The sequence below is a fragment of the Mucilaginibacter panaciglaebae genome (genome assembly GCF_039539265.1).
Taxonomy (GTDB): Bacteria; Bacteroidota; Bacteroidia; order Sphingobacteriales; family Sphingobacteriaceae; genus Mucilaginibacter; species Mucilaginibacter panaciglaebae.
In genome coordinates, this window is sequence record NZ_BAABCV010000004.1 from 346,029 (window position 1) to 389,497 (window position 43,469).

A 43,469-nucleotide genomic window follows, 5' to 3' on the forward strand; every position below is an offset into this window, starting at 1 on the left:
GAAAGGCCGCCAGGTGGATTATGTATTGAGTGGGTTTGATAACGATGAAGTGCTTGAGCTGCCTGCATTGATAGACCGCTCTATTGAAATGATAAAAAGCTTTGTTGCTATAGGGACAGAGTTGACGATGACTAAATTTAATAAGTAACAGAGATTAAAAAAGTGTGTCATTTTGAGCATAACGAGAAATCTACGCACTCTTTCGTATGCGTGTATAGTTTTTCGCGCTGGTCGAAATGATAATTAACTTTAATAAAATGTATTCAATAATTTAACTTATGAAAGTTTACGGCATTACCAATTGCAATACGGTTAAAAAAGCGCTCGACTGGTTCAGGGACAACCAACTGATGTACGAGTTTCACGATTTTAAAAAATTGGGTATAAGCCCTGAAAAGTTGCGGGAATGGGACAGCAAAGCCGGATATGAAAAATTCATGAACAAGCAGGGCCTTACCTGGAAACAGCTTGACGAACCGACAAAAGACAGTATTAAAACAAACGAAGACGCGCTGCTACTTTTGCAACACAAAACCAGCATGATTAAACGCCCGGTTATTGAGGATGGCGATTTCTTGTTTTTTGGGTTTGAAGAAAGTGTTTATAGAGCGCATTTTAAGAAAAAATAAATAACAATATACAGAGACGCGCATCGTATCTATCGTTGCTGTTTGTCAACAGATGCAATTCATCGCGGCTCTGCCATGGATGGGTGTATTAATTTTCTTACATGATTTGCTAACCTATTTTTATATTTTTACTGTTCAAACCAAATTTAGCTGATGAAATTAAATACTATTGCCGGTTTAGCACTGGCTTTCTGCGCCGTTTTGGGTACTGCGAATGCCCAAACCACACCCGCTACCGGGCAGCGCCAACAACGAAGTGTAGGGCGTGCAGTTGAAGTAGCAGACCCCAATGCACCGGCAACCAAATACGATTATCATGACACCTTCAAGCCTTACTTCTTCACCAAAAATGGTAATGAATGGCGCGCTGCCGATGGCCAGCCCGGCGCCAAATATTGGCAAAACCGTGCCGACTACCAGTTGAGCGCAACGTTGAATGAGGATGCCAACGAGGTTGTTGGTACAGAGGTTTTGACATATACCAATAACAGCCCGCAAAGGCTGGGTTTTATCTGGATGCAGTTAGACCAAAACCTGTTCAAACAAGACTCGCGCGGTATTGCACAGGTTCCACTTGACGCTAATGGCAATCAACGCAGCCGTAACTGGGGACAAGGCCAGGTATTTGACGCTGGTTTTAAAATCAAATCGGTTAAAGTATTGAGTAATGTTAAGGGGGCTAAAGGCACCAATGCACTTGATGTTAAATACCTGATCAACGATACCCGTATGCAGATCTTCCTGCCTACGCAGATTGCCGCGCAAGGAGGAAAGTTGAAACTGAAAATTGAATACTCATTCATTTCGCCCGATTACGGGTCAGACCGCATGGGTATTATCAATACGGACCAATCTAAAAATGGAAAAATATTCCAGGTGGCACAATGGTATCCACGTATGTGCGTGTATGATGATCTGGAAGGCTGGAACACTTTACCATATACAGCCGAGAGCGAGTTTTATTTAGAATATGGCGACTTCGATATCAATATCACCGCTCCTGCTAAAGACATTGTAGTTTGCTCAGGCGAATTAATGAACCCTAAAGAGGTATACACCCCTGAACAGCAGAAAAGATGGGCACAAGCTGCGCAGAGCGATAAAACGGTAATGATTCGCACTGCGGACGAGGTTACCAGCCCTGCGTCACGTCCCGCAGGAAAAAAACAATTGACCTGGCACTTTAAGATCACCAATGCCCGCGATGCATCATGGGGTGCTTCGTCAGCATTTATTGTTGATGCAGCTAAGATCAACCTGCCAAGCGGAAAAAAATGTATGGCTATTTCGGCTTATCCGTTTGAGAGCAGCGCGGCCGGGGGCAAAGGTCAATGGAGCCGCAGCACTGAGTTTATTAAAGCATCGCTCGAATACAATTCAAAAAAATGGTATGAGTTTCCTTATCCAAATGCTACCAGCGTTGCAGGTAAAGCAGGGGGTATGGAGTATCCGGGCATAGTATTTTGTAGCTTAAACGGTGGTTGGGGTGTAACCGATCATGAGTTTGGTCACACCTGGTTCCCGATGATCGTCGGCTCGAACGAGCGCTTATATGGCTGGATGGATGAAGGCTTTAACACGTTCATTAATACCCTGTCAACCCAGCATTCATTGAACGGTGAATTCTACAAACCGGCAACTCCTGAAAGGTTAGTAGCCAATTGGAAATCATGGACCCGTCCTGGTTTGGAGCCCATCCTGAGCAATCCTGACAATTTGAAAGAGATCAACAATGGTACATTGCTTTATAGCAAACCAAGTGCAGGTTTGGTTATGCTGCGCGAGATTATATTAGGCCCTGAGCGCTTTGACTTTGCATTTAAAACCTATATTAACCGCTGGGCATTTAAACACCCGTCGCCTGATGATTTCTTCCGGACGATTGAAAATGCCTCTGGCGAAAGTCTGCAATGGTTCTGGAGGGGTTGGTATGAAAATAACTGGCGCCTTGATGTCGCTGTTCGTGATGTGAAATATATCAACAACGATCCTAAACAAGGTTCCATCATCACCATTGATAATCTGGAGAAAATGGCTATGCCGGTTATTCTCGAGATCAAAACCGTTAGCGGTAAAACTGAGCGCGTTAACTTTACCGGCGAGATCTGGGAGCGTAACGTAAGCTGGTCCTTCAGATACCCGTCGACAGAAGAAATAGAATCAGTAACTTATAATCCTGATTCGACACTGCCAGACTATAATCCATCCAACAACGTTTGGAAAAAATAATATAACAGAACCCGGCCTTGAGCCGGGTTTTTTGCTTATCAGTTATTTATTAAATAAAATGGTAATGCCAACTATTGGTATTATAATTGATTTAATTTAACCTGATAATGATTGCACTTATGAAACGCTATTTCGGATTTATCGGATTACTGCTTTTTACTGCCGGAGCCGTTAAAGCGCAAACAGTAAGAGGTACCGTTTACGAAGAGGGTTCCAATCAAAAATTAAGTAATGTTTTTATCAAAGACATTAATAACAGGCAGATTACTTTGGTTGATAAAGACGGAAAGTTTGAAATCAGGTCTGCCCAGGGACACACGCTGGTATTTGATTCGCCCGGATATCTTTCTGATACCTTATTTGTGGTCGACAACAATAAGCCGCTAAAGATACAGCTGAAGCAAATGGGTATAGTTTTGCGTAGCGTTAACATCAACGCCACAAGGGTAGTCTTTAACCCACGCGAGGAGTACCCGGACGTGTACCGGAAAGCCAAGGTCAACATACTTTCGCCAAGTACTATATTTTCGAGAGAAAGCCACAATGCCCGCAGGCTGAGGAGGTTTTTTACCAACGAGGAGCGCGAAAAATATGTAGACAGGGTATTTACCCCTTCGTATGTATCTAGCCTGGTGCCGTTAAAAGGTTTAGAGCTACAGAATTTTATGGCGCTGTATCGCCCAAGCTATGCTTATGTAAGGAGTAATACCGGACCATCGCTGGCAGTTTATATTAATGATTCCTATCAAAAGTATAAAGCCCTGCCGCTTGATCAACGGAAGTTGCCCAGTTTGAATGGGCCGTAGGATTGAAGAACTTGTCATTGCGTGGTGGAACGACGAAGCAATCGCGAACTTTACTTTTCTTCTTGCGATTGCCACGCTACGCTCGCAATGACAAAAAGTGGTTATACCAAATACTCAAACAAAGTTTGCTCTTTATTTAACTCAATAACCTCAAAGCGATGTTCTTCAAATCGTCTTAATAAGCCATCGTAATCATCTTTATTAGCTAGCTCGATGCCCACTAATGCCGGGCCTTGCTCTTTTTCGGTTTTTTTGATGAATTCAAAACGGGTAATATCGTCATGCGGTCCGAGGACATTATTGACAAACAGTTTCAAAGCGCCCGGGCGTTGCGGGAACCGGACAATGAAATAGTGTTTTAGTCCTTCATATAATAAAGATTTCTCTTTGATCTCCTGCATGCGGGCAATGTCATTGTTACCCCCGCTAACTACGCAAACTACTTTTTTGCCTTTGATCTGATCCTTGCATTCATCCAGGGCTGCAACAGATAAGGCACCGGCCGGCTCAACTACAATAGCTTCTTCATTGTAAAGCTTGAGAATGGTTGTACATACTTTTCCTTCGGCTACAAGTTTTACATCGTCGAGGGTATTCACGCAAAGCTGATAGGTTAAATTGCCGACACGTTTTACCGACGCGCCGTCTACAAAGCGATTGATCTCTGGTAAAGTAACCGGCCCGCCATGTTTAAAGGCTTCAAGCATAGACGGTGCACCCAACGGTTCAACACCAAGTATCTTAATGTTTTGATTCTTTTGTTTGAGATAAGTACCTGCACCGGCAGCTAAACCGCCACCACCTATAGGCATGATTATCACATCGGCACCGGGCAGATCCTGGTAGATTTCGACACCTACCGTACCCTGGCCTTCAATGATACTATAGTTATCAAAAGGAGGGATAAAGGTCATCTGGTGCTTTTCGGTATAGGTCAGGGCCTCTTTTAAGCAATCGTCAAAAGTATCGCCTACCAAAACTAATTCGACATTGCCATTGCCGAACATTTCGGTTTGTTGCACTTTTTGTTTTGGAGTGATCTCGGGCATAAAAATTACGCCCCTGGTCCCCAATTTATCGCACGAAAAAGCAACGCCTTGCGCATGGTTACCCGCGCTTGCGCAAACCACGCCGCGGCTCAACTCATCGGCCGAAAGCTGGCTGATCATATTGTAAGCGCCACGCAATTTGTAAGATCGGACAACCTGCAGGTCTTCACGCTTTAAGTAAATCTCGGCACCGTATTTCTCTGAAAGCCGCGGATTGTAAATCAACGGGGTATGTTTTACAACGTTTGCTAATCGGCGGGCGGCGGTTTCGAAATCTAATTCAGCATTCATAGGCGTCAGTATTAAAAAGCAAAACCGTTATTTGTTGTAAATAACGGTTTTACGTTGTATGCAAAGTTATGAAATTATGTCATTGCGAGCGTAGTGTGGCAATAGCGAACTTTGTGGCGTGCGATTGCTTCGTCGTTCCTCCTCAATGACATGGCAATTGAATTCATTACAAATTCGCCGCCAGCCAGTCACCAACTTCGCTGGTTTTGCAGGCTTTATTTTTGCCGGCCAAATCTTCAGTTACAATGCCTTCGGCTAATGATTTATTAACTACCGTTCGGATAGCTTCTGCTTCTTCCTTCAAACCAAAAGCATCCTCAAACATCATAGCTGCCGAAAGAACGGTTGCTAACGGATTTGCAATATCTTTACCGGCTGCCTGCGGATAAGAGCCGTGTATGGGCTCAAATAATGAGGTATGAACGCCGATTGACGATGAAGGCATTAATCCCATCGAGCCGGAAATAACAGAGGCCTCATCGGTCAAAATATCGCCAAATAAATTTTCGGTGATGATTACGTCATAGCTGCTTGGCCATTGTACAAGGCGCATTGCAACCGCGTCAACAAACTCATAGCTCACGGTTACTTCAGGATAATCTTTTTCCATATCCTGAACGGTTTGGCGCCAAAGGCGTGAAGTTTCCAATACATTGGCTTTATCTACACAGCACAACTTTTTGCCACGCTGCAAGGCCATTTCAAAGCCCAGTTTAGCCAGACGCTGAACTTCTTCTTTAGTATAAGTGCAGGTATCAAAAGCGGTGTTACCATCGTCTTTACGGCCGCGTTCGCCAAAATAGATACCACCGGTCAGCTCGCGCAGGATGATCAGGTCGGTACCTTCAATACGTTCTCTTTTTAACGGCGAATTGTCAATCAGCGATGGGAAAGTGAACGTAGGGCGGACGTTGGCAAACAGGCCTAGTTTTTTTCGCATTTTCAATAAACCTTGCTCCGGGCGTACTTTAGCGGTCGGGTCGTTATCAAAACGCGGGTGACCTATAGCACCGAACAACACAGCGTCGGCAGCCATACAAACCTCATGGGTTTCATCAGGATAAGGCTCGCCAACCGCGTCAATAGCGGCAGCGCCGGTTAGTGCCGATGTCCAGACAATTTCATGGTTAAATTTCTTTGCGATAGCATTTGATACTTTAACGGCCTGGTCAATTACCTCCGGACCGATTCCATCTCCTGCCAAAAGGGCGATATTTAATTTCATTTTATAGTTGTGTTATGTATGATTATTTATTTGTCAATTTAAAAGCATGGTGCCACCCTGAGCATTCGAAGGGTAAGCGTTGGGCCTTTGCCCTCATGCTTCGAGTACCTCGGCATAACAGCCATTTTTGCCTAGTCATTAAATTATATTCAACATCTTCTGCGTAGCCTTAATAGCGCAAACCGTTTGGTCTGAATCAAGGCCCCGGGTTAAAAATTTCTTTTCAGAGGTTTCCCAGGTGATAATGGTTTCGCACAGCGCGTCAGAGCTGCTGCCCGGTGCAATACGTACCGCGTAATCGATCAGCTTGGGTAAAGTCCTTTTCTTTTTGTTGTAAACTTTTGTCAGCGCATTCATAAAGGCATCAAACTGCCCGTCCCCCTGCGCGTTCTCTTCAAACTTTTCACCATCAATGCTCATAGATATGGTAGCCGATGGACGCAGCCCCATGGCATGCATTAACACATACGATTCAATGACTACCTTTTGGTCGTACAGGTTGCTGTCCAGAACGTCAGAAATGATGTAAGGCAAGTCCTCTTTGGTAACTGTTTCCTTGCGGTCGCCCAGTTCAATAACACGCTGGGTAACTTTCTTCAGGTCGGCATCATTGAGTTTCAAGCCAAGCTCCTGCAAGTTCTTTTCAATATTGGCTTTACCCGATGTTTTACCCAGCGCATACTCGCGCTTACGGCCGAAACGTTCGGGGAGCAGGTCATTGAAATACAGGTTATTTTTGTTATCGCCATCGGCATGGATGCCTGCTGTTTGGGTAAATACATTATCGCCGACAATAGGTTTATTGCTTGGGATACGAACACCAGAGAACGTTTCAACGAGCTTACTGACGCTGTAGATCGATGATTCTTTCAGGTCTATCTTAACCTCGGGCACAAAGTCATTAATAACAGCTACCGCACTGGCTAGTGCGGCATTACCCGCGCGTTCGCCCATGCCGTTAATGGTAAGGTGCAAGCCGCTCACGCCTGCTTTTACTGCTTCCAGCACGTTGGCAGTACCCAGATCATAATCGTTATGCGCATGAAAATCAAAATGAACACCCGGGTATCGGGTTATTAACCCGGTCAGAAATTTGCTGGTTTCATCAGGCGTTAGTACGCCCAGTGTGTCAGGCAATAATATCCTTTTTACCGGTTGCCTGGTGATGAAATCAAGATACTGATACACATAAGCAGGCGAGTTGCGCATGCCGTTGCTCCAATCCTCTAAATAAACATTGGTAGCAATGCCATTTTTGGCAGCCAGTTCAATCACATGCTTGATCTCGGAAAAATGCTGTTCTGGTGTTTTTTTAAGCTGATGGGTAAGATGGTTCAGTGAACCCTTGGTGAGCAGGTTTTGTACTTTCACGCCGGTACTTACCATCCAGTCAATAGAAACGCCATTATCCACAAACGACAGTACTTCAATACGGTCGGTATAGCCATTTTCTGCAGCCCATTTCAAAATGGCTTTTACTGCCTGAAATTCGCCCTCAGATACGCGGGCTGAAGCAATTTCCACGCGGTCGACCTTCAGCTCCTCTAACAATAACTGCGTAATGGTTAATTTTTCTGATATGGAAAACGATACCCCCGAGGTTTGCTCGCCATCGCGAAGGGTGGTATCCATGATCTCTATTTTCCTGCGTTCCATGTGATTTTTGAAAGGAGCGGTGCGATAAACACTGACTATCGCTCCTTTATAAAAAATTTGTCATCTCGAACGATAGTAAGAGATCTATACATGAGTTTGATTACCGTGTGTATAGATTTCTCCCTACGGTCGAAATGACATCGATGTTAAGTATGTCAAATTAAAACGGAAGATGCTCCGCAAATTCCTGTATATCGCCTTTTATGCTTTGCAGATAGTCGATATCGTCAAAGCCATTAAGCAAGTTATTCTTTTTGTAGCCGTTGATGTCGAATTTCTCTTTTTCGCCGGTTGATACCAGGGTGATAGTTTGCTCTGACAGGTTTACTTCTAATTGTGTAGAAGGGTCGGCAAAAATTGCTGAGAATATCTTTTCGGCAAATTCCGGACTAACCTGTACCGGCAATACACCTACGTTTAAGCAGTTATTTTTAAAAATATCAGCAAAAAAGCTGGATACCACACAACGGAAACCGTAGTCATAAACAGCCCAGGCAGCGTGCTCTCTTGATGAGCCCGAGCCAAAGTTTTTACCGCCAACTAAAATCTTACCACTGTAGGTAGGATCGTTCAATACAAAGTCGCTTTTAGGTGTGTTGTCTGCGTTATATCTCCAGTCGCGGAATAAGTTATCACCAAAGCCCACACGCTCTGTAGCTTTTAAAAAGCGGGCAGGAATGATCTGGTCGGTATCCACGTTCTCGATAGGCAGTGGCACTGCGGTGCTTGTTAGTATATTAAATTTATCGTAAGCCATTTTTTATTTTTTTAGCCTTAGCCTTGAGTCAGAAGTCTTGAGTCTTTAACAGGATTCACGGCTTCTGACTCAGGACTCAAGACTGATTAAACAAGTTCTTCAATTAACGTTCTTGGATCTGTTACTACGCCGGTTACTGCGGCCGCGGCGGCAACAAGCGGGCTTGCCAGCATGGTGCGGGCACCAGGTCCCTGCCGGCCTTCAAAGTTACGGTTAGAGGTACTTACCGCGTATTTACCGGCAGGTACTTTGTCGTCGTTCATTGCTAAGCAGGCAGAGCAACCCGGTTGACGTAGTTCGAAACCAGCTTCGGTCAAAATATCCAGTATGCCTTCTTCTTTGATCTGCGCTTCAACAATATGTGATCCCGGTACTAACCAGGCAGTAACGTTAGCCGCTTTATGTTTGCCTTTTACTAATGAAGCAAAAGCTCTGAAATCTTCGATACGGCCATTGGTACAGCTGCCCACGAATACGTAGTCAACCGGTTTGCCTATCATTGAATCGCCTTCGTGGAAGCCCATGTAGCCCAATGATTTCTCATAAGTAGCTACTCCGCCTTCGATCTGGTCTGCATCCGGAATATCATGCGAGATACCCATACCCATACCCGGATTGGTACCGTAAGTGATCATTGGCTCGATAGCAGAACCATCATAAGTAAATTCTTTGTCGAATACCGCGCCTTCGTCAGTTTTTAGTGTTTTGTAGTAAGCTAAGGCTTTATCCCAGGCTTCGCCTTTTGGCGTAAACTCACGGCCTTTAACATAGTTGAAGGTGGTTTCGTCCGGAGCGATCATGCCACCGCGTGCACCCATTTCAATGCTTAGGTTACAAACGGTCATACGGCCTTCCATGGTCATGTTCTCGAAAACCTCGCCGGCATACTCTATAAAGTAACCTGTAGCGCCCGACGTTGTTAATTGAGAGATGATGAATAAAGCCACGTCCTTAGGTGTAACACCTTTACCCAATTTACCGGTAACGTTGATGCGCATTTTTTTAGGCTTTGGCTGCATGATGCACTGTGTAGCCAATACCATTTCAACCTCTGAAGTACCGATACCGAAGGCAATTGCACCAAAGGCGCCGTGTGTTGAAGTGTGCGAGTCGCCGCAAACAATGGTTGCGCCGGGCTGGGTAATGCCATACTCAGGACCTACCACGTGTACAATGCCATTTTTCTGGTGACCTAAACCCCAGTGGCTAATGCCATACTCGGCCGAGTTCTCTTCAAGCATGTGCAGTTGGTTAGCCGAAAGCGGATCGGCAACCGGCAGGTGCTGATTAATGGTTGGGGTGTTGTGGTCGGCAGTAGCGAATGTACGGTTAGGATACAACACTTTGATGCCTCTTGTTTTTAAGCCTAAAAAGGCAACAGGGCTGGTAACTTCGTGAATAAGGTGACGATCAATAAAAAGCACATCCGGCCCGTCTTCAATCTTGCGTACTACGTGTGCGTCCCACACCTTATCAAATAATGTCTTGCTCATTTTTATTTTAGTTAAGTGGTGAGTGGTTGATTAAGCTGATTGAGTTAATCTTCAGGCTCACTTTTTAATTCTAATTTGATTTTTTAATAGGTTGATTTTAAAAAGCAACTACTCACTTAATAAACTCAATCAATTTTTAACTTTCTCTGCTACTAACGTTAACAGATCATCGTCATTTATATCTAATTTGCTATCAGCCAAAGTCAGGAAGCGATGGTAGGCATCTGCCAGTTCGTCCTTGCTCAGGTTATAACCTAAACGCTCCAGGTGGAACTTCAGTGCATGGCGTCCGCTGCGAGCAGTAAGTACTATGCTTGCGCTTGGGAAACCAACATCCTCTGGTCTGATAATTTCGTAGTTTTCGCGGTTTTTCAGGAAACCATCCTGGTGGATGCCTGAGCTGTGTGCAAATGCGTTGCTGCCCACGATAGCCTTGTTAGGCTGTACAGGCATGCGCATTTGCGAGCTTACCATACGGCTCAGCTCATAAAAGTTCTTAGCATTGATATTGGTGTATAAGCCAAGCGTTTGGTGAGTTTTCAAAATCATCACCACTTCTTCAATAGAAGTATTTCCGGCGCGTTCGCCAATGCCGTTAATGGTGCCTTCAATCTGGCGGGCACCGTTTTGCAATCCGGCGATAGAGTTAGCGGTAGCCAAACCCAGATCATTATGGCAATGCACAGATATAATGGCTTTATCTATGTTCTTAACGTTTTCTTTCAGGAATTTTATTTTTTGTCCGTAAACATCAGGCAGGCAGTAGCCATTAGTGTCGGGGATGTTTACCACAGTAGCGCCGGCTGCAATTACAGCTTCAACCATCTGGGCCAGGTACACCACATCGGCGCGGCCGGCATCTTCGGCATAAAATTCAATATCCTCAACAGATTTTTTCGCATATTTCACAGCCTCAACAGCGCGCTCCAGAATCTCTTCGCGGGTGCTGTTAAATTTGTGTTTAATGTGCATATCAGACGAGCCGATACCGGTATGTATACGCGGGTGTTTGGCATATTTGAGCGATTCGACAGCCGCATCTATATCGCCTTTGTTGGCACGGGTTAGTGCACAAACGGTAGGTTTTTTTACAGCTTTTGATATTTCTACCACACTCTGGAAATCGCCGGGGCTTGAAATAGGGAAACCCGCTTCAATGATGTCAACACCTAATGCCTCCAGTTCGCGGGCAATCTCAATTTTTTCGGGGGTGGTTAACTGGCAGCCCGGTACCTGTTCGCCATCGCGAAGCGTGGTATCGAAAACGTAGACTCGGTTGGGATCGTGTAACATGTGTTTAATTGTTTATTATTCAATTATTAAATATGTCATTGCGAGCGGTATCGTGGCAATCGCAAGAAAAAGGTTCGCGATTGCTTCGTCGTACCTCCTCGCAATGACAATTAGCTTTTGGCTTTCGCCTTTCAGCTATTATCTCTATTTACGCTTCTACAGCCTGGTTTTCCGGACGCAAGCTACGTACGGTTTTACCTGCCTGCCATAATTCGCTTTCGCGTAGCTCTGCTAATTCAGCATCCAGTTTCTCGCGGTAATCTGGCTGGCTGTTTAAGTCGATTGAACGTTGTGACTCTTTCCCGGTAGCAACGCTGTTGTAAAGGTCTGTAAATACAGGTTTTGTAGCGTCACGGAATTTTTTCCACCAGTCTAACGCACCACGTTGTGCTGTGGTTGAGCAGTTGGCATACATCCAGTCCATACCGTTTTCTGCAACCAAAGGCATTAATGATTGGGTTAGCTCCTCAACAGTTTCGTTAAATGATTCAGAGGGAGAGTGTCCATTACTGCGTAATACTTCGTATTGAGCAGCAAAGATACCCTGAATACAACCCATCAGTGTACCACGCTCGCCAGTTAAATCGCTATAAACTTCTTTACGGAAATCAGTTTCGAACAGGTAGCCGCTACCTACAGCGATACCTAAAGCAATAACACGCTCAAATGCTTTACCGGTTGCATCCTGGAAGATAGCGTAGCTTGAATTCAAACCACGGCCTTGCAGGAACATACGGCGCAGTGAAGTACCCGAACCTTTTGGAGCAACTAAAAATACGTCAACATCGGCTGGTGGGATGATGCCGGTTTGCTCGTTGAAAGTGATACCAAAACCGTGAGAGAAGTATAATGCTTTGCCAGGAGTTAAGTGTTTTTTAACAGTTGGCCATAAAGCAATCTGTGCAGCATCACTTAATAAATAACAAATTACAGTACCTCTTTCTAAAGCTTCTTCAATTTCAAAAAGGGTTTCGCCCGGTACAAAGCCATCGCTGATAGCCTTATCCCATGTTTTTGAATTTTTACGCTGACCAACGATTACGTTGATACCATTGTCTTTTTGGTTAAGAGCCTGACCAGGACCTTGCACGCCATAACCAATTACAGCTACTGTCTCGTTTTTCAGGATTTCTTGTGCTTTCGATAGAGGGAACTCCTCGCGGGTTACTACGTTTTCTACAGTGCCGCCGAAATTTAATTTTGCCATTGTTTTTGTTTTTATTGATTTTGATTTCACCGATGATTTTTTGATTACACCGATTGTTATGTTACTTGGTTATTAGTTGATTTTCTTTTTGTCATTGCGAGGAGGGACGACGAAGCAATCGCGAACTGTTCTCCTTGCGATTGCCGCGCTTCGCTCGCAATGACAGGCGCTCTCTTACATTGTAAACACCTTGCTGCCCTTATTCAAATACTCGTTCTCCATTACTTCCTCGCCCGGTTCAAGCCTTTCAAACTCACGCAGCTTGGCGTTAAAGCCTTCACTGCCCTTGATAATAGCTACCCGCGCGCTGCGTACAAATTCAATCAGCCCGTAGGGTTGAAGAATTTTGATCAGGTTGTCTGTTTCTTCGCGATGTCCGGTGGTTTCAAACACGGTATAATCTTTACGGATCACCACCGCGCGGGCGCCATTTTCGCGCAGCAAACGCTCAACGCTTACTTTCTCGGCAATTATATCTGTCGATACTTTGTAAAGCGCCAGTTCCTGCCATATCACATCTTCGTTGCTGTGGTAGTACACTTTCAAAACCTCTACCTGTTTTTCAATCTGGCGTGTAAGTTTACGCACCACTTCTTCAGATTCGGTGATCACAATGTTGAAACGGTGAATACTTTCAACTTCAGAAGGAGAGGTATTCAAACTGTCTATATTTATTTTACGACGGGTGAATATGATCGCCATCCTGTTCAGTAAACCAACCTGGTTTTCGGTATAGATGGTGATGTTATATTCCTGCTTACCGTTTATATCTTGATTGCTCATTGTCTTAATTAATTAGTCATTGGTCATTCGCTTCACTGTCATTTGGGTCGTTAGCCTATCAGCTTTTACTTTTTTGCTTATTTAAGTCTGATCTCACTAACGCTACAGCCCTGCGGCACCATCGGGAACACGTTGTTCTCTTTAGTTACCATCACTTCTAACAGGAATGACCCTTTGGTTTCTAACATCGCTTTTAAAGCGCCTTGTAGCTGCTCGCGTTCTTCAACGCGTTTGCCCGGGATATCATAAGCACCGGCCAGTTTCACAAAGTCGGGGCTTTGAATATCTACAAATGAGTAGCGTCGCGAATTAAACAGCTCTTGCCACTGGCGCACCATACCCAGAAAACGATTGTTCAGGATGATAATCTTAACATCAACCCCGGTCTGCATAATGGTACCTAATTCCTGGCACGTCATCTGGAAACCACCGTCGCCGATGATAGCTACAACGGTGCGATCCTGAGCACCATATTTAGCGCCGATGGCCGCGGGAAGGGCAAAGCCCATAGTACCTAAACCGCCGCTGGTAACGTTACTGCGTGTATTGTTGAATTGTGCATAACGGCAAGCCACCATTTGATGCTGACCGACGTCAGTAACAATAACTGCCTCGCCTTTAGTCAATTCATTAAGTTGTTTAATAACCTCGCCCATAGTCATCTCGGCAGTGGTTGGGTTAAGTTCATCATGAATGACAGCCTCAACTTCCTGGCGGGTGTATTCTTTAAAGCGATTTAACCACTCGGTATGTTGTTTTTCCTCGATTAAGGCGGTAAGCATCGGCAGCGTTTCCTTACAATCGCCCCAAACAGGTACGGTTGTTTTAACGTTTTTGTCAATTTCGGCCGGGTCAATATCCAAATGGATAACCTGAGCCTGTTTGGCGTATTTATCTAAACGGCCGGTAACGCGATCGTCAAAACGCATCCCTATGGCAATCAAAACGTCGCACTCATTAGTTAAAACATTTGGCCCGTAATTGCCGTGCATACCCAGCATACCTACGTTCTGCGGGTGATCAGTAGGAATAGCACCTACACCTAAAATGGTCCAGGCAGCCGGGATACCGCTTTTTTCAATAAAAGCTTTAAATTCTTTCTCGGCACTGCCCAGCAATATACCCTGACCAAATAATACGAATGGTTTTTTAGCCTGATTGATCAACTGAGCTGCCTGCTCAATATATTGCGGACGAACGATAGGTTTTGGGCGATAACTGCGAATATGTTCGCATTTGATATAACCTTTATAGTCGAACTCTTGTATCTGTGCATTTTTGGTAATGTCGATCAAAACCGGGCCCGGGCGGCCGCTTTTAGCAATATAAAATGCCTTAGCCAATACTTCGGGGATCTCGTTAGCATCAGTAACCTGATAGTTCCACTTAGTAACCGGCGTGGTGATGTTGATCACGTCAGTTTCCTGAAAAGCATCAGTACCCAATAAAGAAGCAAACACCTGACCGGTGATGCAAACCAGCGGGGTACTGTCTATCTGAGCATCGGCCAAACCTGTTACCAGGTTGGTAGCACCGGGGCCGCTGGTGGCAAATACCACGCCTACCTTACCAGAGGTGCGTGCATAGCCCTGGCCGGCGTGTGTGCCACCTTGCTCATGTCTAACCAAAACATGGTTAAGTTTGTCATTATAATCATATAAAGCATCATATATAGGCATAATGGCACCACCCGGATAACCAAAGATGGTATCAACGCCTTCTGCTATTAATGCTTCTAATACCGCTACCGATCCGGAAACTCTTTTGCTTTCCGTTGTAGCCGGTTGTGTTAGTATTTCTTGTTGTGCAACTTCCATACTGTTTATTTTTTTATGATCTCGCCTACTTTGTCGGCGATCTCACTGATTTTTAATTTGATTAAGAAAGCCTTTTACTTTGGGCTTTACTTTAACCTCAATTTACAACTCGTCTGTTACGCAACCTTCTGCCGCGTTTGAAACAGTTTTGGCATATTTATATAGTAAGCCTTTGGTTGCTTTTAACGCAGGCTGTTTCCATGCAGCTTTACGTGCAGCCATTTCCTGGTCAGATATTTTTAGGTTGATGCTGTTTGTTGCAGCGTCAATTTCAATAATATCATTGTCATTGATCAAGCCTATAGCGCCCCCGTCAAAAGCTTCGGGGGTGATGTGGCCCACCACAAAACCGTGGGTACCACCACTAAAACGACCGTCGGTGATCAATGCTACCGATGCGCCTAAACCTGCGCCAAAAATGGCTGATGTTGGCTTAAGCATTTCGGGCATACCCGGCGCGCCTTTAGGGCCCACGTTGCGGATAACTACCACATCACCCGCTTTGACTCGGCCGCTTTGTATACCATCAATCAGTTCAAATTCTCCATCAAATGTACGGGCAGGACCTGAAAAGCGCTCGCCCTCTTTACCGCTGATCTTAGCCACACTACCGCCTTCGGCAATGTTTCCGTAAAGTATCTGTAAGTGGCCGGTAGCCTTAACAGGTTTTTCAACCGGCCATATAATATCTTGCTTGTTAAAGTCCAGTTCAGCAACTTCTGCCAAATTCTCGGCCAGTGTTTTACCGGTAACAGTCATACAGTCGCCGTGCAGCCAGCCTTGTTGGTACAGGTATTTCATAACCGCAGGTACACCACCAACATTGTGCAGGTCGGTCATCATATATTTACCGCTTGGTTTCATGTCTGCCAATACCGGTATGCGGTTACTGATCTCCTGAAAATCATCCTGGGTAAGTTTTACGTTAACGCTTTTTGCCATGGCTATCATGTGCAGCACCGCGTTGGTCGATCCGCCCAGCACCATAATCACCACCATTGCATTCTCGAATGCTTTGCGGGTCATGATATCGCTTGGTTTTATATCTTTCTCTAATAATAATTTAATAGCCTTGCCCGCTGCCAGACATTCAGCTTTTTTCTCGTCGCTTAGGGCCGGGTTTGATGACGAATAAGGTAAACTCATTCCCAAAGCCTCGATAGCAGCAGCCATCGTATTAGCTGTGTAAACACCGCCGCAGGCACCGGCGCTTGGACAGGCATTTTTGATGATACCCATAAAATCGACATCATCAATCTGGCCGGCAATCTTTTTACCTAATGCCTCAAATGCTGATACAATGTTCAGGTCTTCGCCTTTCCAGTGGCCGGGGTGTATAGTACCACCATATACCATAATAGAAGGACGGTTTAAGCGGCCCATTGCCATAACAGAACCGGGCATATTTTTGTCGCAGCCTGGCAGCGCAATCAGCCCATCGTAATATTGTGCAGCGGTAACAGCTTCGATCGAATCTGCAATTACATCGCGGCTGATCAGCGAATAACGCATACCTGCGGTACCGTTGCCCATACCGTCGCTCACACCAATAGTATTAAAAATAAGTCCAACCAGCCCTTCATTCCAAATACCTTGTTTAACCAGTTTAGCCAGGTCATTAAGGTGCATGTTGCAAGTGTTGCCGTCATAGCCCATACTTGCTACACCAACCTGTGCTTTTTTCATGTCTTCATCGGTTAAGCCAATACCGTAAAGCATGGCCTGCGCGGCGGGTTGGGTAGGGTCCTGCGTAAAAGTTTTACTGTACTTGTTTAACTCTGCGCCGGTTGTGCTGTTAGATGAACTCATTTTTTAGTCTGTTTTTTATTATAGGACACAAGGTTTCCTATCGGTTAATTTTTGTTTCCTTAAGATAGATAACCACCTAAAAACTGGCAATAGTGTCTTTGAATTTTTTTAAAAAAATACTATATTTTATTTTTCATAGCAATTTAGTAAATAATATTTTACTAAATGTATTAATTACAAAATTAAATTTTTGTACGTGTATACCAAAGTTCAAAACGGTATTCGGTATGGTTTTTATGCATGCATAATAAAAGTCATTTTTTCTGCCTGAAATTCCCGTCGGCGGTAAAAAAGTTGATCAAATGGGAATATGATCCTGGTAATAAAAAAGGACGGTTGTGCCGTCCTTTTTTATTATTATAAATTCAATTCGCGTACGTAAAAACCCTTTACATCAACTGTAGTGTGCTTGGGTCCCCGGGCAAGTTGAATGCCGATATTGCCGTCAAGGAAAGCACCCTCATAATCTGAGTCGACCGTTTTTACGCCATTAAGCCAGGCTTCTATATGGTGGCCACGGGCTTTAATATAATAGTGGTTATAATCGTTAGCTTTTATCAATTTGGCCGAGGCCTTGCCAGGGTAACGTTGCAGCATACCCGCGCGGCCCTCTTCGGATAATGAGCCCCAGGCACCTTTTGCCATATCAATCTGATAGCCTGTTGCTTTGCTAAAGTTGTCGGGATGTACACGCAGGCATACACCCGAATTGGCGTTTTCATCGCCGCCCATTTTTACCAGAATATTCACTTCAAAATCTGAAAATATCTTTTTACTGTAGCTATTATGGTTTTCAGTTTGGTTGCTACAATCGCCGTGTAACACGCCGTTGTTTAGTTTCCAAAATTCGGGTTGTAGGTTTAATTTTTTCAGGTCGAGCATATTTACCCATCCCTGGCCTATAGGTTTATCATTAATCAGTTTGCCGTCGGCAGGCATAGTGATTTTTTGAGCGGTGGTGTCGCGTTGGGCAAGCGCAGTGCTTATGTGTAAGGTTGTAACTAATAAGGTGCAGGTCACAGCTGTGGCTGCCTTACGGTAATTGTGATACATTAAATTGGTAATAATTGATTTACGAAGCTAATGTATAAAATTGTTGGGATTGGTAAAATAAAATTGGGGTATTTTGTTTGGTGGATTTTCATTATATAATTACACGATTACACGGAACAAACTAATCTAGTGAGTCTGTTTCTTTGTATAATTATCATACAACATATCGTGCTTTTTTTATATTAGAGACAAAAATTATAACTCCAATATGAAGCCTGTTTTATTATCATTATTTCTAATCTTAAATATAGGATTTTTATACGCCCAAGAAACACTTCAAAAAGATGCTATTATCATTACTAAGAAAAACGACACCATTAAAACTAGTATAAAGATTAGTACATATGATATTGACGATGAAGTGTTTATTCACGGTTCTGATTTTAGAAGTAAAATTCGATTATCTAATCCTACTGATAAAAAATTTATACCATCAGAAGATGTAAAATATCTTGAATTTGAATTACAAGGCAATAAGGTCGAATTTGTTTCGGTAGAATCAGTGCCTGAACTTAGCAAATATAAAATGCCGCCTTTGTTTCGACGGATGCAAGTAGGGAAGTTAAACTGGTATAAATCTTATTCCTGGGACAATTATAACTTTACAGAGAACTTTCTTGAATATTTCTTTTTGAGCGGACAAGGGGTTCATAAAATAGGAATGTTTAACAGCTTACAAAAGCAACTTAAAAAAATAACCCAAAGCAAGCCTGATCTTGTACCTAAAATAGAATCAATAAATAAAGTGTTCGTTCTAGGGCGTGACAAACAAATAGCTGATGTTGTAAGTGCCTACAATAATAACAAGTAAATAGTAAGTTGTTGCTTACCTACCAATCTGAAAAAAACAATCAAAACAAAAAAAGGCCCGGACAATCTGTCCGGGCCTTTCCTGAAAATATCTTTAACTATTAGCGATGCTCTATGCCTTCGACCAGTACGGTAACTACATTGTCTAACGCTTCAACAACACCGCCTTTTATATAAAAAGCTTCTTCTTTTCCGCTGCCGCGAACGGTTAATTTACCGTCTTGCAGTGTCGAGATAATAGGAGCGTGGTGGCTCAATATCTCAAAAGAACCCAAAGTGCCCGGAAGAGTTACCGAAGTAGCTTCGCCTTCAAACACTTTTTTATCGGGAGTAAGGATTTCTAATGTCATGTTGTATAGTTAATGGTGAGTAAGTGAGTGGTGAGTGGTACATGTCGTAAAACAACTACTCACCAATCACCATTCACTAATTACGCGTTTGCTTCTTCTAATAGTTTTTTACCTTTTTCGATAGCATCTTCAATGGTCCCTACAAGGTTAAATGCTGCTTCAGGATATTGATCTACTTCGCCATCCATGATCATATTAAAGCCTTTGATGGTTTCTTTAATATCAACCAATACACCTTTTAAGCCGGTAAATTGCTCTGCTACGTGGAACGGTTGTGATAAGAAACGTTGTACACGGCGTGCGCGGGATACTACTAATTTATCTTCTTCAGACAACTCATCCATACCTAAAATGGCGATAATGTCTTGTAACTCTTTGTAACGTTGTAAGATCTCTTTAACACGTTGAGCGGTACCGTAATGCTCGTCACCCAAAATAGCCGGGCTCAGGATACGTGAAGTTGAATCCAACGGATCCACCGCAGGGTAAATACCTAACTCGGCAATTTTACGAGATAATACGGTAGTAGCATCTAAGTGAGCGAAAGTTGTTGCCGGCGCAGGGTCGGTCAAGTCATCCGCAGGTACATACACCGCTTGTACTGATGTGATTGAACCACGTTTGGTTGAAGTAATACGCTCCTGCATGGTACCCATTTCTGTTGCCAGAGTTGGCTGGTAACCTACCGCAGACGGCATACGACCTAATAACGCTGATACTTCTGAACCTGCTTGTGTAAAGCGGAAGATATTATCAACGAAGAATAATATATCGCGACCCTTACCTTCTGCATCACCATCGCGGAAATACTCAGCAATAGTTAAACCAGAAAGTGCCACACGTGCACGTGCACCGGGAGGCTCGTTCATTTGTCCGAATACGAAGGTTGCTTTTGAGTCTTTTAAAGCCTCCTTATCGATCTTGGATAGATCCCAGCCACCTTCTTCCATTGAATGCATAAATGCATCACCATATTTTATAATGCCCGATTCCAGCATCTCACGTAAAAGGTCATTACCTTCACGGGTACGTTCACCTACACCGGCAAATACTGATAAACCATCATAAGCTTTCGCGATGTTATTGATCAATTCCTGGATCAATACAGTTTTACCAACACCGGCACCACCAAACAAGCCAATTTTACCACCTTTTGCGTAAGGCTCTAATAAGTCGATAACTTTAATACCGGTAAATAGAACTTCAGTTTCGGTAGAAAGATCTTCGAAACGCGGAGGGGCAGCGTGGATTGGACGACCGTTAGTTCTGTCCAGGTCAGCAATACCATCTATAGCAGCACCAACCACATTAAATACACGTCCTTTAATATCTTCGCCCACAGGCATTTTAATGGCCGACTCCATGTCAAGAACAGGCATGCCGCGCAATAATCCATCTGTTGAATCCATCGCAATCGCGCGAACGCGGTCTTCGCCTAAGTGCTGCTGAACCTCTAAAATAACCTTTTGGCCATTTTCCTTGGTGATCTCAAGCGCACTGTAAATTTTAGGAAGATGTGCATTTTCTGCAAAGCTAACGTCTACTACCGGACCGATGATCCGTGATATTTTTCCAATGTTTGGCATATATAACCGGGTAATTTTTTAAATATATGTTGTTAAAATAAATGAAACCTTGTTCACGCTATTTCAGGGCGCAAAGTTAAGATTTATAATAGAATATTAAAATACTTGTACTAACATTTTTTTGCCTTTATAATTAATAAAAGTGCCATAAATTATTGCTCATACCCCGTTATTTTTAAAAATGCAGGCAGGTATTTATAAGTTATTAATATATAGCGTGTTACAGCCGGTAGGCTAAAGATCAAAACTCAATACTATTTTACCGGTGTGCCCACTGCTTTCCATTAGTATATGGGCGTCAGCGGCCCGATGTGCAGGGAATACGGCATTCACCACAGGCTTTATCTTCCCGGAAGCCAATAAAGGCCAGATATTTTTTTCGAGCGAGTCTGCTATAGCGGCCTTAAATTCGACACTTCGGGGGCGCAGTGTTGAGCCGGTTATATGAAGCCTTTTTAGCATCACGATAGACAGGTCTATCTCAACATTTTTGCCTTCCATGGTATTGATCATCACCAACCGGCCCTCTTCTGCTAATACTTTCAAATTTCGCTGGGTATAGCTGCCGCCAACCATGTCCAATATTACATCGACGCCTTTTTCCCCGGTCATGCGATCAATCTCAATCACAAAATCCTGCGTGCGATAATTAATAACTTCATCAGCTCCTTGCGACTTGCAGAACACACATTTCTCATCACTGCCTGCGGTTACATAAACCTTACTGCCCAAAGCTTTTGCCATTTGTGTAGCAGTAGCGCCAATGCCGCTCGAGCCGCCATGGATCAGCAGGCTTTCGCCCGGTTGTAGCTTGCCCCGGTCAAACACGTTGCTCCAAACCGTAAAAAAGGTTTCTGGTAATGATGCAGCCTCAACAAAATTCAATCCTTTGGGGACAGGCAGGCATTGGCTTTCGGGGACATTGCAAAATTCGGCATAGCCTCCTCCTGTCACCAATGCGCAAACTTTGTCGCCAACTTTCCATCGCTTAACATTATTGCCGGCTTCAACTATGGTCCCGGCTATTTCTAAGCCCGGAATATCCTGCGGTGCGCCGGGTGGGGGCGGGTAGTTGCCTTTTCGTTGAAAAATATCCGGCCGGTTAATACCGGCAGCGGTAACTTTTACCAATACTTCATCCGGGCCATAATGCGGTATCGGCCTTTCGGCTATTTGCAAAACATCCGGCGCGCCGGGTTGGGTTATGACAATGGCTTTCATGCAGATAACTTATTTCTAATATAACTTTGAAAATATGAGAGTGTTCATTCGAGTATTTGTGGGTTCGATCTGCGAACATCGGTTGGTAGTAAGCCGTCAAATACCAGGTCATATTTTGTTTCCATTCGGGATTACCTAAGTCTCCTCTAAAAACTACTTCATGATTGAACATTTCTTTTCTTTCATATTGAAAGAACATGCCATCTCCGCCAATAATAGTTACCTATTTCATAGCCAATGCTTCTTCCAGTTGTTTTACCAGTACATCGCGTTTCATCGGGTAGCCTGCCTTTGATATTTCATAGCTGCCATCTTTCTTAATAATAAAATAAGTAGGATAGCCGTGGCCGTTTACCTTTTTCATGATGTCGTCGCTCAGGCTCTCGCCGGCTAGGATGTGTGTGCCCTCCAGGTGGAAATACGCGATCAGTTTTTTCCAGTTGTCCTGGTTGCCTGTATCATAATTGGCAACATAGAGGTAATTTAAGCCCTTGTCCTTAAAATGCTCCTTGATGGCGGCCGAGTTTTTTTCAATCTCCTGGCGGCATGGTCCGCACCAGGTGCCCCACATATCAACCAATACGGTCTTGCCCTTGGTTAGGGCTAATACTTCGTCCAGTTTCTGAAGTTTGGTTCCATTGCCGGCCGTAAATATCATTTTGTCGGTTAACGGCGACTTGTCTTTTTTAATGATCTCGGCCACATAAGGTTCATAGGTGCTGATGAAATTACTTCGCGGATATTGCTCCTTAAACCGGTTAAATATCACCGGTATATTTTTAGGGTCGCTTTCGTCCTTGGCTTGGTTCAGCAATACCTCGTATAAAAATTCGGCAGTTTGCCCCTTAAAATAGGCCTTAATTATTTTTTCCTTGAGCAGGTTTTGCCGGTCATCCTTAAATAATTTCTCACCGTTTTCCTTGTCTGTCTGGTACCATTTCCGGTAAAACTGATCAGGGTTTTCCTCGGCCTCATTCCATAAGTTTTCCTTTACGCGTGCCAATAGGCTGCGCAATAGGGATCTGTAATTGGTAGCCACCAGGGCTTCGTCATTGTTTTGTTGCTTTAAGATAGTGCCGCGTTCTATACCGCTGATACTATTTATATCCAGGCTGGTTTTTGCAAGCAATTGTTTGTTAAGTTGGCGGGTTTGATTGCCTGCCGTAATAAACAAGCTATCCTGTACCTTTTGCCAAAGGGCCTTATTGCGGGCATATGCTTTCTGTATCCCGAACTTATTATTTTCCTTAAATCCAAAATAGTCGTCGGCTGCAAAGTAAATCACCTCGTATTGCTGCTTCTTAATAAAATCGGCCGAGGGATGGTATCTGGCAATGTAAGTGTGTAGTTGTTCTCTGTTGATGGCCGCCTGCTTATTTATCAGGGCTATAATGCGATTGGGCAAGGTATCGCCATACATTTTTTCATCGTCAACATCGCCGGTATTCTCCAAGAACTGGTTATTTTCGCTGCCCTTGCCGGTTACTACAATGGTATTCTGAGGTTTTTGTAAATCGGCGGTTAAGGTAATATCATCGCCAGGCCTCAGGTACAGGTTGTAACTTTTGCTTAGCGACCGGCCCTTTTGCACACTATAGTAAAGCGTTACCGAAAGCGGTTGCTTCAGTGTAAATTCAAGGGTAGCCTTTCTGGTTTGGCTTTGCTCATCTACCTGGTAGTCTTTATCAAAAAATTGGGGCGTAGGTAAGCGCTGCGTAATGTATATATAGTTTTTGCTGCTGCCATGATGGATGACAACATGGACCTTTGCATTTTGCGCATGGCTGTGAATTACACCGGCCAACATCAATAAACAGCTAACGATAAGCTTTTTCATAGGGACAAGGTTTTGAGATTTAAATATATCAATATTAAATTTATTGCAGGCAGGTTACGATTGATATGCTTTAATATTATTTCTTTGCGATACAAAACAAATAGCTATGTCACTAACCATTGGCCAACCGGCACCGCAATTCAAATTAGTATCATCGGCTTTAAAAGAAGTTTCATTGGCCGATTTTAAGGGTCGCAAGTAATTATTCATTTTTTCCCTATGGCGTTTACCGGTACCTGCACCGAGCAGCTTTGTACCGTGCGCGATAATTTTGGTTATTATGATGGGCTGAATGCTACAATCATGGGTATATCTGTCGACTCACCCTTTACGCTGGCTAAGTTTAAAGAGGAGAATAATTACCAGTTCGATCTGCTGTCCGACTTTAACAAAGAAGTATCAACTGCTTACGGCGCCATTTACGAAGAATTTGTGTTCGGACTGAACGGTGTGGCCATGCGCGCTGCCTTTGTGATAGACGAAAATCAGAATATTATAGATGCCGAGGTGTTGGAATCTGCAAAGGATTTGCCTGATTTTGCGCCAATTGCAGAAAAAACGGAATAGTTAATTAAGCCTTTTGTGAAACGACTGTTTTAGCTTTAAAAAATATTTTTCGAAACAATAGTAAGAAACGACGGGTGTTATCAATAAAAAAATGAAATTATATGGAAACATACTAAGCGGCAGGTTTTTGTCATTTGACAGGAATGGTTGTTGCCAGATATAAATACTGTACGACAATATGCCTATGGTGCTTAAAAGTTTAGAATTTAATATGTTAAAAATAAAGCTGCGATCAGCCCGGATGCAATTGACTACGACTAACCCGATCAGGATAGCAGTTGCAAGATTACAAAAGATAACGGGTGGGCTCAAAACCTGGTTATATTTAAAATAACAGATACCGGCAATAGCCAATAACGTTACAGCCAGCTTAAATTGTTTAAAATCAAGATGCCCCTTAAACGTTAAGATAGATATTAAGCAGCCGATGCTTATGCTTTGAAATTTGATCAGATACCTTATTAAAGCCATGAACCAGCTATAGTTTAAATAACCGAACGATTGGCTAAAGCGTATGATTGGCACTACAAAGCAGATAATCAGCAATAAAAACACAAATACCCTGAAATATTTTTTTAAAATGGCAGGAAAGAATAAATAAAATTGTTCTTCTGTTGACAGTGACCAATAATGCGCCAGATACCAATCATAGCTTTGAATTCGGGATATCGAAAGGTTTATCAGAAATAACGCGGCAAACATAAACCGCACAGGTGCTATTTGAAGATGAAACACTGCATTAAGAATAAAGATGACTATGATATACAAATAGGCAACCGGTATAATTCGTAAAATCCTGCGGATATAGAAAGCCTTAAGAGATATATTGCCGGTTTGTATTTTTTCTTTTAAACAAAGCGAGGTGATTAAAAAGCCGCTGATAACAAAAAAAATTTCTACCCCAAGTGGTCCAATGAATTGTAGACCTGAGAGTTGACCGGGATATTTAAAGAAAATAAAATGATAAATGACTACCAATATTATAGAGATACCACGCAGGCCATTAAGACCCGGATATCTTTTTTGATTTAAAACTTCTGGTATAACTGCCGGTTCGGAAAATATATCTTTAAAGAGTTTCAACCTTTTAAACTTTATAAGATAAAACTATAAAATTAGCTGAGTATTCATCTTTTTAATATTTTTATAACTGTGATAAACAGCGTGGTTTGTTATTTTTTTAAAAAAAATAAGGTAGATCAAAAATATATCCTATTTTTGCAGTCCGTTAAAAACAGCGGATTATTCAAATATAGAATAGCGCACTTGTAGCTCAATTGGATAGAGCATCTCACTACGGATGAGAAGGTTTGGGGTTCGAATCCCTACAAGTGCACCAGTACGTTAAGCCTTTCAGTATACAAACCGGAAGGCTTTATAATTTTAGACGCACATGCTCAACTTAGTATTATTTGGCCCGCCAGGAGCCGGAAAAGGTACTCAATCACAAAAACTTATCGACAAATATGGTTTAATCCACCTGTCGACAGGCGATTTGCTTCGCGGCGAAATTGCACAAGGGACAAAGTTAGGTCTTGAAGCTAAAAAGCTAATGGATCAGGGATTGTTAGTGCCCGACGAAGTGGTTATTGGTATGATCAGCAATAAGCTTGACGCCAATAAAGATGCCAAAGGTTTTATTTTCGACGGTTTCCCCCGGACTGTTGCACAAGCCGAAGCTTTAGATGAATTGCTGACAAGCAAAGCAACTGCCATTTCGGGCATGATAGCTTTAGAAGTTAATGACGACGAACTCGAGCACAGGTTGTTGCTGAGAGGCAAAGATTCTGGCCGCCCGGATGATGCTAATCCGGAGATCATCCGTAAAAGAATTAAAGAATACAATGAGAAAACTGCACCCGTTGCAGGTTTCTATAAAGACCAAAATAAATTTAAAAGCATTAACGGCATAGGCTCTATCGAAGAGATTTTTGATGCTATTAATACTGTGATAATTTCGTATTAGTCCGGAAGTCGGCAAGTCCGAAGTCCGTAACAATTTTTAAATAGTCCGCACGTCGCGAGTCAGAGAGTCCGTAAGTTTGTTATCGTTGTATTTAGCGATATATCACTTCCGGACTTTCCGACTTACAGGCTAAAAACTCAATCAAAATGTCTCAAGGTTCAAATTTTGTTGATTATGTGAAGATATGCTGCCGCTCAGGTCATGGCGGAGCCGGATCAGCACATTTGCACCGCGATAAACATACGTCAATGGGTGGCCCGGATGGTGGCGATGGTGGCCGCGGCGGACATGTTATTGTTAAAGGTAACGCTCAATTGTGGACCTTGCTTCATTTGAAATTCCGTAAACACGTTATTGCGGGCGACGGCGAGTCGGGCGGCAGCTCGCTGAGCAGCGGTAAAACCGGTCGTGACGAGATATTGGAAGTTCCGCTGGGCACCATAGCCCGTGACGCGGAAACCGGCGAGATATTATTCGAAATTAATACCGATGGCGAGACCAGGATCTTAACCAAAGGTGGCCGTGGTGGCTTGGGCAATGCCAACTTTAAAAGCGCTACCCGCCAGACGCCACGTTTTGCCCAGCTCGGCGAACCTGGCGAGGAAGTCTGGAATATCCTGGAATTAAAAATACTGGCGGATGTTGGCCTGGTTGGTTTCCCTAATGCAGGTAAATCGACACTGCTTTCTGTAGTATCAGCAGCTAAGCCCGAAATAGCTGACTATGCTTTTACTACTTTGGTGCCTAACCTGGGTATTGTGGCGTATCGCGGTAATAAATCCTTTGTTATGGCTGATATTCCGGGAATTATCGAAGGTGCATCAAAAGGTAAAGGTTTAGGTATCCGTTTCCTGAAACATATTGAACGTAATGCTGTGCTGCTATTCATGATTCCTGCCGATACCGCGCGAACCATTCAGCAAGAGTACGATATTCTGCTAAAAGAGCTTAACGAATATAACCCCGAACTGATGCATAAACCGCGTGTGCTGGCCGTTACCAAGGCTGACATGCTGGACGATGAACTGACCGCCGAAATGAAACAGCAGGTGCCTGCCGATATCCTATCGGTTTTCATATCATCTGTAGCGCAAAAAAATATTGATGTATTAAAAGATCTGCTCTGGCGCGAGATTAATAGCCAGGGTTAACGGGTATTTTAATGAGGATGTGATCCTATAAACACAGAATGACATAATCTTTATGAAATGATCCGGTCGCGTATTTTAACGGCGGGGTTTCCCTGATAAACAGCATAAGGTTCCAGATTTTTCGTGGCGACGGAACCTGTGGTCAACACCGCATGCGAGCCTATGGTAATTCCCTGATTGATTATAGCCTTAGCGCCAATCCATGCACCATCTTCAATAATAACCGGCCCGGTAATCAGATTAAACGACGGTTTTTTATAGTTGTGGCTGCCGGTCAGTATCGTGGCCCCCTGCGATAGGCAAATATTAGAGCCGATGGTTACCCTCACCAGGTTATCTATCCAGACTTCCTCGCCAATCCATACTTCATCGCCTATAGTAAGTAACCAGGGATATTTAATATTTACGTTAGGCTTAACTTCTACCTGGCTGCCTAATTTAGCCCCAAACAAGCGTAATAAGGTATTCTTGATGCCATAAACCGGGAACAGGCTGGTTTTAAAAACAAAGCTGTTTATATAATGCCATAAAAAGCGCTTGACAATGCCGGCACCGGGGTGATAGGGATGATTATTATAAGATTTAAGATCGGTTTTCAGCATGCTTTGTTTTGGTGATATCGGCTTTGACCCAAAAATACAAGCTTATGCCTTATAAGTATATAGATCAGCGCATTAAAAATCACGCCCAGCCCCAGGCAAGAATAAACAAGTCTTATCAAACCGCTACCGGCGACGAGCAAACTATAATCGTTGGTAATGACATTAAAACCAAAGTATTTTATAATAGTAGTACTGCACCAAAGCAAAATATCGCGTAAAGCGTTAATATAATTTAAGTGTCCGGCTAAAAAAGGACTGTAAAAATTACCCGGACTTGTTATTCCAAAAAAAGCAATATTAAAATAGTAAAGCCCTAAAAACAGGATGATAAAGACAACTGCAAAACGCAGAGGGCTATTTTGTTTGGTCGCCATGCTTTTGCTGTTTTAACAGTTCATCTATCTTGACATCTACAATCAGCCTGAACCAAAATCCCTGTAAAAAATGAAAGATAATGCCTGTGCGGCCATCTAATACGCCCAATTGAAATATCATTCGCTGAGTAAAATACAGCGTTGGCCTGAGGTATCGCGGCAGCTTAAACCAGATTTTTTTAAACCAGGCTTTCCGTTCATTGGGCGATCCCCATGGCGTAGGGTGCTCTGCAAATTCCGCTCCTGATTGCATGCGCTCAACCTCTTGTTGCGCAACCAGGTCGCTGTAGCGGTTATGTTTATCTATCCAAAAGCTGATGTGGTTTTCTTTAAGGTTTTCTTCCAAAATATGTCCGTCTTTCCATATCTCTGTTTTACCCGGTACAACAAAGCGGTGGTCCATTTTTTCGGTGGTGTCAGAGTACCCTATGCCATATCTGAACATTTTCAGTAAATAAAACGGATAATAACCGCCATGCTTAATCCATCGGCCCTTAAAAAAGTTTTTTCTGTTAAAGTATATGCCGTTTACACCGGCAAAGTCCTGATCTTTAAAACTGAGCAGGCGCTGCTTTAGTTCGGGTGTTACCACCTGGTCGGCATCAAGGCCGATAACCCAGGGCGTTTGTACCGGGCAGGTTTTTAGGGCAAAATCCCACTGTTGCGGATGATTAATAAAAGTATTGTACAAAACCTGTACGCCAAATTCCTGAGCAATACCCAAAGTGGCATCTGTGCTTCCTGAGTCAATAACAAAGACAGGTGCATTCAAATCAGCAACCGATTCGAGAAAGCGCCGCAGGTGCAATTCCTCGTTATGAGTCAAAACTATAAATGAATAGGGTACGCTCAAATTTAAGAGTTTTGTCAGGCTAATTTAGGCAAAGCTTTCAGATATTCAGGGCCGCTTTGATTTTATGATGTGCTGATACATACCTATATACCGTTGTACCAATTTATTCTCATCAAAGTCGGCATGGATAAGGCCGGGCGCATAGGCACTGATTTGTTGTAATTTATTTTTTTGATTAATTGCGATATCCTGTATCACACCGGCAACCGACTGCGGGTTTGCCTGGCAAACCCATCCCATGTTATTTTTGGTTACGTAACCGGCTAATCCTACGCCTTCTGATAGCAACACAGGTGTGCCGGCGCTTAAACTTTCAATGACTACGTTTCCAAAATTTTCATTGTGCGACGGCAATATCATTAAATCATGACCGGCCAGAATGTCAAACTTGTCGTCGTGCCGAAAACCGATCCAGCTTATATATCGTTCAGTATTGTTGTAATGCGCTATATTTTTCAGAAAGCTGATATAGTTGTCATCCCCGTTGCCGGCTATGGTTAAATGGTAAGGGATTTTAAGCAGGGCCAGGGCGTGCAGCAAAATGTCAAGCCCTTTCTTTTCGTCAATGCGCGAAAAAAACAACAATTTGAAAATGGAATCTTCCTTTAGTTTTGTTTTTGCTGATGACGCTATCTTAACAAAATTCGGGATGTCAAATATGTGCCGGGGTTTAATAATTTGTTGCAGCGACTGTTGCTCGGCGGGAGAGGTGGCATGAATAAAAGATCGGTTTAATAACGGCCTGCCCAGCCAATTATGGAGCAGCTTTTTAATTAAACTATTTTTGTAATCAAATGAATAATCACTTAACGTACCTCTGGGCGATATAACGACAGGTACCCGCTTTAACTGAGCTACCAATGCAGATAAAACAGAGACCAGGTTCCACCATGCATGGATATGGATAACATCATACTGCCCGGCATTTCTCCACAAGGCCCTTAACAAGGCAGGCGACAAATGGGAATGGTCTTTAGTTATACGTTTAAAATAGCTTACCTCAACACCGTCGACAGATTTGGTGATGTTTGGCATAATCGGAAGCTCGTCAGTACCATTGGCTGTAGTGGTATAAACATTCAGGGTGCAGCCTGCTTTAGCCACTTCTTCGCTTAGTTTTGACACAGACATGGTGGGCCCGCCGTAAATAAAAGCCGGTTTATAAGAAGCGTTAATCTGCAGTATTTTCAAATCGCGCTTATACAGTGTCGATAAAGTTTTTTTCGACTTTGTTAAAGATAATAGTGCCCAGCAAAAAAATCACCAAAGTAATACCGGCGCTGTAACCCAAAAGCTCCCAGCTAAAGGTACCCTTACCCAAAAAACCGTACCTGAAAGTTTCGATAATGCCGGTGATAGGGTTGTACTTAATAATACCGGCATATTTGGGATATTTGGTCAGGGCTATAGAAAGCGGATAGATAACCGGGGTAGCATACATTAGTAAAGGCACACCAAAGCTCACCACAAAAGCCAGGTCGCGATACTTGGTTGTAACCGCCGATATGATCATGCCCATGCCCAGGCCCTGCGCAGCAACCAATAATATTAATACCGGGAACAAAAGCACAGTGGCATTGGGCATTATAGAAAGGCCCTTAACATCAAGGTATACCAAAACTAAAATAAACAGTATAAATTGTACGGCAAACCTTATCAGGTTGGACAGTACAATACTTAAAGGCATTATTAACCGCGGGAAATAAACTTTACCGAATATAGATGCATTATCTTTGAAAACTGTTGACGTTTTAGTCAGGCAGTCGGCAAAATAGTTCCATAGGGTAATGCCGGCCAGATAAAATAGCGGCGCGGGTACGTCATCCGTAGGTATACCGGCCAAGTGACTAAAAACCAGCGTATAAGTTATGGTAGTTATTATAGGCTGAATAAAGAACCAAACCGGGCCCAGGATGGTCTGCTTGTAAAATGCCACAAAGTCGCGGCGTACCAATAACATCAATAGGTCGCGGTATTGCCAAACATCCTTTAGTTTTAAACTGAGTAATTTGGTTTCGGCAGTAATCTCAATATCCCAATGTTCGTCAACTGACTGGTTCATGCATTAATAATTGTTGCAGTTTGTTAGTATAATTATCCTGGTTAAAGTATTGCAGGCATAGTTGCTGCAAGTGTTGCCTGTCTTTAACAGTCAGCGGCGTTTTTAAATAAGTCTCAATGGCGTTTTGTAATTCTTCCAGATCGTCGGGATTAACCGCTTTGCCTAATTCGCCATTACGTATAGCATCCATACTACCATCAACATTGCCGCATATAACCGGTAGTCCGCACGACATGGCTTCAATAAACACTATGCCGAAACCTTCTTTTTTACTTGGTAGTACAAACAGATCAGCCAGTACAAAATGATCGGCCAGTTCCCGCTCGTCGACAAAGCCGGTCAGAATTACTATATCCTCGACACGACACGCCTTTACAAGTTGTTTAATGCGCGCTTCTTCAGCGTCGTCATATTGTCCTGATAAAACATATTTAATATTGGGGATGCTATGCCTTAGTTTATTTAATACTTTAATGACTTGTTCGTAGCCTTTATATTGCTCGGTTGCCGCAAGCCTGGCAAGCGTAAAAAGCACCAGGTTATCGTCTGTAAGGTGATATTTTTCCTGCAGATGCTTCGGTTTGATAAAACTGACAGGGGGTATCATAAACGAGTCGATAGTATTATTCAGTACGAGGCATTTATCGGCATTCGCTTTATGCAACCTTATCACTTCGCCTCGTGTAAAATTGCTGACACAAATGATCTTATCGCATTTTTTAAGAAACAATTTTCTTGCAGACGACAGGGGGCGCCAAACTTCAATACCGTGGGCAATAAGCCAAACCTGGCATTTAGGGTTAATGATTTTGGCAAACAACCCTATAACAGCCATATTAATGTGGCTGATGATAATAACATCAGACGATTGGGCGAGTTTAGCTGCTTTGACTACAAAAGAACTGCGTTTTGCATTAAAACCCTTAAAACTGTTTGGTGATAAGTATTGAGGCATCAAATCTTCGTCCTTATCATATACAGACCATAATTTGAAATCCCAGTTATGCTGTGCGGCCACGGTTTTTAATGAGTGTGCAAGCGTGCGCGTCATTTTCTGAATGCCGCCGGTAGTGCTAAAAGTTTGTAACGTAAGCAGTACTATACGTTTATACATGGCGTTGTAATTGGTACAATGCAAAGGCCTTTGACCAATGTAGTTTGTTGTTTCTGAAATTTGTGATAACACCTTGAGCTGCCCGGTTTTTGTAAAAGCTTTGATCGGCAATAGCGGGATGATTACTCATCCATTTTTGCAAAGGGAAACTAAACCCCATTTTGGGCCTGTCCCACACGGCTTTAGGCAAAATATCATTAAAGGTATCAATTAAAATCTTTTTATGTTGCTTTTTAATTAATCTAATTTGTGGCGGTATGCTGTTTGTCGTTTTTTGAAAATCTTCGTCCAGAAAAGGTACACGTACTTCGAGGCCATGGCTCATGCTCATTACATCTGTATCGCGTAGCAGCTGGTTCTGCATGTACAAGTTGGTTTCGAGCATTGAAGCTGTTTCAGCTGTATAGTCGGTAAAACTAACCGGGCTTTTATTTGAAAATAGCGTCTGGCAAACCTGTGTTTCATCGCAGTTCAGTAGCTCGGCAATTTTAGGTGGTGCAAATAATCCGCGCAGGAAAAGGTAATCGGCCAACGGGTGGTCAATGGTCAGAAACAACAGCCGCCGGTATTTGTCATCAGTTAGCCTGGCCAACGTTTTAATTAACGCTTTGGGCAGGCTACGCAGGGTTTTGATATGAGCTATACGATCAAATGAAGGATAGCCGCCAAAAAGTTCATCGGCCCCTATGCCTGATAACACGGCTTTTAAGCCATCCTGTCGTGCGTATTTGCTGATAAACCAGCTGTTAACACCGTCGGTAGTAGGCATATCCATAGCGTTAAGCACATCAGGAAAGAAAGTATCAAAGTCCTGCTGTTTTACCAGATGAGTAAACTTTTCGCCGCCTATTTTACCGAATATTTGTTGTTGATATGCGCTTTCGTCATAAGCGCTTTCATCAAAAAAGATGGACACTGTTTTTAACCCTTGTTTTTTCTCGCGGGCGGCCAGCAGGGTAAGCAGGCTTGAATCTATGCCGCCACTTAAAAATACCCCGATATCTGCATCGGCTATCAGCTGGCGCTTGACAGCTGCTGTAAGTGCTTGTTTGATGTTATAATGCGCTTCTTCAATATTAGTGACCCACTTATCTGTAATTGATCGTGTATACGGTGTTATCTGTGCTGTGCCGGCTTGATGGTTCCAGCACAACAAGGTGCCCTTTGGGAGGCTGTAGACATCTTTCAGGGTAGTATACGGCTCAGGTATATGCCCGTAGGCCAAAAATTTAACCGGCCATTCCGGGTTTTCATGTACCTGCATACCTGATTCTTTGATCGCCTTAATCTCTGAAGCAAAAATCAACTGTCCGCCGATAATGTGATAGTAAAGTGGTTTGATACCTGCGCTATCTCGTACCAGGTAAGTACGCGCTTTCAGTCTGTCATACAAAGCAAAAGCGAACATGCCCCGCAGTTTACTGAAAGCTTCGAGGCCCCAATGCAGATAAGCCTGAATGATAACTTCGGTATCGGTGCCTGAATGAAAAATAGCCCCCAACTTTATCAGCTGTTTTTTGAGCTCGGGATAGTTATAAATTTCGCCATTAAAGGTAATCCAGGCTTTATGCGCGACGTCGGCCATGGGCTGGTGCCCATTTGGTGTCAGGTCAATAATTGACAGCCGTCGATGCCCAAATACCAGGCTACCCTCATCTGCCGAATAAAAGCCACCGTCATCGGGTCCGCCATGCTTCAGCACATTGCACATTAGCGCTACTTTATGCCTTAGCTCTTCGGGGGTATATATTTTTGAAATTATTCCGGCAATTCTGCACATTGATTAAGATAGATAGGTAGCGTCTGTTTATAGCTTCGCCGCGTAAGTCACATGGTTTTGACTTATAAGTTTGAATATTTAATACGGGCTGATTAGCTTAACTATTATAGTTAAAATCTTTCAATTAATTCGGCTGCTATATTTACGATGATTGAGTAGCCCAGGTTTTCGAGTTTTAAAGCCAATTGTTTCTGCGAGCGATATAAAATAATTTCGCCTGTCATGCCCTTAAGCGGCCCGGCTTTTATCAATACCTTTTCGCCGGCCTGAAGGTTCTCTTCAGTAACTGATAACTCGTAGGGGCTGGCTAAAAGCAGTTTTAGATCTTCTATATGCTGATGGGGTATAGTGGCAATTTTACCCGAAAAATAAATAAAGCGCGACACGCCTTTAGTCATTAGCACATCGGCGCGCTGCTGCCCGTCTACATACACAAATATATAAGACTTGATCAGCGGTTCTTCAACCCACTTTTTCCTGTCGCTCCATTGTTTGAGCTGTCTTTGTAAGGGCAGATAAGCGGTTATACCTTTACTCATTAATGCTTGACAAGCTTTTTTTTCGGCCCGGGGCTGTGTATAAACCGGATACCAGTTACAGGCAACTGTATTTTTTGTCAAGATCATATATTTATGACAAGCTTATTTTTTAAACCGGCGCCAAATCTGCCACCATTTAATATCTTCATCAGTATCTACATAATAGCCAGAGCTTTCGTAACCCGCATAGTCAGAATAATAATAGTATTTTCCGTAGCTGTCGCCCGCTGCTTTAGTGGTGTAATATCTTGAATGTAGTAAATCCTGGGCAAAAGCATTGAGCACAATTACGGTATTATTTAAGTTATATTCCTGCTCGATACGCTGAGGTACCGTTGCGGCATAGAATTTTGATTTGCCTGACCGAATTACAAAAAGATTAATATCACTCATCCTGATTAAAGGTATAGCGTCTGATACCAACCCAATAGGAGCCGTATCAATCATAATGACATCATATCTATTTGAGAGCTCAGTGATCAGATCTTTCATGCGCACAGAATGCAGCAGCTCTGAAGGGTTAGGCGGAACAGGACCTGATACAATAAAGTCAAGCGTAATTTGGTTGGCATGGTTAATAATATCATCAAGCGTACATTGATTAGAAAGGTAGCTGCTTAGCCCCAGGTCATTAGGGACGTGGAAGGTTTTATGCAGTTTAGAACGCCTTAAATCGGCCGCTATCAGTATTACCTTTTTATCAATAAGCGATAGTGTACTTGACAGGTTGACCGCCACAAATGATTTTCCTTCACCGGCAACTTCTGATGTAATACAAATAACCTTGCTTTTCTTCTCAGATGCCAGGAAATTTAAGTTAGTACGAACAGATCTTACTGATTCGGCAAATAACGATTTGGGCTTGCTTATAGCTAAGATCTGTGTGCTGAATTCATCTATCTCGTCCGGGTATTTTCGTATTACCCCTATAATAGGTACCGTGGTCAGGCCTTCAACTGTATCCTTGTCATATATGTAAGGATTTAAAACCCTAATCAACACAAGAGCGCCCAAGCCAATAGCCAAACCCAATAATATTGCCTTTTGGTGCGTGCCGTGCTCATCAGGCGATATAGGGCCGAAATTTGGCCGCGCCTGGTCAACTATGGTAGCACCCGGCAATATACCTGCACGGTAAATCTCCTGGTCTATTTTCTTTTCAGATAAAAAGGAATAAACTTTATCATTAACATCGAAATCTCTTTTTAAGCTAACCAGGTCGCGCTCGGCACCGGGCATTTGGACAATTTTATTGTTTACGGCGCTAAGCTGATCCAGTAAAAACTTGATCTTGTTTTGAATAAGCTGTTCTGATAAAGTAATACTGTTCAGTGCATTGTTTTTTTCCTGCAATATTTGCCGGTCGATATCTTGTATTACCTGAGAGCCGTTATTGTAAGTTTTTAAATAAATACTTTTTGAAGTTAACAGACTGTTCAGGCTCTGTACAACTGCGCCCAGCTGGCTGTCTACCGTACCAGAACCAATAACCAGATTTAAGTTTACGTTATCCTTGCCTTTAACAATATCTTGTTTAAGCTGATTAATGGATAACAGGTCAATCTTTAATAAATTAATTTGCGACTCAATGTCTTTTGCTTTAGAGATAACCTGCTCAGAAGCCGAGTTAACGTCAATTAGCTTGTTGTTTTGTTTAAATTCTTTGATAGAGTTTTCTGAGCCTTTTACATCGTTCGACAATATCTCCAGCTGACTGTCAATAAATTTGATCATTTGCGAGGCTGATTTTGATCTTTGGTCCCGATCATACCTCAAATACTCTTTCATTACAGCATTTAAAGCATCGGCCGCAAACTGGGGGTTCATATCGGTTTCGCGTAAATTCATCATATTTGAATTTTTTGCGACCTCGTTGGTCTGCAAACCTGCTCTTATACGCGCTACCAGGTCTTCAGGAGCATTCAGCTTAAATAATATCAGTGCAGTTTTAGGTAATTCGCCCGGATACTTTATACTGAAGGCTGTTGAACCCACTGTAAATGGACTATCGTAAGTACATACATTCTGTACCTCTTTGCCGCCTTCGACGTAAGATATCCTGAATGAGCTTTTATTGACCGGTTTAAACGTAATAAGGTCGCGGTAAAAATCAGCGCTGTCAAGCTTAAGAATAGTTACATCGATCGGTTTGTTTGGATATAGCTCTGAAGTACGGTTTAAAACGCGGCCAACTACATAAAAGCTAATGCGGTAATCAAGTTGTCTCACGGCGTTAAGCAGCAAAGGCGTGCTTGTTATTACTATGGTCTCGCTGGGTATTCGTGAAATACTGCCGGCTCTGTCTGCCGCGCTCGAAATACCCACCAAATCCCCAATCTCTGATTTTTTCTCCTCAAACTTCATAATTGCCGAAGTGGAGTAAATTTTGGGCGTATACCACAAATAAACATTAGAGGCAAGCACGCAAACTATAACTGAACCGGCTATCCAATACCAACGGCTTAAAAGGATCCTGGCTATTTTATAATAGTCAAACTCCTGATTAGGTAGTTTTGGTTTTGATTTTTCAAGTCCTTCCATTATCTGCGTGCAAACGTGTAAATTATTAAGGCCGTATTAACCAGCAGTAAAAAAGGTTGAATTACCAATGACAGGTTTTGCAGGTTGTTATTACGCACGGCTTTTTTGTTTTGTAAAACGTAAATTATATCATCGTTTTGAACAAAAATGCGTGAGTCTGACAAGGTATTGATATTACTCAGATCCAACTTATCAACCTTAGCGTGTTGATTGGTGCGAATAATTTTAACCATTTTTTCATTAGCCTTTTCGGTAAGGCCGCCTGCTTCGCCTATAACTTCAATTAAAGTAGTGCGGTCTTTAACAAGAGGCACATTACCGGGGCTTTTTACCTCGCCGGCCACAGTAACCTTCAGGTTAACAATCTTTACCTCTAATAATGGGTGTTTCAACTCTTTACCATACAGGTCTTCTATCCGCTTTCTGGCTTCAGTGCGCGTCAATCCGGCAATTTGTATACGGCCCAATGCAGGCAGCCCTATCGTGCCATCGTCATCAACAGTGTAATTGTTATTCCCATTTTCGCCGGTAGTTTGCAGTGACTGCCCCGCCTGCGCGCTACCTGCGCCGGCTTGCTGATCAATGATGCTTCTGTTGTTTTGTACATTGGTTATCTGCAGAATGTCCTGAGGACGAATGTGATAATTGGTTATATTTGCAATAGTGTCAGCGGGTTTGATATCCGCCGCGGCTTCCTTTCGCTCAAAAAGATATTGATCTTGTTTGTTTGAACATGATGCTAAAAGGACTGAGGCAAACCATAATATGAGTAAACGGCGCATAGTTTAATTAGATCGGCTTAGCGTGCCTATTATCAGGCAATTATCAAAACTACAATTTTGTCATTATAACTTAGCGTATTTTTTCACAGGTGCAGCATTTAAAAATTTCGTTGATCACAGTAACTCGTAATGCCCAAAATACTATTGGCCGCTGTATCGAATCTGTTGTTGCACAAAATTACAGCAACCTCGAATATATTGTGATTGATGGAGCATCTACCGATGACACTTTACGAATAATAAGCCAGTATTCTTTCACCGTCAGCCATTTGGTGTCAGAACCCGACACCGGCATTTACGACGCTATGAACAAGGGCATCTGTCTGGCTACCGGCGACGTGATCGGTGTTCTGAACGCAGACGACTTTTTCGCGGCTGATGACATTTTAAACAGCACGGCAAATATTTTTAATGAAACCAGCAGCGATATCATTTACGGAAATCTAAATTATCTGAAACCTGACGGCAAGGTATTGCGCAGATGGCAATCAGGTAGTTACCGATACGGGATGTTTAATTGGGGATGGATGCCCCCGCACCCGACATTTTATTGCAGGCGCGCTATTTTTGAAACGCTGGGTAATTATGAAGTGGGATATGGCACCGCCGCCGACTATGAATTAATGCTTCGGTTTTTGCATTTGAACAGGTTAAATGCTGGTTATCTGAATAAAGTGATGGTTAATATGGTTACAGGTGGAGTAAGTAATAAAAATTATCGCAATCGCCTGCTTGCCTGGAAAAATGATTTTAAAGCAATGGGGAAAAATGGGGTGTCATTACCGCTTATATGTATAATTTTTAAACCACTGAGAAAAATTTTTCAGTATATATAAAAATGAAAAGATTATTGTTAACATGTTGGAAACTTGTTAATTATAATTTTATACTTGTATTGATTTTGGCTGTTGATAAATGTTTTTCCCCAAAAATTATATGTCTGAGTTTGTCACTCACCACCAAATAGTTTATTATTTGTGTGTAGTTTGCTTTACCGCGTTAATTTCTGTTTTATCTATACCTTCTATCCTTCACGTAGCCCGTCTTCGTCATCTCTATGATGATATAGGCCATTTCAGAAAACAGCATGATCATGGTATACCGCGCCTGGGTGGGGTGGCCATCTTTGTAAGCTATTGCGTTACCGCGCTGATATATACAATAATTGACAAAAGTTTTCCGGTTGGCTATTTACTTACTGCAAGCGTCATTTTATTTATAATGGGCCTTAAAGACGACCTTTCGGGCGTTAATTCAAGCACCAAATTCATGGTTCAGTTTGTGGTAGCCTCTATTTTGGTTATACCGGGTAATATCAGGTTAACCAGCATGTACGGCGTACTTGGTATTTATGAATTGCCGGTTGTAATGGGTTCGGCGTTATCGGTAGTAGCTATCATCATGATAATTAATGCCTTTAATTTGATTGACGGTATTGACGGCCTTGCAGGCATATCCGGTATTTTATCCAATCTGGCTTTTGCCGGCCTGTTTTTCTATATTCATCAATATGAGGTTGCTATAGTTTCATTAATTTTGGTGGGCTCCATTTTAGGATTTTTGCGTTATAACCTGACGCCGGCAAAAATATTTATGGGCGATACAGGCTCATTATTTATCGGTTTAATATCGGCGGTAATGGCTATCAGGTTCATTGAGTTAACCAAGTTTAACACTCTTGGTGTGCCTCAAATTAGCGCTGGCCCGGCATTAGCGGTTGCTATATTAATCGTACCGGTTTTTGATACTATCCGCATTTTCTTTGTCCGTATCTTGAATGGTATATCGCCGTTTACTGCCGATCGCAATCATATACATCATCGCATTTTAAGATTGGGCTATACGCATTTTCAAACTACAATCATCCTTTCGGTATTTAACCTGGTTTGTATAGGGCTGGCACTTTTATTGGGTTATCTGGGTAACTTTACTTTAATTACTATCATCTTCATTATTTCGATCGTATTTAACTGGGGCTTAACTTTTATGCTAAGGTCAAAAGAACGTGAAACCGTAGCCTTGCGTAATCTCTTTATCTGACCCGTATTAGCAAAACCTAATATAAATATTTGTTTGTGCGCTATTTTTCGGCGTAAATAAACTGTTTTGGTTAGTTTTGCGTTATCTACCACATATTACTATGAAAATTGCGATAAATGGGTTTGGCAGGATTGGCCGTATTTTTTTGCGGTGTATCTTAACCAGGCCGGGTATTGAGGTTGTGGCAATTAATGACCTTACCGATACCGCGACATTGGCCCATCTGTTTAAATACGATTCTGTACATCGTGGGTTTACCGGCACTGTATCTTTTGACGACCGGCACCTTATCGTTAATAACAATAAAATCAAAATATTAACAGAGCGCGATCCGTCCAGGCTTCCCTGGAAGGATCTGGATATAGATCTGGTCATCGAATCGACGGGTAAATTTACCTCGCGCCGGGGCGCAGAAATGCATCTGGCCGCAGGCGCAAAAAAAGTGGTCATATCGGCGCCATCGCCAGATAAGGATATCCCAACGGTTGTATTGGGTGTTAATGACGATAAGATTGACCTGCGATCAAACATCCTCTCCAATGCTTCATGTACTACTAATAACGTTGCTGCAATGGTTAAAATACTGGATGGCAACTGGGGTATTATTGACGGCTACATTACCACCGTACACTCCATGACCGGCGACCAAAGCCTGCATGACACACCGCATAACGATCTGCGCAGGGCACGTGCCGCATCGGCGTCTATCATTCCCACAACAACCGGCGCGGCTAAGGCTATTACTTCAATATTCCCGCATCTGGAAGGTAAGTTGGGCGGAGCAGGCATACGCGTACCGGTACTTAATGGCTCACTTACAGATTTTACGTGTATCCTGAGGTCGCAGCCAACTGTACAAGATATTAACCTTGCGTTTAAACAAGCTGCGCAGGGCGACATGAAAAACATATTAGAATATACCGACGACCCAATTGTATCGGCCGACATTGTAGGTAATACCCATAGCTGCGTATTTGATGCCCGGTTAACTTCGATAGTAGGTGGCCTGGTTAAAGTAGTTGGTTGGTATGATAACGAAATGGGTTACTCGAGCCGTTTGGCCGACCTTATTGAAAAAATACATTTACTTGCATGATTAAATTTATCTCCGTAGAAGAGTTGTTACCACTAAGAAATACTGTATTACGCGATGGAAAGCTGACACCAAATGAATGCCGTTTTCCCACAGACAAGTTAGATGGCAATTTTCACTTAGGCTATTTTATAAAAGGCGAGCTAGCCAGCATTGCATCCTTTCACCCGCAAAGTTACGGGCAGTATAAGGGCAACGGCTACCAGATACGCGGTATGGCCACCTCCGAGAAATACAGAGGGGAGGGTATAGGCACCAGGCTGCTCAACTTCGGGCTCGTATATCTGCGCGAACAGCGGGCTAATTATGCATGGTGCAATGCCCGCAAAAAAGCTTTGAAATTTTACCAGGATATCGGTTTTGATATTGTATCGCCCGAGTTTGATATTCCGGGTATTGGCCCGCATTATGCTATGTATGCTAAGATTCAATAAGTTACAGTAAGAGCTAACTTGCTTAAAGTGTCTTTTTTTAATTTTCGGTTCGGAATTTAGAATTAAATGGCGATTTTGGCGGACTTTAAGCGAGACAGAAAGCATGAAAACTATAGATCAAATTAAATTTACCGGAAAAAAGGCGCTTATCCGCGTTGACTTTAACGTCCCGTTGGATGAGAACAACCGGGTTACTGACGATAACCGTTTAACAGCGGCTATCCCAACCATCAAAAAAATATTAACTGATGGTGGCGCAGTGATCCTGATGTCGCACCTGGGCCGGCCAAAAAATGGCCCTAACGAGAAAGATTCGTTAAAACACGTAATCCCTTATTTGTCTGATCTGTTGGGCCAGCATGTTGAGTTTGCAGATGACTGTATTGGCGGGCAGGCGGTTGAGAAAGCCAAAGCATTGTCAAGCGGCGAGGTTTTATTGTTAGAAAACCTGCGTTTCTACAAAGAAGAAGAAAAAGGTGACATTGAATTTGCAAAAAAATTGGCTTCGCTAGGTGATGTTTATGTAAACGACGCGTTTGGTACTGCTCACCGTGCACACGCTTCTACTTCTATCGTTGCACAATTTTTCCCTGACGCCAAATTCTTTGGTTATGTTATGGCCAGCGAGTTAGCTAACGCCGAAAAAATATTAAACGACGCCGAGAAACCTTTCACCGCTATTATGGGTGGTTCAAAGGTGTCTGATAAAATTGAACTGATCGAGAAATTATTAGATAAAGTTGATAACCTGATCATTGGTGGCGGTATGGCTTACACCTTTGCTAAAGCAAACGGCGGCAACATTGGTACCTCGTTGGTTGAACTGGATAAACAGGAACTGGCACTGAGCCTGATTCAAAAAGCAAAAGACAAAGGCGTTAACCTGATGTTGCCTTTGGATAACGTTATTGCCGATGATTTTTCGCCAAATGCGAATACTGATATAGCTAAAACCGGTCAGATCCGCGATAACTGGATGGGTCTGGACATAGGTCCTGAAACTGTCGAAGCCTTCACTAAGGTAGTCGAAGAATCAAAAACAATTCTGTGGAACGGCCCGATGGGTGTTTTCGAGATGGATAAATTTATGGTTGGCACTAAAGCAATTGCCGACGCAGTAGTTAAAGCAACCCAAAACGGTGCTTTCTCGCTGATAGGTGGTGGCGATTCAGCTGCAGCCGTATCTAAATTCGGCCTTACCAAACAAGTAAGCTATGTATCAACAGGTGGCGGTGCGCTGCTTGAATACATGGAAGGTAAAGTATTGCCGGGTGTTAAGGCAATAAATGAATAAACAATAAAAATACGTCATTTCAAACACCAGGGAGAAATGACAAATCTATACTAAGGCTCCGAACAATCGGGGCCTTTTGTTTTTTCTGTGGTCCCCGCGTCCCGTTATGCTGTCGTACCACCTCATGCTGAACTGTTTCAGCACCTACACGCCAAGCAGCATGCCTCCCTTTTGATGGAATGCCGAAACAAATTCGGCAACTCGAAGGGGAGTAAACGGAATGTTGATCCAAAGCACCCGAAATCCTGACTGACTTGTCCTGAAATAGGTTTACAATTAAAAGTGTAAACGATGAACAAAAGTAAAGAAGAAAAGATCTTGCATGATCATTTAACGTTGGGTCTAACATTTCGTAGCTTAGCGTTAAAGTACGGTT

37 protein-coding genes, 1 tRNA gene and 1 pseudogene (1 of these 39 only partly in view) are annotated in these 43,469 nt (G+C 42.9%); 14 read left to right on the forward strand and 25 right to left on the reverse strand.

Annotated features, from left to right (window positions below):
* The 4 genes from pth to ABD772_RS07600 all read left to right on the forward strand — a co-directional run.
* Positions 1 to 148 carry the 3' portion of an aminoacyl-tRNA hydrolase gene (gene pth, locus ABD772_RS07585; RefSeq protein WP_345102504.1) on the forward strand. 413 nt of this gene lie to the left of the window's left edge, so only the last 148 of its 561 coding nucleotides appear in the window; the start codon falls outside the window, past its left edge; it ends in the stop codon at positions 146 to 148.
* 130 nt (positions 149 to 278) lie between these two features.
* Complete coding sequence (locus tag ABD772_RS07590; RefSeq protein WP_345102411.1) at positions 279 to 629, forward strand: Spx/MgsR family RNA polymerase-binding regulatory protein; 351 nt, start codon at positions 279 to 281, stop codon at positions 627 to 629.
* 153 nt (positions 630 to 782) lie between these two features.
* A complete protein-coding gene (locus tag ABD772_RS07595) occupies positions 783 to 2,858 on the forward strand; it encodes a M1 family metallopeptidase (RefSeq protein ID WP_345102413.1) in 2,076 nt (691 codons plus the stop codon).
* 119 nt (positions 2,859 to 2,977) lie between these two features.
* Complete coding sequence (locus ABD772_RS07600; protein ID WP_345102415.1) at positions 2,978 to 3,664, forward strand: peptidase associated/transthyretin-like domain-containing protein; 687 nt, start codon at positions 2,978 to 2,980, stop codon at positions 3,662 to 3,664.
* A 101-nt stretch (positions 3,665 to 3,765) separates the two neighbouring features.
* Here the strand turns inward: ABD772_RS07600 and ilvA are convergent, their stop codons facing one another.
* From ilvA to ABD772_RS07655, 11 genes are all read right to left on the reverse strand, one after another.
* Positions 3,766 to 5,004, reverse strand: a complete 1,239-nt coding sequence (ilvA, locus tag ABD772_RS07605; protein WP_345102417.1) for a threonine ammonia-lyase IlvA — start codon at positions 5,002 to 5,004, stop codon at positions 3,766 to 3,768.
* Between the two features lie 166 nt (positions 5,005 to 5,170).
* Positions 5,171 to 6,229, reverse strand: a complete 1,059-nt coding sequence (leuB, locus tag ABD772_RS07610; RefSeq protein WP_345102419.1) for a 3-isopropylmalate dehydrogenase — start codon at positions 6,227 to 6,229, stop codon at positions 5,171 to 5,173.
* A 138-nt stretch (positions 6,230 to 6,367) separates the two neighbouring features.
* Positions 6,368 to 7,885 (reverse strand): alpha-isopropylmalate synthase regulatory domain-containing protein, encoded by a 1,518-nt coding sequence (locus tag ABD772_RS07615; protein ID WP_345102421.1) that lies wholly within the window; start codon positions 7,883 to 7,885, stop codon positions 6,368 to 6,370.
* Positions 7,886 to 8,045: 160 nt separating this feature from the next.
* Positions 8,046 to 8,642: a 3-isopropylmalate dehydratase small subunit gene (leuD, locus tag ABD772_RS07620; protein WP_345102423.1), complete on the reverse strand. Its 597-nt coding sequence runs from the start codon at positions 8,640 to 8,642 to the stop codon at positions 8,046 to 8,048.
* Between the two features lie 86 nt (positions 8,643 to 8,728).
* A complete protein-coding gene (leuC, locus tag ABD772_RS07625) occupies positions 8,729 to 10,135 on the reverse strand; it encodes a 3-isopropylmalate dehydratase large subunit (RefSeq protein WP_345102425.1) in 1,407 nt (468 codons plus the stop codon).
* 129 nt (positions 10,136 to 10,264) lie between these two features.
* Positions 10,265 to 11,428, reverse strand: coding sequence for a 2-isopropylmalate synthase (locus tag ABD772_RS07630; protein ID WP_345102427.1), 1,164 nt, complete (start codon positions 11,426 to 11,428; stop codon positions 10,265 to 10,267).
* A gap of 148 nt (positions 11,429 to 11,576) precedes the next feature.
* Positions 11,577 to 12,635, reverse strand: coding sequence for a ketol-acid reductoisomerase (gene ilvC, locus ABD772_RS07635; protein WP_345102430.1), 1,059 nt, complete (start codon positions 12,633 to 12,635; stop codon positions 11,577 to 11,579).
* Positions 12,636 to 12,809: 174 nt separating this feature from the next.
* Positions 12,810 to 13,418, reverse strand: coding sequence for an acetolactate synthase small subunit (ilvN, locus tag ABD772_RS07640; RefSeq protein ID WP_345102432.1), 609 nt, complete (start codon positions 13,416 to 13,418; stop codon positions 12,810 to 12,812).
* A gap of 77 nt (positions 13,419 to 13,495) precedes the next feature.
* The gene (gene ilvB / locus ABD772_RS07645; protein ID WP_345102434.1) at positions 13,496 to 15,235 is read right to left on the reverse strand and encodes a biosynthetic-type acetolactate synthase large subunit; all 1,740 of its coding nucleotides are present in this window, start codon (positions 15,233 to 15,235) and stop codon (positions 13,496 to 13,498) included.
* Positions 15,236 to 15,337: 102 nt separating this feature from the next.
* Positions 15,338 to 17,044 (reverse strand): dihydroxy-acid dehydratase, encoded by a 1,707-nt coding sequence (gene ilvD, locus ABD772_RS07650; protein ID WP_345102436.1) that lies wholly within the window; start codon positions 17,042 to 17,044, stop codon positions 15,338 to 15,340.
* Positions 17,045 to 17,401: 357 nt separating this feature from the next.
* Positions 17,402 to 18,097 carry a 3-keto-disaccharide hydrolase gene (locus ABD772_RS07655; protein WP_345102438.1) on the reverse strand — a complete coding sequence of 232 codons (696 nt, stop codon included), beginning with the start codon at positions 18,095 to 18,097 and terminating at the stop codon, positions 17,402 to 17,404.
* Positions 18,098 to 18,305: 208 nt separating this feature from the next.
* On the opposite strand from ABD772_RS07655, the gene ABD772_RS07660 reads away from it, so the two are divergent.
* Positions 18,306 to 18,908 (forward strand): hypothetical protein, encoded by a 603-nt coding sequence (locus ABD772_RS07660; protein ID WP_345102440.1) that lies wholly within the window; start codon positions 18,306 to 18,308, stop codon positions 18,906 to 18,908.
* Between the two features lie 100 nt (positions 18,909 to 19,008).
* Here the strand turns inward: ABD772_RS07660 and atpC are convergent, their stop codons facing one another.
* The 4 genes from atpC to ABD772_RS07680 all read right to left on the reverse strand — a co-directional run bounded on the left by atpC (position 19,009) and on the right by ABD772_RS07680 (position 23,901).
* Positions 19,009 to 19,257 (reverse strand): ATP synthase F1 subunit epsilon, encoded by a 249-nt coding sequence (atpC, locus tag ABD772_RS07665; RefSeq protein WP_345102442.1) that lies wholly within the window; start codon positions 19,255 to 19,257, stop codon positions 19,009 to 19,011.
* An 80-nt stretch (positions 19,258 to 19,337) separates the two neighbouring features.
* Complete coding sequence (gene atpD, locus ABD772_RS07670) at positions 19,338 to 20,843, reverse strand: F0F1 ATP synthase subunit beta (protein WP_345102444.1); 1,506 nt, start codon at positions 20,841 to 20,843, stop codon at positions 19,338 to 19,340.
* Positions 20,844 to 21,077: 234 nt separating this feature from the next.
* Positions 21,078 to 22,064 (reverse strand): NAD(P)H-quinone oxidoreductase, encoded by a 987-nt coding sequence (locus tag ABD772_RS07675; RefSeq protein ID WP_345102446.1) that lies wholly within the window; start codon positions 22,062 to 22,064, stop codon positions 21,078 to 21,080.
* 223 nt (positions 22,065 to 22,287) lie between these two features.
* Positions 22,288 to 23,901, reverse strand: a complete 1,614-nt coding sequence (locus ABD772_RS07680; protein ID WP_345102448.1) for a TlpA family protein disulfide reductase — start codon at positions 23,899 to 23,901, stop codon at positions 22,288 to 22,290.
* Between the two features lie 219 nt (positions 23,902 to 24,120).
* Here ABD772_RS07680 and ABD772_RS07685 point away from each other — a divergent pair, with 219 nt between their 5' ends.
* The gene (locus tag ABD772_RS07685; protein ID WP_345102450.1) at positions 24,121 to 24,468 is read left to right on the forward strand and encodes a redoxin domain-containing protein; all 348 of its coding nucleotides are present in this window, start codon (positions 24,121 to 24,123) and stop codon (positions 24,466 to 24,468) included.
* Here the strand turns inward: ABD772_RS07685 and ABD772_RS17565 are convergent, their stop codons facing one another.
* Positions 24,469 to 25,551, reverse strand: coding sequence for an acyltransferase family protein (locus ABD772_RS17565; RefSeq protein WP_425562822.1), 1,083 nt, complete (start codon positions 25,549 to 25,551; stop codon positions 24,469 to 24,471). It lies immediately after the preceding gene.
* Between the two features lie 179 nt (positions 25,552 to 25,730).
* Here ABD772_RS17565 and ABD772_RS07690 point away from each other — a divergent pair.
* From ABD772_RS07690 to obgE, 3 genes are all read left to right on the forward strand, one after another.
* A tRNA-Arg gene (locus ABD772_RS07690) sits at positions 25,731 to 25,807 on the forward strand.
* A gap of 54 nt (positions 25,808 to 25,861) precedes the next feature.
* Positions 25,862 to 26,434 carry an adenylate kinase gene (locus tag ABD772_RS07695; protein WP_345102452.1) on the forward strand — a complete coding sequence of 191 codons (573 nt, stop codon included), beginning with the start codon at positions 25,862 to 25,864 and terminating at the stop codon, positions 26,432 to 26,434.
* A gap of 146 nt (positions 26,435 to 26,580) precedes the next feature.
* Positions 26,581 to 27,585, forward strand: a complete 1,005-nt coding sequence (gene obgE / locus ABD772_RS07700; protein ID WP_345102454.1) for a GTPase ObgE — start codon at positions 26,581 to 26,583, stop codon at positions 27,583 to 27,585.
* Between the two features lie 50 nt (positions 27,586 to 27,635).
* Here obgE and ABD772_RS07705 read toward each other — a convergent pair whose 3' ends face one another.
* From ABD772_RS07705 to ABD772_RS07750, 9 genes and pseudogenes are all read right to left on the reverse strand, one after another.
* Entirely contained in the window at positions 27,636 to 28,187 is a 552-nt protein-coding gene (locus tag ABD772_RS07705; RefSeq protein ID WP_345102456.1) for a WcaF family extracellular polysaccharide biosynthesis acetyltransferase, read from the reverse strand.
* A 29-nt stretch (positions 28,188 to 28,216) separates the two neighbouring features.
* Positions 28,217 to 29,414: pseudogene (locus ABD772_RS07715) on the reverse strand (glycosyltransferase family 2 protein); the annotation flags it as partial.
* A gap of 45 nt (positions 29,415 to 29,459) precedes the next feature.
* The gene (locus ABD772_RS07720; RefSeq protein ID WP_345102462.1) at positions 29,460 to 30,605 is read right to left on the reverse strand and encodes an XrtY-associated glycosyltransferase XYAG1; all 1,146 of its coding nucleotides are present in this window, start codon (positions 30,603 to 30,605) and stop codon (positions 29,460 to 29,462) included.
* A gap of 7 nt (positions 30,606 to 30,612) precedes the next feature.
* Complete coding sequence (locus tag ABD772_RS07725; RefSeq protein ID WP_345102464.1) at positions 30,613 to 31,476, reverse strand: ABC transporter permease; 864 nt, start codon at positions 31,474 to 31,476, stop codon at positions 30,613 to 30,615.
* Entirely contained in the window at positions 31,460 to 32,590 is a 1,131-nt protein-coding gene (locus ABD772_RS07730) for a glycosyltransferase family 4 protein (RefSeq protein ID WP_345102466.1), read from the reverse strand. The genes ABD772_RS07725 and ABD772_RS07730 overlap by 17 nt, the downstream gene beginning before the upstream one ends.
* A complete protein-coding gene (gene asnB / locus ABD772_RS07735; RefSeq protein ID WP_345102468.1) occupies positions 32,583 to 34,370 on the reverse strand; it encodes an asparagine synthase (glutamine-hydrolyzing) in 1,788 nt (595 codons plus the stop codon). The genes ABD772_RS07730 and asnB overlap by 8 nt, the downstream gene beginning before the upstream one ends.
* Positions 34,371 to 34,480: 110 nt before the next feature.
* Positions 34,481 to 34,990 (reverse strand): UpxY family transcription antiterminator, encoded by a 510-nt coding sequence (locus ABD772_RS07740; RefSeq protein ID WP_345102470.1) that lies wholly within the window; start codon positions 34,988 to 34,990, stop codon positions 34,481 to 34,483.
* Positions 34,991 to 35,011: 21 nt separating this feature from the next.
* Complete coding sequence (locus ABD772_RS07745) at positions 35,012 to 37,450, reverse strand: GumC family protein (RefSeq protein ID WP_345102472.1); 2,439 nt, start codon at positions 37,448 to 37,450, stop codon at positions 35,012 to 35,014.
* Positions 37,450 to 38,232, reverse strand: a complete 783-nt coding sequence (locus tag ABD772_RS07750; RefSeq protein WP_345102474.1) for a polysaccharide biosynthesis/export family protein — start codon at positions 38,230 to 38,232, stop codon at positions 37,450 to 37,452. The genes ABD772_RS07745 and ABD772_RS07750 overlap by 1 nt, the downstream gene beginning before the upstream one ends.
* A 110-nt stretch (positions 38,233 to 38,342) precedes the next feature.
* Here ABD772_RS07750 and ABD772_RS07755 point away from each other — a divergent pair, with 110 nt between their 5' ends.
* From ABD772_RS07755 to ABD772_RS07775, 5 genes are all read left to right on the forward strand, one after another.
* The gene (locus ABD772_RS07755) at positions 38,343 to 39,068 is read left to right on the forward strand and encodes a glycosyltransferase family 2 protein (RefSeq protein WP_345102477.1); all 726 of its coding nucleotides are present in this window, start codon (positions 38,343 to 38,345) and stop codon (positions 39,066 to 39,068) included.
* A 100-nt stretch (positions 39,069 to 39,168) separates the two neighbouring features.
* Positions 39,169 to 40,272 carry an MraY family glycosyltransferase gene (locus tag ABD772_RS07760; protein WP_345102480.1) on the forward strand — a complete coding sequence of 368 codons (1,104 nt, stop codon included), beginning with the start codon at positions 39,169 to 39,171 and terminating at the stop codon, positions 40,270 to 40,272.
* 100 nt (positions 40,273 to 40,372) lie between these two features.
* Positions 40,373 to 41,368 carry a type I glyceraldehyde-3-phosphate dehydrogenase gene (gene gap / locus ABD772_RS07765; RefSeq protein WP_345102484.1) on the forward strand — a complete coding sequence of 332 codons (996 nt, stop codon included), beginning with the start codon at positions 40,373 to 40,375 and terminating at the stop codon, positions 41,366 to 41,368.
* On the forward strand, positions 41,365 to 41,799 hold the full coding sequence (locus ABD772_RS07770; protein ID WP_345102488.1) for a GNAT family N-acetyltransferase: 435 nt from the start codon (positions 41,365 to 41,367) through the stop codon (positions 41,797 to 41,799). The genes gap and ABD772_RS07770 overlap by 4 nt, the downstream gene beginning before the upstream one ends.
* A 103-nt stretch (positions 41,800 to 41,902) precedes the next feature.
* Positions 41,903 to 43,093, forward strand: coding sequence for a phosphoglycerate kinase (locus ABD772_RS07775; protein ID WP_345102491.1), 1,191 nt, complete (start codon positions 41,903 to 41,905; stop codon positions 43,091 to 43,093).
* Positions 43,094 to 43,469: the final 376 nt, after the last annotated feature.

What these genes read in the sequence shown, in the direction of transcription:
- ABD772_RS07590 (WP_345102411.1), top strand. Translation starts at nt 279, where the DNA reads ATGAAAGTTTACGGCATTACCAATTGCAATACGGTTAAAAAAGCGCTC.
- ABD772_RS07595 (WP_345102413.1), top strand. Translation starts at nt 783, where the DNA reads ATGAAATTAAATACTATTGCCGGTTTAGCACTGGCTTTCTGCGCCGTT.
- ABD772_RS07600 (WP_345102415.1), top strand. Translation starts at nt 2,978, where the DNA reads ATGAAACGCTATTTCGGATTTATCGGATTACTGCTTTTTACTGCCGGA.
- ilvA (WP_345102417.1), bottom strand. Translation starts at nt 5,004, where the DNA reads ATGAATGCTGAATTAGATTTCGAAACCGCCGCCCGCCGATTAGCAAAC.
- leuB (WP_345102419.1), bottom strand. Translation starts at nt 6,229, where the DNA reads ATGAAATTAAATATCGCCCTTTTGGCAGGAGATGGAATCGGTCCGGAG.
- ABD772_RS07615 (WP_345102421.1), bottom strand. Translation starts at nt 7,885, where the DNA reads ATGGAACGCAGGAAAATAGAGATCATGGATACCACCCTTCGCGATGGC.
- leuD (WP_345102423.1), bottom strand. Translation starts at nt 8,642, where the DNA reads ATGGCTTACGATAAATTTAATATACTAACAAGCACCGCAGTGCCACTG.
- leuC (WP_345102425.1), bottom strand. Translation starts at nt 10,135, where the DNA reads ATGAGCAAGACATTATTTGATAAGGTGTGGGACGCACACGTAGTACGC.
- ABD772_RS07630 (WP_345102427.1), bottom strand. Translation starts at nt 11,428, where the DNA reads ATGTTACACGATCCCAACCGAGTCTACGTTTTCGATACCACGCTTCGC.
- ilvC (WP_345102430.1), bottom strand. Translation starts at nt 12,635, where the DNA reads ATGGCAAAATTAAATTTCGGCGGCACTGTAGAAAACGTAGTAACCCGC.
- ilvN (WP_345102432.1), bottom strand. Translation starts at nt 13,418, where the DNA reads ATGAGCAATCAAGATATAAACGGTAAGCAGGAATATAACATCACCATC.
- ilvB (WP_345102434.1), bottom strand. Translation starts at nt 15,235, where the DNA reads ATGGAAGTTGCACAACAAGAAATACTAACACAACCGGCTACAACGGAA.
- ilvD (WP_345102436.1), bottom strand. Translation starts at nt 17,044, where the DNA reads ATGAGTTCATCTAACAGCACAACCGGCGCAGAGTTAAACAAGTACAGT.
- ABD772_RS07655 (WP_345102438.1), bottom strand. Translation starts at nt 18,097, where the DNA reads ATGTATCACAATTACCGTAAGGCAGCCACAGCTGTGACCTGCACCTTA.
- ABD772_RS07660 (WP_345102440.1), top strand. Translation starts at nt 18,306, where the DNA reads ATGAAGCCTGTTTTATTATCATTATTTCTAATCTTAAATATAGGATTT.
- atpC (WP_345102442.1), bottom strand. Translation starts at nt 19,257, where the DNA reads ATGACATTAGAAATCCTTACTCCCGATAAAAAAGTGTTTGAAGGCGAA.
- atpD (WP_345102444.1), bottom strand. Translation starts at nt 20,843, where the DNA reads ATGCCAAACATTGGAAAAATATCACGGATCATCGGTCCGGTAGTAGAC.
- ABD772_RS07675 (WP_345102446.1), bottom strand. Translation starts at nt 22,064, where the DNA reads ATGAAAGCCATTGTCATAACCCAACCCGGCGCGCCGGATGTTTTGCAA.
- ABD772_RS07680 (WP_345102448.1), bottom strand. Translation starts at nt 23,901, where the DNA reads ATGAAAAAGCTTATCGTTAGCTGTTTATTGATGTTGGCCGGTGTAATT.
- ABD772_RS07685 (WP_345102450.1), top strand. Translation starts at nt 24,121, where the DNA reads ATGGCGTTTACCGGTACCTGCACCGAGCAGCTTTGTACCGTGCGCGAT.
- ABD772_RS07695 (WP_345102452.1), top strand. Translation starts at nt 25,862, where the DNA reads ATGCTCAACTTAGTATTATTTGGCCCGCCAGGAGCCGGAAAAGGTACT.
- obgE (WP_345102454.1), top strand. Translation starts at nt 26,581, where the DNA reads ATGTCTCAAGGTTCAAATTTTGTTGATTATGTGAAGATATGCTGCCGC.
- ABD772_RS07705 (WP_345102456.1), bottom strand. Translation starts at nt 28,187, where the DNA reads ATGCTGAAAACCGATCTTAAATCTTATAATAATCATCCCTATCACCCC.
- ABD772_RS07725 (WP_345102464.1), bottom strand. Translation starts at nt 31,476, where the DNA reads ATGAACCAGTCAGTTGACGAACATTGGGATATTGAGATTACTGCCGAA.
- ABD772_RS07730 (WP_345102466.1), bottom strand. Translation starts at nt 32,590, where the DNA reads ATGTATAAACGTATAGTACTGCTTACGTTACAAACTTTTAGCACTACC.
- asnB (WP_345102468.1), bottom strand. Translation starts at nt 34,370, where the DNA reads ATGTGCAGAATTGCCGGAATAATTTCAAAAATATATACCCCCGAAGAG.
- ABD772_RS07745 (WP_345102472.1), bottom strand. Translation starts at nt 37,450, where the DNA reads ATGGAAGGACTTGAAAAATCAAAACCAAAACTACCTAATCAGGAGTTT.
- ABD772_RS07750 (WP_345102474.1), bottom strand. Translation starts at nt 38,232, where the DNA reads ATGCGCCGTTTACTCATATTATGGTTTGCCTCAGTCCTTTTAGCATCA.
- ABD772_RS07760 (WP_345102480.1), top strand. Translation starts at nt 39,169, where the DNA reads ATGTCTGAGTTTGTCACTCACCACCAAATAGTTTATTATTTGTGTGTA.
- gap (WP_345102484.1), top strand. Translation starts at nt 40,373, where the DNA reads ATGAAAATTGCGATAAATGGGTTTGGCAGGATTGGCCGTATTTTTTTG.
- ABD772_RS07770 (WP_345102488.1), top strand. Translation starts at nt 41,365, where the DNA reads ATGATTAAATTTATCTCCGTAGAAGAGTTGTTACCACTAAGAAATACT.
- ABD772_RS07775 (WP_345102491.1), top strand. Translation starts at nt 41,903, where the DNA reads ATGAAAACTATAGATCAAATTAAATTTACCGGAAAAAAGGCGCTTATC.